Here is a 56,767-nt window from a genome sequence, read left to right as displayed (position 1 = left end):
TTGGCCGGATCGGCGATCACGTCGTCGAACAGCTCGACCACGCCTGACAGCGTCGGATTGACCTTGGCAACGGCCGCGGCGGCCTGGCGGGCCAATTCCTTCGCCGTCAGCTCACCCTTGCGGACGCGCGCGGCCAGCCCCACGCCATCGTGCTGTGCCCATTCGTTCCAGCTCATCGGCAAAGTCATGAAGTTCAAATCCCTTGAGATGCGGCGTCACCTTTTTCGCAAGGGACCGCCTGAATCAACTGAGCCGGCGCGAGGGGCAGGGTTGCGCCGGGCGGAGAGGTCGTGTGAGCTTCTAATGCGGATGCATCAATCGGGCAGCCGTGCAATGACCGCAACCGGACCGCCGCCGGCCGGTCCCTGGTGCTCGGCGCCACCGGAGACGTAGATCGCACCGGTGCCGGCGAGGCCGGCAATCAAGCCGCCGACGGCTGCGCGGGCGTGGCGCGTCGAACTGATGTCGGTGTCTTCCAGCATGGTATGACGGAAGCCACGCACGCTGCCGTTCGGCGAGGCCTCGGCCTTGGCGAAGATGTTGACGAACTCGCGGCCCGCCTTTGCTTGTGACGCAATGCCAAGTCCGACGCTCTCAAGCGCTGACATTACCGCGGTGGCGTCGATCGCGTCGCTCATCACGGTGTGTCCTATCTCGAATTCGCTCGCGGATGACGCCGAGTTGCCGAGCACGATGACGACATTATGCATCAGCTCGATCCCGGACGAGGTGGAGGCGACCGACGAGAACAAATCGTAGCGTCGCAGTACGTCCTCATCGCGGATGTCGGAAGTGATCTCGCCGAGCGCCACCGCAACTCCGAGCGCGGAGGCGCCGCGCGAATAGGCCATCGAGGTATAGGCGCTGGTCGTCGCTGTCTTGTTACCGCGTGCGCCTGCCGCCTCGACGCGGTCGCTGGTGAGCAGCGGGCATTTGATCTGCACGAAATGGACGTCCGCGGGATCGGCGATGCCGGCATCCTCCATCGCGGCCTTGACGGCCTTGGCCGTCTCCGCGATCTGCGCGGAACGACCGAGCTCCTCGGGGAGAAAATCGCGGGTATGCGCCATGCCGATGCTCAGGCGCTTATCGGAAACACTGGCCGGTCGTTCGGCCTCGCGGCGCGTGAACACCGTGATATGTGGGCTGAGCACGCCCTCGGTGCCGCCGGACATCACGAAGGCGATGCGCTGCTCGACCTCCTCCGGAGACAGGCCGAGCCTCGGCGCCAGCGCCGTGCACAGCGCGGCGACGGCATATTCCCGGGTGAAGTCGTTGACGCCGCCATTGCCCTCGGTCTTGCCGAGGACGGCGAGGATGGATTTCGGGTCGATCACGCCGGAGCCGATCAAGTCCATGAGGCCGGAGACGTCGCCGGGGCCCTTGGTGGCGATCCTGATGACGCCGACCGATGTCGTCCGCATTCTAGTCCTCGTGTGGGCTTTAGGGGCCCGGCACGTAAACCAGCCGTGGAACCGGGGTGCATGTCAAGCCACAAGCCGTGCTCTCACACCGTCACCCTGAGGTGCGCGCTCTTGCGCGTCTCGAAGGGCGACGGCCCGGCTCTTGGCCGTTCATCCTTCGAGGCTCACCATGTGGCGCGTTGCGCCCCATGGCTCGCACCTCAGGATGACGGGCTAATATCTTGATCGACGCAACACAGCGCTGGGCCGCCGCCCCCACGATTGTGGCGAGATCGCATCGGGTCAACAAAAAAATCCTCTGTCGACGGTTGCGCGCCGCACCTTGATGAATCAACCTTGGTTGGTCCATAAGCGGCGTCCCGCGGCCGGTTTCGGTTCGCGTTGCGTGCTTGGAAGAGGGATTCTCGCGTGGCGAATATCAACCAGAAAATTGCGCAGGAGCTTGGGGTTCGCCCCGAGCAGGTCGAGGCGGCGGTGACGTTGCTTGACGGCGGCGCCACGGTCCCTTTCATCGCCCGTTACCGGAAGGAAGCGACCGGTGCGCTCGACGACGCGCAATTACGCACCCTGGAGGAGCGCCTGGTCTACCTGCGCGAGCTCGAAGATCGCCGCAAGTCAATCCTCGAGTCGGTCCGCGAGCAGGGCAAGCTCGATGCCGCGTTAGAGGCCAGTATTCTCGCCGCCGACAGCAAGGCGCGCCTCGAAGACATCTATCTGCCGTTCAAGCCCAAGCGCCGCACCAAGGCCGAGGTCGCCAAGGAAGCCGGCCTCGAGCCGCTCGCCAATCAGCTGATGGCGGAGCCCACGAACGATCCCAAGCTGGTTGCGGAGACCTTCGTCAACGCCGAGAAGGGCGTTGCGGACGCTGCCGCAGCACTCGACGGTGCCCGCGCCATTCTGGTCGAACGTTTTGACGAGGACGCCGACCTGATCGGCGCGCTGCGCGAGGACGTCTGGACCAATGCGCGCATGGCCTCCAAGGTGCGCGACGGCAAGAAGACCGAGGGCGAAAAGTTCGCCGACTATTTCGAGTTCTCCGAGCCGCTGACAAAGCTGCCCTCGCACCGCATCCTCGCGATGTTCCGCGGCGAAAAGGAAGAGATCCTCGATCTTCAGATCCAGGCCGAGCCCGAAGCGCCGCCGGCAGGCGCGCCGGGAATCTACGAGCTGAAGATCATGAAGCGGTTCGGCATCGCCGATCTCAAGCGCGCCGGCGACCGCTGGATGATCGACACCGTGCGCTGGGCCTGGCGCACCAAGATCCAGGTGCATCTCAATATCGACCTGCGCATGCGGCTGTGGAATGCGGCCGAGACCGAGGCCGTGCGCGTGTTCGCCTCCAATTTGCGCGACCTGTTGCTGGCCGCGCCCGCCGGCACCCGCGTCACCTTGGGACTCGATCCCGGCTACCGCACCGGCGTCAAGGTCGCCGTCACCGACGCGACCGGCAAGGTTGTCGATACCGCTGTGATCTATCCGCACGAGCCGCAGCGGCAGTGGAACGAGTCGCTTGCCATCCTCGGCAAGCTCGCGCTGAAGCACCGCGTCGAGCTGATTGCGATCGGTAACGGCACCGCCTCGCGCGAAACCGACAAGCTTGCAGCCGACCTCGTCAAGGGCCTGGCCGAACTGAAGATGACCAAGATCGTGGTGTCGGAAGCCGGCGCGTCGGTCTATTCGGCGTCTGCCTTCGCGTCGCAGGAATTGCCCGAGCTGGACGTCACCCTGCGCGGCGCGGTTTCGATCGCGCGTCGGCTCCAGGATCCGCTCGCCGAGCTGGTCAAGATCGAGCCCAAGGCGATCGGCGTCGGCCAGTATCAGCACGACCTCGGTCAGGCCAAGCTCGCCAAGTCGCTCGATGCCGTGGTCGAAGATTGCGTGAACGCCGTCGGCGTCGATGTCAACACGGCGTCCGCGCCGCTGCTCGCCCGCGTGTCGGGCGTCGGCTCGGGCCTGGCGCAAAGCATCGTGCAGCACCGCGATGCTAACGGCCCCTTCAAGTCGCGCAAGGCGCTGAAGGAGGTACCGCGGCTCGGGCCCAAGGCGTTCGAGCAGTGCGCGGGCTTCCTGCGCATCCTCGGCGGCGAAGACCCGCTCGATGCCTCCGGCGTGCATCCGGAAGCCTATCCGGTGGTGCGGCGTATCCTTTCCGCCACCAAGAGCGACATCAAGGCACTGATCGGCAGCAGCGAGATCGTGCGCACGCTGAAGCCGAAGGATTTCGTCGACGAGACCTTCGGTCTGCCGACCGTCACCGACATCCTGCGCGAACTTGAAAAGCCCGGCCGCGATCCGCGTCCGGCATTCAAGGCCGCGGTGTTCATGGAGGGCGTCGAGGAGATCAAGCATCTCAAGAAGGGCATGATCCTCGAGGGCACCGTGACCAATGTCGCCGCCTTCGGCGCCTTCGTCGACATTGGCGTGCACCAGGACGGCCTCGTGCACATCTCGGCGATGTCAAAAACCTTCATCAAGGATCCGCGCGAGGTGGTGAAGCCCGGCGACATCGTCAAGGTGAAGGTGCTGGACTTCGAGGTCGCGCGCAAACGCATCTCGCTGACCTTGCGGCTCGACGACGAGGTCGGTGACAAGAAGGATGCGCCCGGCATGCAGCGCGACAACAGCTCGCGCAATGCCGCCCGCATGACCTCGTCGGCGCCGCGCAAGCAGGAATCCTCCGGCGGTGGCGCGCTCGCGGAAGCATTGCGACGTGCGGCCGAGAAGAACGGTGGCAAACGAGCGTAGCGCCGCGTCTCTCTTAACCGCTCCCCGCCCTGCTGCGGGGAGAGGTCGGATCGCGCCAGCGATCCGGGTGAGGGGCAGGGCACTGCGTCGCCGAGATGTAGGTCCATCCGACTCGTTGAGTGAGTGTCGTGAATCAGCTCGCATCACACTCGCGGAAATAGCCCCTCACCTCACCCTCTCCCCGTAAGAACGGGGCGAGGGTGAGAGAGCTTGCCTCCCTAACTTCCGCGTCAGAATCTGGCGCATTTGTAAGTTGAAGGTGAGGGCGCATTCTCCTCATCTGGTCCTCTGGAGCGGCGAGACTGTCGCCGTGACAAGGAGGATCTTCTGATGAACAACAGGCTTCTCACCGGCATCGTCGCGGCGGCCATGGCTGCGACATTGGCGGTCGCTTCGCCCGTTCTTGCCCGAGGTGGAGGCGGTGGCCATGGTGGTGGTGGTTTTGGCGGCGGAGGGCATGGTGGTGGCGGCTTCGGCGGCGGCGGGCATTTCGGCGGTGGAGGGATGCACGTCGGCGGCATGGGCGGCGGCATGCACTTCGGCGGCATGGGCCGTGCTCACTTCGGCGGCGCCCGCTTTGCCGGCTCGCCGATGGCCGCCCGTGCTGCCTTTGGGCCACGCTTTGCCGGTGCGCCACTGGCGACCCGCGCTGCCTTCGGGCCGCGCTTCGCCGGTGCCGGCTTGCACGGCCGGCCTTTCATCGGCCGCCATGCCTTCTTCTTTCACCACCATCATTTCCGCCGTTTCGCCGTCTTCGGCGCGCCCTACTACGCCAACTATTACGACGATGGCTGTTGGCGCAGGAGCTTGACGCCCTATGGATGGCAATGGGTCAATGTGTGCGGGGATAATTGGTATTAGCACCGCCGTACCGCACCATTGTCGCGATCGCCACCGGGCAGTTCCGCTCAGCCCCGGAACGGGATAGTCTGGTGGCGATCGTCGCGCGGAGTTTGTCATGACCGGAGGCCACCGTCGCATCCTGGTCGTCGAGGACGATCCGGAAACCGCAGGCCAGCTCGTCGAGGAGCTGACGACCTCCGGTTACGATGTCGATCTCGCCGCCACGGGGCGCGAAGCCCTGAGCCACGGCGCCGCGCGCGACTATGCTGTGATCACCATCGACCGCATGCTGCCCGACATCGACGGCATCACCGTGATGCGGCAAATGCGCGATGATGGCGTTGCTGCTCCCTTCCTGATCATCTCCGCGCTCGGCGAGGTCGACGACCGCGTGCGCGGCTTGCGCGCCGGCGGCGATGACTATCTCGTCAAGCCATTTTCCTTTGTCGAACTGCTCGCCCGCCTGGAAGCGCTCGGCCGCCGCAGTGAGACCATCGCCAAGGAAACCATTTTGCGGGTCGGCGATCTCGCCATCGACCTGATTGCACGCAATGCCAGTCGCCGCGGCCGCAAAATTCCGCTGCTGCCGCGCGAGTTTCAGTTGCTCGAATATCTCGTCCGCAATGAGGGCCGCGTCGTCTCCCGCGCGATGCTGCTCCAGCATGTCTGGGATCTGCATTTCGATCCCTCCACCAACATCATCGACGTCTATGTCGGGCGCGTCCGCCGCAAGGTCGACGATGCCCAGGCCTATCCGCTGATCCATACCATCCGCGGCATCGGATATTGCATCCGTGCTCCTGGTTAAAACGCTTCTTTCGTCAACCTTCCGGCTGGCGCTGATCGCGATCGCCGCATTCGGGCTGATCGTCGCGGCGATCATGGCTTATGTCTATTACGGCACGCTCGCCTATGTGGAGAGCCGGGTCGGCGACGCTGGCGATCACAGCGGCTTCACCGCGATGATCGAGCTTGCGATGATCGCGGTCGCGGTGCTGCTTGCAGTGCTGGCCGGCCTTGCGGCCGTGCTGGTGACACGGCGCACGGTGGGACGGATCGAAGAGATCAATGCCACCAGCCGCGCCATCATGCTTGCCGGTCTCGACCAGCGCATCCCCTTGCGCGGCAGCCACGACGAATGGGACCGCGTCGCCGAAAACCTCAACCAGATGCTCGACCGCATCGAGACGCTGGTGGGCGAGGTCAAGCAAGTCAGCGACAACGTCGCCCACGATTTGCGCACGCCGCTGACCCGCATGCGCGGCCGGCTGGAAAAGGCCTATCACGCCCCGCGCGACGGTGAGTCCGACGCGGCTCTGATCGGCGACACCATCGCCGACCTCGACGCCGTGCTCGGCATGTTCGCCTCGATCACGCGGATCTCGGAAATCGAGACCCGCGCGCGCAGGAGTGCATTTCGCGCGCTCGATCTTGCCGAGATCGCGGGCGAGGTGGTCGAGCTCTACGACGCTGCCGCCGAACAGGTTGCCACCCGTCTCAGCCTCGGCGGCGACCGCGAGGTGCCAGTGACCGGCGACCGCGATCTGCTGTTCGATGCGATCGCCAATCTCGTCGATAACGCGATCAAGCACGGCCGTGCGGGCGGACAGGTGACTGTGACCTGCCGCAGCGCCGGCGACGGCGCGATGATCGCAATCGCCGATGATGGTCCGGGCATTCCCACTGAGGCGCGTGATCACGTGTTCAAGCGCTTCTACCGTCTCGAGCAGAGCCGCTACACCCCGGGCAACGGACTGGGCTTGAGCCTGGTCGCCGCCGTTGCCGGCCTCCATGGCGCAGAGGTCGCACTACATGACAATGCGCCGGGCCTGACGGTTCAGCTCAGCTTCCCGGTGGCGCTATAGCTCGATCACGCCGCGGCGCGCCGCATGCGCCACTGCATCGGTGCGGCCGGTGGCATCCAGCTTGTCGAGCAGCGAGCCGACATGAAACTTCACGGTATGCACGGAGATGTTGAGCTGACGCGCGATCATCTTGTTGGAGGAACCTTCAGCCATCAGCGCCAGCACGTCGAGCTCGCGCTGCGTCAATGCGATGTCTTCGGGCATGCTACGGGGATCGCGGGCGACCACCGTTGCCGCAGCGTGCTCGCCGGGCGCGGCAAGGCGAAGCCCCGCGACGCCGCTGAGCAGCGCCGCCAGGCGATCGGCGAGGGCGGGATCGTCGATCTCGAGCGACAGCACGATCTCCGGCGTTTTGTCCTCGCTCACGCCTCCGGCCTCTCGCCGATCGTGACCTTGAAGCTGGCCGGCTCGTCGCCGCGGCGCACCGCGACATCGACCACCGAACCGACGCTCGCGGGTCCCAGCGTTCGTAACAGTGCGCGCACACCGGAGAGTTTTTGGCCGTCGACGGCCACGATCACGTCGCCCTGGCGGATGCCGGCGGCGGCCGAGGGGCCAGTCTTGTCGACATTCATCACCATCGCGCCGACACCGTCGTCGAGCCGCACCGGCTGGAGCCCGAGCCCGAGATATCCGCGAGCAATGCGGCCGCGCGTATCGAGCTGCGTCGCGACACGCTCGATCGTGGCCGTCGGAATCACCAGCACGCGCCGAGGCCCAAGCACGGCCATACCGAAGGCCTCGCCCGAGGCATCGAGCGCAAGGCCTCCCTCCTGGCTGGGACGCAGGCGAACGTCGAGCTCAATCCGCGCATCGATGTCGCCGCCGCGCAAGGAGCGCCAGCTCTTGCCGGACAGCGACACCATCCCCAGCGCCGCACTCGGTGCGTCGCGGTTGGTCGCGACGACGACCGCCAACGTGCCGAGGGCTGGGACGATGGCGGCCAGCTTGACAGGGGCGATGCCGGTGTCAGCGCGCAATAGCGCGATATCGGTCGTATGGTCGCGGCCCGCGATCGTGGCGGCGACCGTGCTGCCGTCGGAGAGGCCGATCTCGACCTTACCCTCCTCGGCCAGCGCCTCATCAGCGGTGACGATCAGGCCGGGCTTCCAGACGAAGCCGGTCGCGCGGGAGCGATGCGAGTGCACGGAGACGATGGACGGCGCGGCGCGCGCCACGACATCCGCGAGCGCGGACGATAGCGAGGACAGAGGGGTGGAGGCGGTCATGGCGGGCTCCTGTAAGCTGTCCTCAATCTGGGATGTTGCGGGCGATTGCGAAACTGGCCGGGTGGCCAGGACAGGCCAAAGGGATCGGACTCCGTAGGACCACGGCCGACGAACATGTGATTGGGAGCCGCTCACGGGAACGTGTAGCAATCGCAAAATTGCGCCGCCCGGCTTTGAACGTTTTCAGCGAGCCCTGACTGATGACCATCGATCTCACCCGCCGCACCCTGCTTCATCTCGCCGGCGCCACCTCGCTTGCGGCCGCCGCCGCGGCCGCGGCGCGGGCCGAGGGCACGCCGCAAGGTAGCGGGCCGACCTACGCCAGCCGAACGCCGATGCGGGTCGGCATGGTGACGCTCCGGGTGAAGAATCTCGACACGGTTGCCGACTACTACCGCGACGTGATCGGGCTCACCGTGATGGAGCGCTCAGGCACTGCCGCAAAGCTCGGCACCGCCGGGATCGCACTGCTTGCGCTCGAAGCCCGTCCCGACGCCGCGATCGAGCCGCGCAACGCCGCCGGACTGTACCACACCGCCTTCCTGATGCCGACGCGCAAGGATCTGGCGCGCTGGCTGGTGCATGCCGCCTCGCATCGCGTGTCGCTGTCGGGTTTCGCCGATCATCTGGTCAGCGAGTCCGTCTATCTCGACGATCCCGAAGGCAACGGCATCGAGGTCTATGCTGATCGCGATCCCTCGCAATGGCAGTGGAGCGAGGGCAGCGTGAAGATGGCCGCCGACGAGCTCAACATCCCCGACCTGTTGTCGCTGACCAATACGCGCGTTGCCGACTATGCCAGGGCGCCGGATGGTCTGCGCGTCGGCCACATGCATCTGCGTGTCGGCGATCTCGCAGAGGCCGAGCGCTTCTATCACGGCACGGTCGGCCTCGATCTGACCCGCAAGCGCAACGGCGCCGCGTTCCTGTCGTCGGGCCGCTATCACCATCACCTCGGCATGAATGTCTGGCAGAGCCAGAGCGCAGGCCAACGCGACGATGCCACGACGGGGCTTGCCTGGTTTTCGCTGGTGACGGAGAAGCCGGAGCTGCTCGCCGCGCAGGAAGAGCGTTTGCGTAAGGGCGGCGCGCAGGTCACGGCGTTGCCGAACGGCGTGGAGGCGGTCGATCCCTGGGGCACGCGGGTGCGGCTGCTCAAGGTGTGAGCGAGCGCTCAGAGACGCGCTTAACGTGACCCGTCGGTTCATCCCGAGGCTTGCTTGCCGGCCAATTGGAGCCATGTTAGCACCGAACAGGTGGCGTGGGCCGAGCTGCCCCCGATATACCGGATCATTCCTCGACATGTCCGATTTTCATGGCGTCTTCCCCTATCTCGTCTCGCCCGTCGATGCCGATGGCGCGGTGCGCACGAACGTCCTCGCAAAGCTCTGCGACGATCTGATTGGCGCGGGTGTGCACGGGCTGACGCCGCTCGGTTCGACCGGCGAGTTTGCCTATCTCAATGCCGCGCAGCGTATGTCGATCGTGCAGACCACGATCGAGGCTGCGAAGGGCCGCGTGCCGGTCGTGGCCGGCGTCGCCTCGACCTCGACGGCGGACGCGGTGGCGCAGGCCAAGGCGTACCAGAAGCTCGGCGCCGACGGCATCCTGGCGATCCTGGAGGCTTACTTCCCGCTCGCCGACGCCCAGGTCGAATCCTATTTCCGCGCCATTGCGGATGCCGTGGACATTCCGGTCGTCATCTACACCAATCCGCAGTTCCAGCGCTCCGATCTCACCCTCGAAATCATCGCGCGTCTCGCCGAGCATCCGCGCATCGGCTGCATCAAGGATGCCTCGACCAATACCGGCCGGCTGCTCTCGATCATGAATCGCTGCGGCGATAGCTTGCGCGTGTTCTCGGCCTCTGCCCATATCCCGGCTGCGGTGATGCTGATCGGCGGCCGCGGCTGGATGGCGGGCCCGGCCTGCATCATCCCGCGCCAGAGCGTTGCGCTCTACGAGCTCTGCAAGGCCGGCCGCTGGGACGAGGCGGTCGCGCTCCAGCGCCGGCTGTGGCGCATCAACGAGGCCTTCGCCCGCTTCAACCTCGCAGCCTGTATCAAGGCCGGCCTCGCCATCCAGGGCTACGATGTCGGCGATCCCGTCCCGCCGCAGGCCCCGCTGACGGCTGAGCAGCGCAAAGTCGTGGAAGCGGCATTGCGGGAGCTTGATTAGCGAGCCGTCGTTCCCGACACGACCGGTGCCGTAGGGTGGGCAAAGCGTAGCGTGCCCACCATCTGATCACGTCCGTCGAGCGATGGTGGGCACGGCGCAAGTGCGCCTTTGCCCACCCTACGGAATCGCAGATTTACGGGACGGCATGCCGGAATCGTGGATATCCCGCCCAAAACCGCGGCTGGTCTCGCCTGCCTCGATCCGCTAAAAGGCAGCCCGATTTCAAGAGACTTCGAGGACCCAGCGGAATGAACATTCTTCCCGGCAATCTGCGTTTCGGAGCGGGCCAGCCCGTCAAGCGTTTGGAAGACCAGCGGCTGCTCACCGGGAAGGGGCAGTTCATCGACGACAAGCCGGAGGACGGCGCGCTGTGGTTGCATGTGCTGCGTTCGCCGCATGCGCACGCGAACATCGTCTCGATCGATACCAGTGCGGCGACGGAGATGCCCGGCGTCACCGCGGTCTACACCGGCGCCGACCTGATCAAGGACGACGTCGGTACCATTCCGACCCTGAGCATCTTCAAGCGCCCCGACGGCAAGCCGATGACGGTGCCGCCGCGCCGGCTGCTCGCCCATGAGGTCGTGCGCTATACCGGCGAGGCGGTGGCCGCGGTGGTGGCTTCGTCGCGCGCAGCCGCCCAAAGCGCCGCCGAAGCGATCGTGATCGAGTATGACGTGCAGCCCGCGGTGGTCGATCCGGTCGCGGCCGTGAAGCCCGGCGCGCCGGTGGTGTGGCCGGATGCGCCCGACAACATCGTCGGCGCGATGAGCTATGGCGACGCCGCCAAGGTCGACGAAGCCTTCGCCAAGGCCGCGCACACCGTCGAGCTCGATCTCGTCAGTCAGCGCCTGGTGCCCTCCGCCATGGAGCCGCGGTCGACGATTGCCGAGATCGACAAGACGTCCGGCCGGCTCCTGCTTCATGTGCAGTCGCAGACGCCGGCCTCGACCCGCGATGTGCTGGCGGAGGCCGTGCTGAAGCGGCCGAAGGACAGCGTGCGCGTGCTGGTCGGCGATATCGGCGGCGGTTTTGGCCAGAAGACCAATCTCTATCCCGAAGACGGCATCGTCGCCTATGTCGCGACCAAGCTGAACAGGAAAATCCGCTGGCGCGGCGACCGCACCGACGAATTCGTCGGCGGCACTCATGGCCGCGATCTCACCTCGACCGCCTCCTTTGCGCTCGACGAGAAGGGCAAGGTGCTGGCCTATCGCGTCACGTCAATCGGCTGTACCGGCGCGTATTCCTCAGGCGCGGCGAACATCATTCCGCTGGTGCTTGGTCCCTTCGTGCAGACCGGCGTCTACGATTTGCCGCTGGTGCATTTCGAGATCAAGTCGGTGATGACCCACACCGCGCCGGTCGGCGCCTATCGCGGCGCGGGCCGGCCCGAGGCCGTCTTCATCGTGGAGCGCCTGTTCGACGCCGCCGCACGGAAGATCGGCATGGATCCGCGCGCGATCCGCAAAGTGAACTACATCAAGCCGGCGCAGCTGCCTTATACGAACGCCGCAGGCCAGGTCTATGACTCCGGTGCCTTCGCGCACATGCTCGATCGCGCCGTGAAGCTCGCCGACTGGGACGGCTTTGCTGCGCGCAAGAAGGCGGCGAAGAAGAAGGGCCTGCTCTACGGCCGCGGGCTCACCTCCTATATCGAATGGACCGGCGGCCGCGCGCACACCGAAAAAGTCAGCCTGCACGCGACTTCGCAGGGCCGCGTCATCCTGCATTCGGGCACCATGGCGATGGGGCAGGGGCTTGCGACAACCTACACCCAGATGATCGCTGACACGCTCGGCGTCTCCATGGACAAGATCGATGTCGTCCAGGGCGATACCGATCTGGCGACAGGCTTCGGCAGCGTCGGCTCGCGCTCGCTGTTCGTCGGCGGTACGGCTGTGGCAGTCTCCTCCAATGATTTGATCCAGAAGGCGCGCGAGAAGGCGGCGAACGTGCTCGAGACCTCGGTCGAGGACATCGAATATCAGGGCGGCATGCTCACCGTGGTCGGTACCGACCGTCGCATCAGCCTGTTCGATCTCGCCGAGAAAGAGAACGGTGCGAAGCTGAGCGTCGATTCCGAAGGCGAGGTCGACGGTCCGAGCTGGCCGAACGGCACGCATATCTGCGAGGTCGAGATCGATCCGGAGACCGGCGTGTCCAAGGTCGTGCGCTACACGACCGTCGACGACGTCGGTGTTGCCGTGAACCCGATGCTGGTGACGGGTCAGATCCACGGCGGCGTGGCGCAGGGCATCGGTCAGGCCTTGTACGAGGGCGTATCATACGATTCCGACGGCCAGCTCCTCACTGCGAGCTACCAGGACTACTGCATCCCGCGCGCTGATGACGTGCCGCCGATTGTGGTGACGCTGGATGATTCCGCGCCCTGCCGCACCAATCCGCTCGGCGCCAAGGGCTGCGGCGAATCCGGCGCCATCGGCGGCCCGCCCTGCGTCACCAACGGCGTGATGGATGCGCTGGCCGAGCTCGGCATCACCCAGCTCAACACGCCGCTGACGCCGCAGAAGATCTGGAAGGCGATCCGGGAGGCGAAGGCGGCGGGTTAACTCCCCCTCGTCGTCCCGGGGCGCGCGAAGCGCGAGCCCGGGACCCATAACCACAGGAAGTGGTTTGGCGAAGACTCGTGGTGACCAGCTCATGCCATAACCTCTCCCTGTGGTTATGGGTCCCGGATCTGCGCTTCGCTTGTCCGGGACGACGGCGGAAAATGCCGCGCCAACGTAGGCTAAATTCCCAACATCATCTTCGCAATAATATCGCGCTGGATCTCCGACGTGCCGCCGAAGATCGTATAGGCCCGGCCATTGAGATATTCCGGCACCACCGTCAGCATCTCCTCAGGTATCGCCGGCTCGTGGTTGAGCTTGTAGAGCGGGCGCATCGGCTCGATGGCGAGGGCGTCGTGGCCGATCACGTCGGCGCCCAGCCGCGTCACGGCCTGGCGGATTTCGCTGTTGCGCAGCTTCAGGATTGAGGACACCGCGCCGGGATTTTGTCCGGTCTGGAGCGCCGAGAGCACGCGCAGCTCGGTCATCTCCAGCGCGTCGATATCGACCTCGACCTCGGAGATGCGCGTGGCGATATCGGGACTGTCGATCGCGCGGCCGGTCAGGTCGGACTCAGCAAGGTCAGAGATCGCCTTCAACCCCTCGCGCAGCTTTGCTGACGCGATGCCAGAGCCGCGTTCGAACTCGAGCAGATATTTGCCGTAGGTCCAGCCCTTGCCTTCCTCGCCGACGCGGTTGGCGACGGGCACGCGCACGTCGTCGAAGAAAACCTGGTTGACCTCGTGGTCGCCGCCGATGGTGAGGATCGGTCGGGTGGTGATGCCCGGCGTTGTCATGTCGATCAGGACAAAGCTGATGCCGTCCTGCTGCCGCCGCCCGTCGCTGGTGCGCACCAGCGCAAACATGCGGTTGGCGTGATGCGCATGCGTGGTCCAGATCTTGGTGCCGTTGATGATGTAGTCATCGCCGTCGCGCACCGCGCGCGTCTTCAGCGAGGAGAGATCGGAGCCGGAGCCCGGCTCCGAATAGCCCTGGCACCAATAATCCTCGCCGGAGAGAATCCGCGGCAGATAGAAATTCTTCTGCTCAGGCGAGCCGAAGCCGATGATGACGGGCCCGACCATCTTCACACCCATCACGTTGACGTTTGGCACGCCGGCCCGCGCGGATTCTGTCTCGAAAATCCAGCGCTGCGCCGAGGTCCAGTCCGGCCCGCCATGGTCCACCGGCCAGCCCGGCGCGCCCCAGCCCTGGCGGTTCAGCGCGCGCTGCCAGGCCATGCCGATATCGGGATCGGAGAACACCGACGGCGTCAGCGCGGTCGCGCGCTTCATCTCCTCGGTGAGATTCTTGGCGATGAAGCCGCGTACCTCGTCCTGGAAGGTGCGCTCCTCGGCATTGAACGACAGGTCCATGATGCGCTCCCTTCAGGCCTGCACGGCGGTGCGGCCAAGCTCGGCATGGCGGCGATAATGATGCGCGCTGCCGCCGAACAGCGTGTCGAAAGCAACAAGGCGCTTGAAATAGGCGCCGACCTCGAGCTCCTCGGTCACGCCCATGCCGCCATGCAGCTGGATCGACTGCTCGCCGACGAAGCGCGCGCATTTGCCGATCTTTGCTTTCGCGCCCGATGCGGCTCGCGCGCGCTCGACCGGCTCGGCGTCGACCTTGAGCGCGGCGCGCAGCGCCATCGAACGCGCCTCGTCGACCTGCATCGCCATGTCGGCGAGGCGGTGGCGGATCACCTGGTTGGCGGACAGCGGCCGGCCGAACTGTTTTCGGATCTTGGTGTATTCGAGCGTGGTGTCGACAAGCGTCTGCATGATGCCGACGGCCTCCGCGCCGAGCGCGGCCATGGCGCGGTCGACGGCCCATTCGATCGCGGGCAGCGCGTCGTGGCCGTCGCCGAGCAGGGCTTCTTCAGGAAGCTGCACGTCGGACAACTCGATGTTGCAGGCGCGGCCGCCGCCGAGGCGCTCGTAGTCAGAGATCGCGAGGCTAGGCGTCTGCGTCGGCACAACGAACAGGCCGATCCGCCCGGATGGTCCCTGATGATCGTGGATGTGCGCGGAGACAATAATCTCGTCGGCGGCGTGGCCGTCGAGCACGGCGATCTTGCTGCCGGAGAGCCGCCAGCCCTGTGCCGTCTTGTTGGCGATGGTCGCAACTTTTGTCAGATCGAACCGCGCTGCGCGCTCGGAATGAGCAAGAGCCAGCTTCAGCGTGCCCTCGGCGATCCTCGGCAGCCGCTCCTGCTTCTGCGCGGCATTGCCACATTTATCGATCAATGCAGCCCCGAGCACGACGGTTGCGACATAAGGCTCGGACACCAGCCCGCGACCAAACGCCTCCATCAAAATGCCAATCTCGACCGCGCCGCCGCCGAGTCCGCCAAAGTCCTCCACGATTGGGAGCGCCAGCCAGCCGAGCTCGGCAAACTGCGTCCACACCGCCGGGCTGAAGCCGCGCGGATCATTCGCCATCTTGCGGCGGTGATCGGCATCGTAGCTTCCGGCCACGAAACGTTCGGCGCTCTCGCGCAGCAGCCGTTGCTCGTCACTGAGGTTGAGATCCATCGTGTCTACTCCGCGGCTGCTGGCGGCTTGCGCACGGAGGGATGCAGGCCGGCCGGATCGACCACCATGCCGAATTCCTGGAGATTGTGGGCGTGACAGAGCTGATGCAGCGCAAAGGCCTGGTCGATCGCGGCCGGCTGGCCCATCAGATCGACCGAGCGATTCACCGCCTCCTTGGTTAGCTTCAGCGCGAACGAGGGTTTTGCTGCGATCCGGCGTGCCAGCTCCAGCACGCGCGATGATAGCTCCGGGCGCGGCACGACCTGATTGACCATGCCCAGCTGATGCGCCTCCTGCGCGCTCCATGCGTCGGCAGTGAACAAAAATTCCTTCGCCTTGCGCGGCCCGAGTTCCCAGGGATGCACGAACCATTCGACGCCGCAGACGCCCATCGTGACGACGGGATCGCAGAACTGCGCATCATCGCTGGCGACGATGAGGTCGCAGGCCCAGGCCAGCATCAAGCCGCCGGCGATACACTTGCCGTGCACCTCCGCGATGGTCGGCTTGGCCAGGTTGCGCCAGCGCCGCGTGATCTGGAGATAGATTTCCTGCTCGCGCGCAAAGCGGCCATGGGCATTGGATTCGGCAAAGCCGCCCCAATTTCCGATCGGTGGAAAATCGACGCCCGCGGCATTTTTGCCGCCCGGGCGTAGGTCGTGACCAGAGGAGAAGTGCGGACCATTGCCGGCGAGGATGATGACCTTGACCGCGTCATCCTGCACCGCCGCATCGAAGGCGGCGTTGAGGTCGTAGGTCATTTGCAGGTTCTGCGCATTGCGCGCATCGGGCCGGTTCATCACGATCCGGGTAATCGCCGGCTCCGGCCTCTCCACGAGGATGGTCTCGAACGAGGACATCGTGTTCCCCCTGGCGTTTCCAGCTTGATCTTGTTGTTTCGCCAAGTTGACTATGTCGGCCAGTGATAGGCAAGAGGCTTGCGTCAATCGGCTGCTTTTCGCGCTTCCGGCACAAGATGTCTGGCATCACTCGCGCTCAATCTGGTAGTTTGCGCCAGATTTCACCGGGAGAAATTTAATGCGCAAGATCCTGACCGTGCTGGCGGCGCTGGCCTCGCTCAGCCTCACCAATTGCGGCTACAACGCGATCCAGAGCCAGGACGAGCAGATCAAGGCCAACTGGTCCGAGGTCGTGAACCAGTATCAGCGCCGCGCCGATCTCGTGCCGAACCTGGTCAACTCGGTGAAGGGTTTCGCGCAGCAGGAGAAGGACGTGCTGCTCGGCGTCACCAACGCCCGCGCCAAGGTCGGCAGCGTGCAAGCGACGCCGGAGGTGCTGAATGATCCGGCCGCGCTCCAGAAATTCCAGGCCGCCCAGGGCGAGCTCTCCAGCGCGTTGTCGCGGCTCCTTGTGGTCACCGAGAATTACCCGCAGCTCAAGTCGGACGCGCTGTTCAAGGACCTGATGTCCCAGCTCGAAGGCACCGAGAACCGCATCACGGTGGCGCGCAACCGCTACATCAAGGCGGTGCAGGACTATAACGTCACCATCCGCTCGTTCCCGAGCAACCTCACTGCGATGGTGTTCGGTTACAAGGAGAAACCGAACTTCTCGGTCGAGAACGAGAAGGAAATCTCGACCGCGCCGAAGGTCGATTTCAATCCTGCGCCCGCGCCGTCGAAGTAAGTGCGCGCCATTTTGCGAATGCGTTTGGGCCGACCCATCGCTGTCATTCCCCGCGAAGGCGGGGAATCCAGTACGCCGCGACCTCTCCGTACCTCGCTGGCCTCTCTGGAATACTGGATCGCCCGGTCAAGCCGGGCGATGACACTGAGTGTGTGGCGCGCAGCCATCGTGTTCGCACTCCTGCTCACCTTCGCCCTTCCCGTCGCAGCGGACGTCGCGGTGCCGCAGCTCACAGGGCGCGTGGTCGACCGGACCGGCACGCTGTCGAGCGGCGACATCGCCGCGCTGTCGCAGAAGCTCAGCGACTTCGAAACCCGAAAAGGCAGCCAGATCGTCGTGCTGATTGTGCCGACGACGGACCCGGAGACGATCGATCAGTTCTCGATCCGCGTTGCTGAGGCCTGGAAGATCGGCCGCAAGAAGGTCGATGACGGTGCGATCCTCGTCGTCGCCAAGAACGACCATCATATGCGCATCGAGGTCGGCTACGGCCTCGAAGGCGCGCTCACCGACGTGACTTCGCGGCGGATCATCGACGAGGTCATGACGCCGAAGTTCAGGGAGGGAGATCTCGCCGGCGGCATCTCCGCCGGCATCGACCGGATGATGCGCGTTGTCGATGGCGAGCCGCTGCCGGTTCCCTCACGCAGCGTGAATTTTGGCAATCTGGACGACATCGGGCCGCTTGTCCCGGTCGCGCTGTTTACCTCGCTTGTCGTCGGCGGCTTCCTGCGCTCGCTGTTGGGGCGATTGCTGGGCTCGGTCGCGACCGGCAGCGTGGTCGGCATCCTGGCGCTGCTCATCCTCGGATCGGCCGGGCTTGCCTTGCTCGCCGGAATTATCGGCTTTGTTCTGGCGTTTATCGCCGATCTGTTCCCAACATCGACGGGCCCATCGCGTGGCGGCTCCTGGTCGAGTGGCTCCTCATCCGGCGGCTGGAGCGGCGGATCGTCGTCCAGCGGTGGATTCAGCGGCGGTGGCGGCAGCTTTGGTGGCGGTGGCGCCTCGGGGAGCTGGTAGGTCATGAGCATCAAGCGCATTGCCAAACATCTCGCGCAGCATCATTGGCGGGCGAAGCAGATCTTCCCGCAAAACGTGCTCGATCGCATCGAGCAGGCGATCAAGCAGAACGAAACAACGCATTCCGGCCAGGTCCGTTTCGTCGTCGAAGGCGCGCTCGACGGCGGCCCGCTGTTCCGCAACCAGTCCGCACGCGAGCGCGCGCTCGATGTGTTCGCGCATTTGCGGATATGGGACACCGCGCACAACAACGGCGTGCTGATCTACTTGTTGTTGGCCGACCGCGACGTCGAGATCATCGCCGATCGCGGCATCGATGCGAAGGTCGGCGCGGCTGGCTGGGAGACGATCTGCCGCGCGATGGAGACCGAGTTCAGGTCGGGCCAGTTCGAGCGCGGCGTGATCGGCGGCATCGCGGCGGTGTCGCGGGAGCTGGCAAAGCACTATCCGCCGAGTGGGCCGCATCCGAATGAGCTGCCGGATGCGCCGGTGGTGATGTGAGCCTCCACGTCGTCCTGGCGAAAGCCAGGACCCATTACCCCAGGGAAAAGTTTGGCGAAGACCCATTGTCTGGTACTCATACCGCGGATCATCGATAGACCTCGCGGTATGGGTCCTGGCTTTCGCCAGGACGACATTGTGGCGCATTGTGCCAAGGCTTCGCGGTGAGTCTCCTTGGCACAAGCCCCCTCAATCATCCAGCTTGTTCAAATCCCGCACCGACTGCATGATCGGCTCGAAATTCGAGCGGGCGTCGAGTGCGTCGAACAGTTGCGCGGTGTCCGCCAGCAGCCCATGCGACCTCGCAATCGCGATGCGCACGTCGTCCTGCGGCGTATCCGACAGCCGCCCGTGCCCTGACAGCAGGAGCTTCGTATCCAGCCCCTTGATGCGCTCCAGCGACTGGATGTAGTCGGAGATGCTGCCGGAGCCGAACACGCCGCCCATCACGCCGCCGGGCATCAGCGTGTCGGCGGCGAACAGCAGGCCCTTGTCCTGGTCGAACAGCGTGATGCAGGCCGAGGTGTGGCCCGGCGTGTACATCACGTTGAGGCGGAAATTGCCGAGGTCGATCACATTGCCTTCCTCGAGCCAGATGTCGATGTTAACAGGCACGTTCGGCTCGTTGAACATCTTGCGCAGCATCGAGAAATCGTCGCGCAGCATGATCTTGTTGGCGGCAAGCCGATGGGCGACGACCAAGGTGCGACGCTCGTTGAAGTGCCAGGCGGCGCCGATGTGATCAAGATGCTCGTGGCTCAGCACGACCATGTCGATCTTTTCCGGCGGGCAGCCGACGAAGCTCAGGCACTCGACCATCGCCGGGTAGTTCGAGGACAGCCCGACATCGATCAGGATGGTGCGCGCCGAGCCGCGGACGAGATAGGCGTTGGCGGCGCGGTTGGAGAAGCGGATCTGGTAGACGTCGTCCGCTGCCTGGATCAGCGAGCAGGTCTCGTTCTTCATCAGGATCGGGAATGAATTGGGCTTGCGATCGCTCATGATTGCGCTTCCCGGTAAGTCACCGCATTGGAAGCACGCAGCCGCTTGGAGAGCGCGTCCATCACCATCAGCGCAAACGCCGGCTGCTGGCTGACGAGATAGACGAAGCGGGCGTGATTGATCCGCATCACCTTTGTGTTCGGCGCAGAAGCAATCGCGGTTGCCGAGCGCGCGGAGCCGTCGATCACGGCCATCTCGCCGAAGAACTCGCCCTTGCCGAGTTTGATGATGGTGGTCTTGCTCGCGCCGCTGACCTTGGCGATCTCGACCTCGCCGCCGAGCACGACGAAGAGCTCGCGGCCCGTCGAACCCTCCTCGAAGATGACGTCATCGACAGCAAACTCGTTGATGCACTTCTCGATCGTCATGGCACCCCCAAACGCCTTCTGGCTGACGGGACAAGCCATGTTAGCCGGGGAACAGTGACGGGCAAACAGCCCTTCGGCTAAGGCGAGCCGCCTGCCGCAGGGCAGCATGGGCTGACAATTTGTTGCACGTCGCCACGCCGGTTCCACTTTCCCGACCCAATTCGGCCTCGGACGAGTTCCTAAAATTTCGGTAAGCGGGTCCCAAGGTAAGGAATTCGCAAGCAATGAAAGTTACCAAAAAGTCAACCTAGACTGGAGTATTTGAGCCGTGAGCGAACCAATGCCCGAACTGGCCGCCCAGGAGACTGGCGCCGTTGACGCCGCCGCACCCGCGCCGCAGGCCGTCGAGGCTGCCGCCGCGATCGATGCCCCCTCGATCGCCCCCGACCACGAGGCGCCGCCCAAAGCGGACGCTCCAAAGGTCGAGCCGCCACGGGTCGAGATCCCGAAGTTTGAAGCCAAAGCTGAAACCAAGCCGGAGCCCAAATCCGAGACGAAGCCTGGCAAGCTCATCGTAATGGCGCCCTCGGAGCGGGCCTGGGACCGTGAAGAGTTCGCCCCGCATGTGACAGCCGATGAAGTACGCGAGACCGGCAGCAAGCGCCGCCTGTCGGCGATGGCCGCGGTGGTAGCGATCGCGGCCTGCGTCGGCGCCATCAGCGGTGCGCTCGCGACCGCCGGCATGATGCGTTTCGCCGGCCCGGCGCCGGTGCAGGTGGCCGATACCGGCGCGCTGGATGCCTCCGTCTCCCGGATCGATGCCGACATCGTCGCGCTCAAGGCGAATGTCGAGCACAGCTCGAAGACGGGCCTCAGCCAGATCAACCGGACCAACGACCGCCTCGACAAGCTCGAGAAGGCGCAGGCCGAGCCGATGGCCAAGCTCGCAAAGCTGTCCGAGACCGTCGACAAGCTCCGCGCCACGCCGCCTGCTGCCCCCGCACAGGCCGCCGCCGCGGCGCCCGCGAAGGAGACCACCGGCTCGATCGCGCCGACCCAGGTTGCGACCGCTGCCGCCGCGCCGGCTCCCGCGCCCGCCGCGCCGAAGACCGAAGTCGGCCGTCTGCCGACGGTCGATGGCTGGGTCTTGCGCGACGTCTCCAATGGCGGCGCGTTGATCGAGGGCAGGGGCGGGCTCTACGAGGTCTATGCCGGCGATCCCATCCCCGGGGTCGGTCGCGTCGATGCGATCCGCCGCCAGGACGGCCGCTGGGTGGTTGTCACCAGCAAGGGCCTGATCGTCGCGCGCTAAGCGGTCAATATAAGACTTTCCAAGAGGCGCTTCACCACCATGTGAAGCGCCTTTTTGCTTGAATAGGCGGACCGGCGCGGTGTTATTGAAGGCATGAGCCGTGCGTTGCGAATTCTCGTTGCTGTCGTCGTGTTGTTCGGCGGCGACATGTCGTCAATGGCTGCGGAGAACGCGTCGCTCACGCGCGGCACCGCGATCACCGATCCCGATCTCCTGCGCAAGTTCGATCAAAGCGATGCGCTTACGATCTCGCGCCTGTTGCAGCCTGAGCGCAAAGCAGATGTCGCGCTGACGAGCGATTTGCTGTTCTCGTCACTACCGGAGCTCAAGGACATTCCGCCGGCGATCGATGCGGAATTCGACCGCTATATCGCGCAACGCAAGGCGGCCTCGCCAAGCGAGACCATCGGCGTCGGCGAAGGTTTTGACGTCCAGCTGTTCGACCGGGCCGTGCTGAAATCCGCCGATACGCGCTTCGTGCTGGCCGGCATCGTCAACCGCATGGACCGCGCCTATGTGTCGGAAGAGTCCTGCGGCGAGATCCGGTTGATCTATCGTCTGGCTCGCTTCGAGACCAATCCAGACGGCAGCAAGTCGGCAACGCGCCTGCCGATGACCTTCAATCTGGTGATGAAGGCGCGCGACGCCCGCCAGACCGACTCGAGCGGCAAACCGGTCACCTGCGCCGAGGTCGCGCGGCGCTGGCTCGGCAATGGCGATTGGCAGGGGCTGATCGGCAGCCGTTCAGCTCCTTACGACGCGATGATCGACCGCATCGAGACCAACATCCAGATATCGATCTCGGCAAAGTCCGCGCTGCACGATTTCCGCTCCGACTATCTGCTCAAGGTCTTCAAATACGACGCGGCGACGAAGACGTTCGTGGAATCGACCCTGGAGAACCAGATCGACCGCGACCGCATCCTTGCCGATGACGCGCTCCGGCGCGACTTCAAGGCTTGGCTGCTTACGCCTGCGAATTTTCGCGAGTTTGATCGCGGGACGGTGCTGATCCCGGAGCAGTATCTCGCCAAGGCCGCGATCGCGCCGACGCCAGCAGGCTTCGATGCATCGGACATGCAGCCGGAGTTCGGGATGATGCAAGGGGAAGGCAAAGGTGATCCCGTCTTCACCGACAACGATGTCGTCGGTGCGCTGAAGCAGGCGGCCGCGCGCGGCATCACCATGGAAAATATCCGCTCGGTCGCCGGCTTCCAGCGCCGCCTCAACGACGTCACCTGCTCGGGCTGCCACCAGACCCGCGGCATCGGCGGCTTCCATTTCCCGGGGGTAGATTGGCTGGCGGAAAAGGCCTCCAATTCCACCATCGTGCCGGCCTCGCCGCATTTCGTCGGCGATCAGCTCCGCCGCCGCGACATCCTGACCGCGTTCGCCGCGGGTAAACGTCCTGATTTCTCACGCGGATTTGCCAGCCGGCCGCAGACCCGCGGTGCCCAAGAGCTGGCCGGGACCGAGTACCAGGACGGCTGGGGCGCGCATTGTTATTTGCCAAATCAGGGATCGGGAACGCCCGACAGGAGTTTTACGTCATGGACCTGTGCTAAAGGTCTCACCTGTCAGGCTGCTTCGGCATCGAGCCGCATCGGCATGTGTTTCATCAAGACGCGTTAGCGCATGATCCGGAAAAGTGTGTAGCGGTTTTCCGATAAGATCATGCGCAAGACAAAATCTGCATAACGATTTGGATGACCCATGACGGACACCAGCGACGCCAACAAGGAGCGCAATCGCGAGATCGCGCGCAATGAAGAAGCCAAACAGGTCACCGGCAGCATCCGCGTCAGCACCTGGGCGATCGCGGTGGTGGTCATCGTCGGCGGCATCCTGTTCACGCTCGGCTGGCTGGCGCTGCGCTAGCGGGATGTCTCACGTCGCGTAATTTGTCATCCGCTTGCCGGGCAGGAGATCATACGCAGATTTCCAGCCGGGCAGGGCGGCCATGCGGCCGAGCCAGGCGTCGATGGCGGGATGGCTCGCTGCGAAATCAAACCCGTGCTCGTCGCTCGGATAGTGCAGATAGGCCATCATCGAAATATCGGCGACCGTCGGCTTGGTGCCGATCGCGAAGGCGTTGTGCTGGAGATGTCCGTCGAGAATGCCGAGGAAATCCTCAAGCCGCCGCCGAAAGTGTTTTAGCACCTGCGGATCGTTTTTCTCAGTGAAGGCCCGCATGAAGCGGTAGGTCGCCATATAGCCGGTGAGCTTGTGGTTGTCCCAGAACAGCCAGCGCAGCAGCTCGAACTTTTCCTCTTCCGTGTCGGCGCCGAAACGCCCGTATTGATCTGCAAGCTTGAGCAGCAGAGGCGCGGTCTGCGTCATTTTCACGCCGTCGACCTCGAGCACGGGAATCTCGCCCATCTCGTTCACGGCCTTGCGCCATTCCGCCGTGCGCGTGACGCCGCCGCCGAAATCGGTCCAGACCGGCTCGAACGTCTCGCCGCAAAGCGTCAGCATCAGCGCCAGCTTGTAGCTGTTGCCGGATTCAGGGAAGTAGTGCAGGCGGTAGCTGGGCATGGGACCTCACGACGCGGGATGTTGTCGTGAGGTTATAGCGAGATCGTGCCACGTCGTCATTGTGAGCGCAGCGAAGCAATCCAGCAATGCATCCGTGCTCTTACTGTCGTCCCGGCGAAGGCCGGGACCCATACCGCGTGATTTATCGATTGTGATCGGTAGGAGTACCGAACGACGAGTCTTCGCCAAATATCTCCCTGGGGTTATGGGTCCCGGCCTTCGCCGGGACGACACTGGAGTATGTGGCGCGCGCAGCGCCTACCCCACAGCCCCCGACCCTCGCAGCTGCTTGATCGCGGCCTCATCGTATCCCGCGCCACGCAAAATCTCGTCACTGTGCTCGCCGACGCCGGGCGGCTTGCGCGGCTGCACCTTTTTGGTGCCGTCGATCCAGATCGGACTGGAGATAGTGAGCATGGTGTCGTTCTCGAACGGCACCAGCACCTCGTTGTCGAGCATCTGCTTGTCGTTCGGGATATCGTCCAGAATGCCGACGATGCCGAACACCAGCCCATTGCCGTCGAGGATCTTGCGCCATTCGGCGAGATCCTTGGTGGCGAACGTCTCGTCAAAGATCTTGATCAGCTCGACCGAGCGGGCGTGGCGGTCGGGCTTGGTGGCGAAGCGCGGATCGGCGATCAGGTCGTCGCGGCCGAGGCAGCGGGCGAGCGTCGGCCACTGCTTATCCTCGCTGAGCAACGACAGGATCAGCCAGCGGCCGTCCTTGCACTGATAGTGGTTGCCTACCGCATTCGGCGCGCGCTCACGCGGCCGCCTTTCGCCGAACTTGGCGCCGCAGAGCTTTGCCTGCGCCAGCACGCTCGCGGCCCACACGCCATTCGCCATCAGGTTGGAGGCGACATGCGAACCCTTGCCGGTCTTTTCGCGCTGATAGAGCGCGGTGACGATCGCGCTGTACAACGCCATGGCGCAGGGATGGTCACCCATGCCGGCGACCGAGCGAGCCGGCGTGGTGTTGGTGTCGGCGCGGACAAGGTCCATCAGGCCGGAGCGCGCCCAATAGGCGTTGCTGTCAAAGCCTGGCTTGTTGGCTTCCTCGCCCTTCTCGCCGTAGCCGGTAAAGGAGGCGTAGATCAGCCGGTCGTTGAGATGGGCGAGATGGTCATAGGTGATGCCGAGCTTGGCGCGGACGGGCGGCGGCATGTTGGTGATGAAGACGTCGGTCTCTTCGACGAGCTTGTAGAGCACGGCCTGCGCCTCGGGCTTGGAGAGGTCGAGCGCGAGGCTCTTCTTGTTGCGGGCCTCCAAGAGCCAGGCGAAATTGTGCTCGCTGGTCGGATAGCCCGGCAGGTTCGGCAGATTGCGGTAGGGGTCGCCGGCGCCGGGCGGCTCGATCTTGATGACGTCGGCGCCGAAATCCGACAGCACGGTCGCAGCCGCGGGCGCTGCGATGAAGCTCGCGCAATCCAGAACCTTCAGGCCTGTAAAAATGCCTTTTTCCATCGCGGCGTTGCTCCCTTGCTCTTGTCGTTTCCCGCTGGCTGGAATTCACAAACCCTGACAGCACAACCATTTGACCGATGTTTCGGTGGGATGCAACGCCCCTCCGGGGCGCGCATTCGCCGGGCTGAAATGCGAGAGGGCTGTGGCAATCAGCTCGCCCCGGTTGTACAGCTTTGTCGACCTGCGCTGCTTCACGCAGGCTGATGTTCGTCTCGAAGGATCAGCCGGTCATGTCGATCCCGTTCGTCCGCCTGGTGGTTCCCGCCGCGTTCATGATTTGGTGCGGCATGCACGGTTCGGCCCGAGCGGGTGACCTCGAAGATTGCAACGGCCCGCCGTCTGAGAAGGTCGAGGCTGGCTGTACCGCCATCATCAACGATCAATCGCGCGCCGCCGAGGAGCGGTTACGCGCCTATGTGAACAGGTCGCGCCTGTTCATGGGCCGCGCGAACCTCGATGCGGGGCTGGCCGACGCGGATGCGGCGGTCCAGCTCAACCCGAAATCCGTGCCCGCGTTGCTGTCGCGCGGCTTCGCCCGGCAGCGCAAAGGCAATCTTGACGGAGCGCTGGCCGACATCAACCAGGCCATCGAACTCGATCCCAAAAGCCCGAATGCGTTCGCATCGCGCGGCGGAGTGAAAATCGACCAGAAGCAGTGGACCGACGCCGCCGCCGATTTCAGCCAGGCCATCACGCTGAGGCAGGACTTTGCCCTCGCCTATGTCGGGCGTGCGCGGGTCTATGTCGAGAGCTCGCAGCTCGATCAGGCCATGAGCGACCTCAACACCGCGATCTCGATGAATGCAAGCTTGCCCAACGCCTTCTTCTGGCGCGGCCAGGTCTATCGCCGCAAGGGCGACATCGATCACGCGATCGAGGATTTCTCGCGCGCGATCGCGCAGACGCCGCAGCCCGATCGTGCCTCCTATTTCGCGCGGGGGCAGCTGTTCAGCTCCAAGGGCGATTATGCGCGCGCGATCGCAGACTTCGACAAGGTGCTGTCGGTCGCCCCGAACGACCCCGCCGCGCAGCAGCAAAAGCAGTCCGCTATCGCCATGCAGGCCGAGCTTGCGAAGGTCAGTGGTGGGCCGCCAACGCCCGCGGCACCCAAGGCTGTAGCCGTCGCCCCGCCGCCTGCGGCACCGCAATCAACGGCCCCGCTGGCAACAATCCCGCAAGGCACGATCCCGGCGTTGACGCCGGGCCTGAGCGAGGCGGCGCAGTTGATGGCGCAGAAGAAATACGCCGAAGCTCTCCCGCGCCTCAACACGGTGCTCGCGGCCGATCCCCGCAACCTGGCCGCGCTCAGATACCGAGTTGCGGCGAACCTGTCATTGTCCCGCTTCGCGGAGGCGCGGACCGACATCGATGCCCTGCTGAGGATGAAGCCGAACGACGGACCCTTGCTGGTGTCCCACGCGGTGGCCTCGATCGGAATGAAGCAATTCGATCAGGCTACGGCTGATGCCAATCAGGCGCTCAGTGTCAATCCGAACGATGCCGCTGCCTATATCTGCCGCGGCATGGCGAACCGCTTGACTGGAAAATTCCAGGACGCACTCGCCGATTTCGACCGTTCGATCTCGCTCAACGACAAGGACTACATGGCCTTCTCCGAGCGCGGCCAGACCTATATGGGCCTCAACCAGATGGACAAGGCCGTGGTCGATTTCGACCATTCGCTGGTGCTCAATCCCGTCAACGACACCGCGCGTGCCGCCCGCGGGCTCGTCTTGCTGCTGAAGGGGAACAACGCCGAGGGCCTCGTCGACGTCAAGAACGCGCTCGATCGCAATCCCAACAACCAGGTCGCCGAGCTCGGCCAGGGACTGGCGATGCTGATCTCCGGACAATATGACCGCGCGATCGTGGCGCTCGACCAGATCGTCGGCAAGCAGACCGCCTTCGACGCGTTCGTGCGCACGCTCCGCGCGCGCGCCTATCTCGGCAAGAAGGATGCCGCCGGCGCCATGACCGATCTCAATCTGGTGCTGGGGACGCGGCCGAACGATCCGGATGCGCTCAGCCTGCGCGGGATCGCCTTCACGTCGTTGAAGCAATACGACAAGGCGCTGGACGATCTCGGCAAGGCGATCGCGCAGAAGCCGACGATCGAGCGCTATTTTGCGCGTGCGGGCGCCTACGAGGCCAAGAGCGATCTGGACAAGGCAACGGACGATTATCGCAGCGCCACCCAGATGACGCCGGCGAACGTGTTCGACGTCGCGGCCCAGGCTCAATCCAAGCTGAAGATCCAGCAGCTTTCGAAGCGCACCCCCTGCGGCAGTTCCGGGCGCGGCAGCAAGGACGATACCTGTCTGTAGCCGACAAAACGAGATCGGGTGAGATGGCGTCGCTTGTCAGGCCGCGACGGACTCGCGGTTGCCGAATCGACCGATGTTGGAGTCTCCCCAGGCTTTCAACGCCGTCAGGACAGGCGTCATGCTTCTCCCCAATTCTGAAAGACTGTATTCGACCTTCGGAGGCACCTGCGGATAGACCTTTCGTACAATCAACCCGTCGATTTCGAGTTCGCGGAGTTGATTTGTAAGCGTCCGATGCGTGACGGCAGGAATTCGCCGCTTGATTTCGTTGAAGCGAACCGTCCCTTCCAGAAGGTGGAAGAGGATGACGCATTTCCATTTCCCATCGATGAGGCTGATGGCGGCTTCCACCGTGCAGCCCGGGGCGCAATCGAAGCGCGAGTGCCGAGGTTTGGCCATGACGGTATCCTTTTCGATACTAGTGGCAATTCTTGTGCGTATCGCAAGATCTGAGGCTACCGGCTAATTGTGGGCCGGACAAGTCGGCGACTGCCGCATGCGAGCTGAAGCTGCGGTCCTCGACACATCCAAGCCTTCATAAACAAAAATGACAACCAGGGGAGTGAGACACATGAGGACCGCGAGGCGAAATCTGATTCTAGTTTCGATAGCCGCTGCATTTCTGGGTGGAGCGGCGCAGGCCCAGGATCGGGGAGGCAAGGCCGAGATATTCGCCAGACTGCCTCAGTCTGTCGGCAATATTGCGTTCACACCGGACAATCAGCTGATCTTCAGTCACCATCCATTCTATGATCCCGAACTGAGAGTAGCCAGGCTCACATCGTCGACAACTTTCGAGCCCTTTCCGAATGCCGAATGGAACGTTCCAAGGAAGGGAACGGATCAGTATCTCGACAACGTGCTGGGGTTGCGATCCGACGAAAGTGGAGTCGTATGGATTATCGATATGGGTTTTCGAACCCGGATCACGCCGAAGCTCGTCGGTTGGAATACGCGGGCGAACAAGCTCGAGCGAATATACTATATGCCGGAGCCGATCACGGTGGCGGGGTCTCAACCGCAGGACATCGTGATCGATCAAAAGAATCGAAAGTTCTACATTGCCGACGAAAACATCGGGCCGGGAGGCGATGGTTCTCACGCGGCGATCATTGTGATCGACATGGACACCGGCGCCGCGCGGCGAGTGCTGGATGGCGATCGATCAACCGTTCCGGAAAATATCCCAATCACGGTGGACGGCAACGATCTGACCGTGCCGGGCAAGGACGGCAAGCCATCCATCATCAAGGTTGGTTGCGACGGCATTACGATGGACGTCAACTCCGAGTGGGTCTACTTCGCTCCGCTCAGCGGCCGATCTCTCTATCGGATCAAAGCGGCCGACCTCAGTAACGAGAAGCTCGGCTCCGAAGAATTGAGCAAGAGGGTAGAACGCTACTCCGACAAGCCTAACAACGGCGGTCTATCAATCGACTACGCGGGCAATATCTATCTGACCGCCGTTGAAACCAAGTCGATCGGCATCATCGGGTCGGACCGGAAATATCGTACTTATCTCAATGATCCTGACATGGTGTGGCCGGACGGCATTACGGCGTCTCCGGACGGGTACATGTACGTTTCTGCGTCCCAAGTCTCTGCAGCCGCAATGTTTCACAACGGAAAAGCAGAGAACAAGACGCCTTATCTGATCTATCGGTTCAAGCCGGAGGCCGCGGGCTACATCTCCCGGTAAGATGTAAGCTACTCCTCACCCGCCAGCAGCGCGGCGTTGCCGCCGGCCGCGGCCGTGTTGATCGTCACGGTCTGCTCGGTGGCAAAGCGCGTGAGGTAGTGTGGGCCGCCGGCCTTGGGGCCGGTTCCGGACAGCCCGTTGCCGCCGAACGGCTGCACGCCGACCACGGCGCCAATCATGTTGCGGTTGACGTAGATATTGCCGACCTGGACCCGGTCGATGATCGCCTCGACCGTGTCATCGATGCGGGAATGGACGCCGAGCGTCAGCCCATAGCCGGTGTGCTCGATCGCTTGCAGGACGCGTTCGAGGCTCTCGGCACGATACCGCACGACATGGAGGATCGGCCCAAACACCTCCTCGGTGAGCTGGCCGGCTTCCTTGATCTCGAAGATGTGCGGCGCGACGAAGCAGCCCTCCGGCGCGGAACCTGCAAAGTGCAGCCGCGCCGCCGTCTTCATCCGCGCGATATGCGCGTCCAGCCGCTGTTTGGCCTCCTGATCGATCACCGGGCCGACATGGGTCGCGACATCGCTGGCGTCGCCGATCTTCAGTTCGCGCGCTGCGCCCGCGATCATCTCGATCATGCGGTCGGCGACGTCCTCCTGCACGAACAGCAGCCGTAGCGCCGAGCAGCGCTGGCCGGCGGAACGGAATGCCGAGGTCACGACGTCATCGGCGACCTGCTCGGGCAGTGCGGTCGCGTCCGCAATCATGGCGTTGATGCCGCCGGTCTCCGCGATCAGCGGCACGATCGGTCCGTCCTTGGCGGCGAGCGTCCGGTTGATCAGGTGCGCAACCTCGGTCGAGCCGGTGAAGACGACGCCAGCAATGTCAGGGTGCGCGGTCAGCACCGCGCCGATACGGCCGTCGCCGGTGACGAGATGCAGTGCACTTCCCGGGATGCCGGCCTCGTGCAGCAGGGCTACGGCCTCGCGCGCGATGCGGGGCGTTTGCTCCGCCGGCTTTGCGACCACGCTGTTGCCGGCCATCAGCGCTGCCGTGACTTGTCCGAGGAAGATCGCGAGCGGAAAGTTCCAGGGTGAGATCGCCACGAAGACGCCGCGTCCGCGCATGGTGAGCGCATTGCTCTCGCCGGTCGGGCCCGGCATCGCCGCCTCGCTGCCGAATTGCTTGCGGCCCTGCGCGGCGTAGTAACGGCAGAAGTCGGCGGCTTCGCGCAGCTCCGACAGCGCGTCGTCAAGCGTCTTGCCGCCCTCGCGCTGCAACAGTGCAATGAAATGCGCGCTGCGGCTCTCCAGCAGATGTGCAGCCTGCTCCAGCGCCGCTGCGCGCGCCGCCGCGGGCGTCCGGTTCCAGGCCGCGAAGCCAGCGCGTGCCGCGGTGACAGCCGCATTGGCCCGCTCGGGCGTTGCGTCGGTGACCGGCTTGAGATCGGTCGTCTCGGCCTTGACGTCGGCCAGCAACCGATCGAGCGCGGCACGCTCGCCGAATTCGATACCGCTGGAGTTACGCCGCTCCGGCGCGAACAGGTTGCCCGGAAGCGGAATCTTGGGATGGGCCGCCTGTTGCGGACGTTCGATCGCGTCGGCGGGCCGCTTCAGCAGCGCCGGGACCGGCACGCGATAATCGGCCGCCTGCGCCACGAAGGAGGAATTGGCGCCGTTCTCGAGCAGCCGACGCACCAGATAAGCGAGCAGGTCGCGATGGCTGCCGACCGGCGCGTAGGTGCGGTAGGCGATGTCGGGATGGTCTTTGGCGAGCTGCTCGTAGAGCGCCTCGCCCATGCCGTGCAGGCGCTGGAACTCGAAGCCGCCGCCATCACCGGCAAGCTCCAGCACCGTCGCGACGGTCAGCGCGTTGTGGGTGGCGAATTGCGGGAAGATGCGGGGCCGCAAGGCGAGGAGTTTTTGCGCGCAGGCGACGTAATTCAGGTCCGTCATCGTCTTGCGCGTGAATACGGGATAGCCGTCGAGCCCGCGCTCCTGCGCGCGCTTGATCTCGGTGTCCCAATAGGCGCCCTTGACCAGCCGCACCATCAGCTTGCGGTCATGTGCGCGGGCCAGCTCGTGGACGTAGTCGATCACCGCGCCCGCGCGCTTCTGATAGGCCTGGATCGCCAGCCCAAATCCGTCCCAGCCGGCGAGTGAGGGATCGGCGAGGGTCGCAGCGATCACGTCGAGCGACAGCTCCAGCCGGTCGGCCTCTTCGGCATCGACGGTAAAGTTGAGATCATGGGCCTTGGCGTGTTGCGCCAGATCCAGCAGTTGCGGCACCAGTTCGCGCATCACGCGCGCGTGGCTGATCGCCTCGAAGCGCGGATGCAACGCCGAGAGCTTGACGGAGATGCCGGGTCGGTCGGGCAGGGGATGGTTGCCGGCGGCCTTGCCGATGGTTTCGATCGCACTGGCATAGGCGTCAAAATAGCGCTTCGCGTCCGCGGCCGTGCGCGCACCTTCGCCGAGCATATCGAAGGAATAGCGCGGCTTCTGGCCCGAGCGCGGCCGGCCCCGCTCCAGCGCCTGCTCGATCGTCTCACCGAGCACGAAATGATTACCCATCAGCCGCATCGCCTGGCGCGTGGCGGTGCGCACCGCCGGCGCGCCAAGACGCTTCACCAGCCGGCCGATGGTGCCGTCGGGCGTCTCGCCGGGCTGGATCACCCGCGCCGACAGGCCGAGCGCCCAGGCCGAGGCGTTGACCAGGAAGGCCGTGGACTTGGTCTCGTGGTGGATGAAATCGCCTTCGCCGAGCTTGTCCTCGATGAACTGGTCGGCGGTGCGCGCGTCCGGCACGCGCAGCAGTGCTTCCGCCAGCACCATCAGTGCCAGCCCCTCCTTGGTGGAGAGGGCGAACTCCCGCAACATGTCCTCGACCCCGCCGAAGCGGTCGTCACGCTTGCGGATCGCCTCGATCAGCCGCGTCGCGGTGCGGTCGATCCGCGCCTCCTGCGGCGGACTGAGATGTGACGCCGGCAAGAGGCGCGCGGCGATCTCGGCATCATCGGGTGCGTAGGGGGCGACGAAGGGAGGCGGGATGTTCGGCATGGCGTGTCCTGTGGCTCAAATCCAGGATAAGGCCCGCATTACCGTAGTTCGATAGACAAGTTAGCCATTTCACCTTAGAAAATGAAGGTGAATATCGCTGTAGCCGGATAAAATATGGAACTTGATCGAATCGACAGGAAGATCCTCGCGATTCTGCAAGAGGATGGGCGAATCGCCAATGTCGAGCTCGCCGAGCGCATCGGGCTGTCGCCGACGTCGATTGGCGAGCGGCTGAAGCGATTGCAGCGCGAGGGCTTTATCGAGGGCTATGGTGCCAGGCTCAATCCGCACCGGCTCGGCCTGGGGCTTCTGGTGTTCGTCGAGGTGCTGCTCGACAAGACCACGCCGGACAATTTCGAGCGTTTTGCACGCGCGGTAAAACTCGCGCCTGAAGTGCTGGAGTGTCACATGGTTGCCGGCGGCTTCGACTATCTAGTGAAGGCGCGGTTGGCCGATATGACCGCGTATCGGCGCTTCCTCGGCGAGACCTTGCTGTCGATGCCGGGCGTGCGCGAGACGCGCACCTATGCGGTGATGGAGGAGGTCAAGCGCGACGCACCGTTGCCGGTCGGCTAGCGAAGTGCGGTCGCGATTGTCATTGCTGTGGAGTTCATCAGCGATCTCTGCGGGCAAATAGTTTTCCGTGTGCAATCGCAACGCCTGTCGTCGAATGCACGGATCGTCTTCTAAAATTTTCTTGGCCCCACTCCCGGATTAATCCGGGAGGCAGCAAAGGCTGGCGGGCTTATACTTTGAGGTTCTCTGCGGACGTCTTGCCCCGGTTTGCGATTTCTTCGTACTCAACCGTCTGTCCCTCGTTCAGGGAGGACAAACCGGCCTTCTGGACTGCCGAGATATGCACGAACACATCCTTGCCGCCCGACGCAGGCTGGATAAATCCATAACCCTTCGTCGGGTTGAACCACTTGACCGTACCTTTAGCCATCACGTCTTCTCCGCGGGTCTTCCTCCGAGATCTCGAACCGCCAGTCCCCGCCAACCGGCCGGTTCGGTCCTAACAGGATACGCGGAATGTGGCGGGCTTGGTAGATCAAACCATATCGGCAATCTGCGGAAAATCGCTCAACTTCGCGGCGTTTTTACCGGTTTTGCCCGTTTCGCGGTCAATCGGCCCGTGCGTATCACTCCATCAGTCAATAAGTCGCGGCCAGATAGTCGACGATCTTGCCGACATCGGCATCGTCGATCGGTGCGCCATAGACCTTGATCATCTTGGTCACCTCGGCCTGCCAGAAGCCCTTCTTGTCCTTCATCAGCGGCTGCGTGTTGATGTAATCGGCCGAGTGGCAGGCGCTGCAATTGCCCTGCACAACCTCGAGATTGGGGCCGGGCTTGAACGCGGCGACCTCGTCCGGGAGCTGGTAGTTGACGGGTGCTGCGGTCACGGCGCCGACGCCGGCGGCGAGGCTAAACAAGATGGCGAGGAGAACGGTGCGCTGCATGATAATTCTCCTCAGGCCACGCTGACGTGGACGGTTTCGACGACGTTGCGCAAATAACCCGCCGGATTCCAGCGCGGCTGATCCGGTTGCGTCTCGCCCGAATTGCTGGTGGCACGCACCTTAAGCTCGTGGCTGCCTGCCGCGAGCTTCACCGGCAGCTTCCATTCGCGGAAGGAGTAGTTGCCAAGATCCTTGCCGAGCTTGGCATTGGTCCAGGTCTTGCCGCCGTCAGTGGAGACCACAACCTCCTTGATGCCCTTGCCGCCGTCGAAGGCGATGCCGCGCAGTGTCGTGCCGCCCGCCTTTAGCTTGGTGCCATCGGGAATGCTGGTGATGAAAGAGCGGATAGTGAAGCGGTTGATCGGGATGGTCGCCTTCGGCGCGGTGCCTGGCTCGATCGCATTGTTCGGTGTGTCCGGAATGCGATAGGCCGACTTCATCCAGAAGCCGTCGAAGACGTTGTCGACGACGCTGATCTCGTTGAGGTGCTTGACCCAGTAGGTGCCGTAATAGCCGGGCACGATCAGGCGCAGCGGAAAGCCGTTGAGGAACGGCAGGTCTTCGCCGTTCATGCCGTAGGCCAGCATCACCTCGCCGTCGGTGGCGTGATCGAGATCGAGCGCCTTGGCGAAGTCCGGCGTCTTGTCGCTGACCGGGCCATCCATGCCGCCGAACACGACCTGCTTGGCGCCAGCCTGCACGCCCGCCATCTCCAGCACCGCCTTCAGCGGCACGCCGCGCCAGCGCGCATTGCCCATCGCGCCGTTGGCGAGCTGACCGCCGGCAACGCGCGGCTCGACGAAGCCGCGGCTGTTGCCGGAGCACTGGTTGACGGCGACGATCTCCGTCGCCTTCATTTTCCGGATGTCCTTCAGCGACAGTTTGAGCGGCTTGTCGACCTTGCCCTTGACCTCGAGCGTGAATTTGTCGGGATCGAGATTGTAGGGGATGTCAGCGAGGTGATAGCGCACGAAGAACGCGTTGTTCGGTGTGAGCGGGCCATCGTTGAATACCGCAAACGGCGTTTCGAGCTGCGGCGGCCGGCTGGTCAGGCCGATCATCGGCCGCTTCTGCGGATATTTCACCAGCGGCCGTTCGCCATTGGCAAATGGCAGCGTGACGGTGTCGAGTGCCAGTGCTTTGGTTGAGTTCAGTGCGGCCGCAAGTGTGGCAAGCCCCGCTCCTTTGAGCAGGTCGCGTCGATCAAACATGGTGTCTCCTCCCGGAGCTTTTCGTTGGCCAGCGGTCATCACCGCAGACCCGCGCCCATCTGCCGCATCGACTCAGGTGAAGTCAATTCGTGCTTTCGCAGCAAGCCCATGCCGTTGCGTTGCAACAACGCGGTGTTACGCCGCGACGAGTTCGTCGCCCGCGAGGAGAGCTGACAATGTCCTGGTATCCGCAACGACCCGCACGACCATCGGCTCGTCGCGGCCGCGGATCGCGACCTCCTGCTGCGGCAGCGCATCGTCGCGAAGGCCGGCGGTGCGGCGGACTTCTTCCGAGATGATGGCCTCGCAGGCAAGCGTCTTGGTCATGTCCTGGAGACGCGCCGCGACATTGACGGCATCGCCGAGCGCGGTGAACACGATGTGGTCGCGATAGCCGATGTCGCCGATGATGACCTCGCCGCCGTGGACGCCGATGCCGAAGCGGATCGGCTGGCGCAGATCGTGGCTCAGGAGCTCATTCAACTCGTCAACATGCGTGGCGATGGCGGCGACGGCCTTCAGCGCCTGCCGGCAGGCGGTCTGCGGATCGCTCGTGAGTCCGAACAGCGCGAGCATGCCGTCGCCGACAAATTGATTCGGCTGGCCGCCGTTCTCGATCACGGCTTGCGACACCGCGCCGAGGAAGCGGTTAACGATGAAAACGGTGTCGAACGGCAGCCGCTTCTCGGCGAGTTGGGTCGAGCCGCGCATGTCCACGAACAGGCTGACGAGATAGCGCTCCTGGCCGATTCTAGCCGGCGACGACGCAGCGTTCGCCGACAGCGTCTGCGGCATGAAGAGCTGGAAGAAGGAGAGGTCGGTGGTCGGCCGCAACTGGCAGGCAAGGCGAATGGAGGGATCGGCAGTACCGACGCGGGCGAGCACGAAGGCTTCGCGCTGCGACGGCTCGGGCAGTCCGCCATGGTCGCCGATAATGCGGATGCGGCAGGTCGAGCAGCGGGCGCGGCCGCCGCAGACGCTGGCATGCGGCACGCTATGGCGCAGGCTCGCCTCCAGCACGGAGAGACCCTTGGGCACGCGCACGGTCTTGCCGTTGCCGTAAGACAGCGCGATCATGCCGCCGCGCCGCTCGCGCCAGCCGCGCACGCCGCGCGCGAGCAGCACCAGCCCGAGCAGGCCGAAGTAACCGATTGTGAGTCCGCCGGTGATGCGGTCGAGCGTAGCAGCCTGTGCGAACGTGCCGACCTCGCGCTGCGTGTAATTTTGCCGGCGCCATTCTCCGTCCTCGCTATCGGCGGCAACACTGCGGCCACCCTGGTAGATCCCGAGCAGCGCCAGCGTCGGGATCAGCACGGCGGCCGCGAGCAGATAAGGCGCCGCGCGGACGAAGAACGGCTTGAGCCGAAGCCAGAAATAGATGCCGATGCAGCCGTGCATCCAGGCGATGATGAGCAGAACCGTCATGCCCCAGAGCCGGCCGGATGACACGACGAAGAACAGATAGAGCTCCTGTGGATAGAGCTTTTCATGTCCGTAGAGCGTCTGGCCAAGCCGTACGCCGATGACATGCGCCATGATCAGGGCCGGAATGCTCAGACCCAGCACGAGTTGCAGCGGCTCGATCGTCCGCCAACGGAACTGCCGGCGCTGATACAGCGCATAGACGCCAAGCCCCATATGGATGAGAGCGGCGCCATAGAACACGATCGCGACGGGGAGGAACTGCCAGAATGTCGTGTGGTAATAGACCCCGACCTGCATGGCATCGACCGAGATGTTGCCGAGCGCATGGTTCAGGAAGTGGCTGACCACATAGGCGAACAGGATGACGCCGCAGACCAGCCGCACCTGCCGCGCGCTGGTCGAGCGGACGAGTTCGGACAATCGTGAAAGGGCGATGGCGGCCATGATTCGGTTGTATCAGTTCATCAAGGAGAACAGCCAGCGGAGAGTTAAATTCCGCCTGTGGACGGTGGGTCCGATCACATACGCGGCAAGGTTACGAAATCGTAGGGTGGGCAAAGGCGCCTTCGCGCCGTGCCCACCATTTTGCCGTCGTTCGCGATGGTGGGCACGCTACGCTTTGCCCACCCTACGATTCGTGCCCCGACACACGCGGTAACGACCCCCACATTGACTCCCCCTCCCAAGTCGGGGAAAAGCGCGGCCGTGACGATCGCTCCCGACATCACCGTGAAGTCCGACGGCGCCGAGCGCCGGCTCCTCGTGATGGCTGCGCTCGTCATCGCCGCGATGACGGTGCTGCGCCTCGTCTACGCCTCCGCGATCGAGCTGCGTACCGACGAGGCCTATTACTGGACCTGGTCGAAAGAGACGGCGCTGAGCTTCCTAGACCATCCGCCGATGATCGCCTGGCTCATTCGTTTCGGTACCGCGATCTTCGGCGACACCACGCTCGGCGTTCGCTTCGGCGGCATCGTCGCGATGCTGGTGACGCAGTGTCTACTCGCCGACATCGTCCGCCGTCTCACCCACGACGCGCGCGCAGTCGCGCTCGCGGTGCTGATGCCGGAGGCCGCGCTTTATTACGGCCTGCTGATGGCCAAGGTCGCGCCCGACGTTGCCCTGATCCCGTTTGCGGTGGCAATGATGTGGTCGCTGGTGCGGCTCGCGCAGAGCGGCGACGGTCGCTGGTGGCTCGCGGCGGGGCTGTTCGCCGGTCTGTCGCTGCTGTCGAAATTCACCGCGATCATGTTCGCGCCGGCGGTTGCCGCCTTTCTGCTGGTGCCGGATTGGCGCGGGCGCTGGCTGCGCAGCCCTTATCCCTATCTCGCCGTGGTGGTTGCGATCGTCGTGTTCTCTCCGGTCCTGATCTGGAACGCGCAGCACGACTGGGCCTCGTTCCGTTTCCAGGGCGTGCGCGCCACGACCAATTACGGCATCTCGCTCCGCACCATCGGTGATTATATCGGCCTGCAATTCGGCCTGGTCGGCTTTGTCATGCTGCCGGTGGTGCTGTTGGGGCTGGCGATGACGGCGTGGCGCGGCTATCGCACGCGCGAGCCGGTCGCGATCCTGTTGTCGACCGCGGTGTTGGTGCCGTTCCTCTATTTCTTCGCCAAGTCGCTGACGCTCAGGGTCGGCGACACCTGGCCCATGTTCATGTGGCCTGTTGGTTTCGCCGCCGCGGCGGTCAACCTCGCGATGCTGCCTGGAGAAGGCTGGTCGGCGCGGATGATCCGGTCGGGCATCTTCTGGGTCAACATTGCGGTCGTCTCGGGCATCGCTTTCGTGGTGATCGTGTTCCTCTACTACGTCGCCGCGCCCTGGAATCTTCTCGGCAAGATGGATCCGATCGGCGCAGAGGCCGGCTACGAGCAGGTCGCCGCGCGTGCGCAGGCCGCACTCGATGAGACCGGCGCGACCTGGATCGCGACCACGGACTATCGCACCTACGCCATGATGCGCTGGCTGTTCAGGGACCGCGGCGTGCCCGTCATCGAGATCAACGAGCGCGGCCGCTTCCAGGATTTTCGCGATCCCGGCATGGACGGGATCAAGGGACACGCCGGAATCTATGTCGGTCGCGAGCCCGACAATCACGGTCCGGTGTGGGATTCGATCCCCGCCAAACGCGAGCCGCTCGCGCAGGTCGAGCGCCGCTGGCGCAGTGTCCTGATCGACACCTACGCGCTGGACAAGCTCACCGGCTGGACGCCGGAGCTGTCGCCGCCGAAAGACTCGCCGCTGTTCCAGTGGCGCGTGCTGGCGGGGGAATTCGCGAAGCGTGAGCTCAGCTAGCGAGGCCCTTCTTCCTTCTCCCCTTGCGGGAGAAGGTGGCGCGAAGCGCCGGATGAGGGGTTGTTTCCGCGAACTCTACTGCGAGGGATGTCTGCGGAGACAGACCCCTCACCCGTCTCGCCGCTTTGCGGCGAGCCACCCTCTCCCACAGGGGGAGAGGGGAAGTGAGCACGGCGCGAGCCGCTACGCCTCGTCCTCTTTCTTCCGCAGCAAATCCGTCGCGAGATCCGACAGTTTCGGCGGCGGCAGCGCAGCGAATGGCAGTGGGCGCGTGACGTCGATTGCGGCCAGGCCGAGCCGCGCCGTCAACAGTCCGTTGAGCATGCCCTCGCCGAGCCGCTGCGAGAGTTTGGCCGCGATGCCGTGGCCGAACATCTGCTGCACCAGGCTGTCGCTCGCGGCCATGCCGCCGGTGATGGCGAGGTGGGCGATGACGTGGCGGAGCAGGCGGATCATGCCGAGTGCGCCAGGCCGGCCGCCATAGAGCCGAGCAAGCTGGCGGATCAGGCGGAGCGAGACGATGAATACGAACATCACGTCGATCGCCGCGCGCGGCGACACCGCGGTCACGATCGAGACGCGCTGCGCGGCCGACGACACCAGCCGCCGCGCTTCGTTATCGAGCGGTGACATCAGTTCGCGTTCGGCGAGCCGGATCATGTCGGCGCCGTCGATGATTTCGCCGGCATGGCTCTCCAGCGCGGCACGGGCGCGCGCGAGCTGCGGGTTCTGATGCGCGATCTTCAGCAGTTCCTGCACGATGGTGCGGCTTTCCTTGCGATCGTCGCTGGCAAGCACTGCGGCTGCGCGCTGATGCAATTTTTCGATTGTCGCGAGGCGCGCCAGGCCGAACGCTTCGCGCCCGATGACGACAGCGAGCGCAAGCGTGGTGACGAACGCGAGAGCCAGCCCGACAAAGCCGAGGCTTTCGCTGCGCGCAAACAGATCCTCGATCAGATGGGCGACGCCGAGCCCGACGCCAAGCAGCGTCAGGCCAGCGACGCCTGACCAGAACAGCGCGCCCCAGGGAAAGCCGCGCCGCGCCGGAAGCGCGCGCTCAATTGGCACGGGCAGCGTCGACGGATCGGACTCCGGCGTGATTTGGATCGTGCCGCGGCTGATCCGGCCGGTCTCGTCGGCCTCGGTGACGACAACGCCGGGATCGTCGAGCCGGAACGTCGCCGGCCGCCGCGGCTGGGATCGGTCGTTCATGACAGTCTGTCTCCGATCAGGAACTGCAAGGCACGGTCGAGGCGGATATGAGGCAGCGTCGGCTCTTCCTTACCCTCGCCTTCGAGTTTTGGCGGGCGGAAGCGCAGAAAGCGGAAATCGCTCTTCTCGGCCGCTTCCGTCGATAGCCCACGGAATGCGTCGGTGCCGTTGAACAGCGACTCCGGATCCAGCGGCAGGTCGCCCGGAAAGGTCGCGACCTCCGTGTTGCCGTCAAAGAACGCGCCGCCCGCGCTTTCGCCGGCCGCGGGTGTTCCCAGGAGCGACGGCAATTTGTCGCGGCCATGCGCGACCTGCGCCTCGCGCGTCGCGCGCACGGCGGCGAGCGCCACCACGTCGATCTGCGCGCCGGTATCTTCCGCCCTCACCACGGCGCGCGAGACCGCGCGGCGCAGCACGGCCTCGAGCCGGTCGTGACTGGAATGATGCAGATGGTCCGCCTTGGTTGCCGCAAACAGGATGCGATCGATGCGTGGCCGGAACAGGCTGGAGAGGAACGTGCTTCGCCCCATGCGGAAGCAATCGAGAATGCCGGCAAGGGCTGCTTCGAGATCGTGCAGCGCCTCGGGCCCGGAGTTGAACGCGGCGAGCGCATCGGCCAGTACGATCTGGCGATCGAGCCGCGCGAAATGGTCGCGGAAGAACGGGCGCACCACGACATCCTTGTAGGCTTCGTAGCGGCGCACCATCATCGCCCACAGCGATCCCTCCGGCGCCTGGCCGTCGATGGGCACATCGAGCGGCGCAAAGGTCAGCGCCGGCGTGTCGGCGAGATTGCCCGGCATCAGGAAGCGGCCCGGTGGCAGCAGGCTCATGGCAAAGCGCTCGTCGCGGCAGGCGCGAAGGTAACCGGTGAACAGTTTTGCCGCCGTCAGTGTGGCCTGCTCGTCCTCGCGCGCCTCAGGCTTGAGCGTTGCAAGATGCGCGTGCCACTCGGCGGCAAGATGCACGCGCGGCGCCTCGCGCGACAACGCCAGGCTCTCCGCCGACCACTGCTCGTAACTCTTTTGCAGCAGCGGCAGGTCGAGCAACCACTCGCCGGGATAGTCGACGATGTCGAGCGTCAGGGTGCGATCGGCGCCGTTGTGACGCTGGTAGTCGATGACGAGGCGGAGCTCGCTGATGTCGACCGTCGAGCTCGGCCAGAGCCGCTCCTCGATCAGCGCGCGCAGATGGTTTTCATAGGCAAAGCGCGGTATCGCGTCGTCCGGTTGGGGCGCCAAATGCGCCCGTGCGATCCGGCCGGAGGCATAGGCCTCGAACACCGGAAACCGGCCGCCGCGCGTCAGCCCATGGATGAGCGCGGTGATGAACACGGTCTTGCCGGCCCGCGACAAGCCGGTGACGCCGAGCCGTACCGTCGGGTTGAAGAAGTGCTCGCCATAGTCGATCAGCGCCCGGGCCGACAGGCGCGCCTCCTCGACCATATCCTGGAAACTGAATGCCATGTGAATGAGAGGGTCTCGGGCGAGGGTGGCGGCCAAATAGGCAAAACGGACTAGTCACAAAAGTGGCAACTGCCTGAGGAAAATCAAGCTTCACACTTCCACCGCCTTCTTGGGCGAAGCCGCCTTTGAACGCCGCGTTAACTGCGAAAGACCAATATTGGACACCTATCGACGCCTCCGGACCGCCATGCCTGTCTTCACGCTGAAACAGTTCGCCTCCAACTCCGTCCACGCCGCCGCCGACGCGGTCGGCTGGAACTACGATCGCGCCGAGATCATTGCCGACGGCATCATCCATGCCATCGGTGTGCTGTCCGGCATCATCGCTGCGACCGTCCTGGTGGTGCTTGCGGTGGTCTATGCCGACGCAACCGACATCGTCGGCGTCTCGATCTATGTCGCCGGCCTGCTGTCGATGCTGGTGCTGTCGGCGACCTATAATCTCTGGCCGGTCTCGCCGGTCAAATGGCTGCTGCGGCGGTTCGACCATTCCGCGATCTATTTGCTGATCGCTGCGACCTACACGCCGTTCATCCTGGAGCTGAAGGACAGCGTGTTCGCGCTGGCGCTGCTCGTCTGTGTCTGGTGCGTCGCGATCGTCGGCATCGTGCTGAAGCTTCGCTATCCCGGCCGGTTCGACCGCGTGGCCGTCGGCATCTATCTCGCGATGGGCTGGAGCGGCATGATGCTCTATGATTCCGTGGTCAAGGCGCTGCCTGCGGTGGCGCTGGGCTTCGTGCTTGCGGGCGGGGTGCTCTACAGCCTCGGCGTGATCTTCCACGCCTGGCGCCGACTGCGTTTCCAGAATGCGATCTGGCACGGCTTTGTCTTGGCCGGCGCGGCGTGCCATTATACCGCGGTGCTCGACCTCGTGTTGAGCTGAGCAAGACCCAGGCCCGCGAAGCGGTATAATATAAGCGATAATAAAAAAGAGGAGACGTCGCATGCAGGTGACCGGCAAGGTCGTGGTCGTCACGGGCGGCGCCAACGGTATCGGCAAGGCGCTGTGCGAAGCCTTCCACAAGGCGGGCGCAGCCAAGGTCGTGGTCGCTGACATGGACGCCGCCAACGCAAGAGCCGTCGCTGCCACGGTGGATGGTGCTGCCTTCAGATGCGACGTCGCGCAGGAAAAAGAGATCACCCACGTCATCGAGGAGACCGAGCGCCAGTTCGGGCCGATCGAGCTGTTCTGCTCCAATGCCGGCATCGGCGGCGGCTTCGATCCGATGTCGGTGAATGCCGGCGGCGCCTCGGACGAGCCCTGGCAGCGCAGCTGGGCGATCCACGTCATGGCCCATGTCTATGCGGCGCGGCATCTTGTGCCGCGCATGAAGGCGCGCGGCGGCGGCTATTTCCTCAACACGATCTCGGCCGCGGGCCTGTTGTCGCAGGTCGGCAGCCCGGCTTATTCGACGACCAAGCACGCGGCGGTCGGCTTTGCCGAAAATCTCGCGATCTCGCACAAGGCCCACAACATCCGCGTCTCGATCCTCTGCCCGCAGGGCGTCGACACCAACATGCTGCGCTCGATCCCGAAGGGCCCGCAATCCGGCGACGGCGACCTCACGCCCGAGCAGGTGGCGAAAGACGTGCTCGCCGGCCTCGATCAGGAGTCGTTCCTGATCCTCCCGCACCCCCAGGTGCTCGGCTACATGCGCAAGAAGACCGAGAATTACGACCGCTGGATCGGCGGCATGGCCAAGATCCAGGCGAAGATGCGGGACGAGTTCGGGAAGTAGAATCCGTAGCCCGGATGGAGCGTAGCGAAATCCGGGACGGTCTTTCCGCGACGTGCGCAGGCCCCGGATTGCGCTTCGCTCCATCCGGGCTACGCGTCCTTACGCCGCCGACTGCGCCTCATCCTCATCGCGGCTCTGCCGCAACGCCCGCGCATAGAGCATCATGCCCTCGCGCACCGTGCGCTGCTCCGCTTCCGTCAAAGCCTCCAGCGCGCCGCCCACCTGCTGCCGTCCGAACGCATGCAGCGCCGCCAGCGTTCGCTGGCCCTTCGCCGTCAGCGACAACAGCTTGCTGCGTGCATCGTCCGCGTCCGGCGTTTCCCGCAACTCGCCGCAATCGATCAGCTTGCGCACCACGCGGCTGACGCTGGATTTTTCCAGGCGCAGGAAATCGCCAAGCTCGCCCGAATTCATCGGGCCGCGGATGCCGATCTCCAGAATGGTGTGGACGGCCGACGCTGGATAGTTCGTCGCCGCCACCGTCGCGTCCATGAAGCCGAGCTCGCGCACCATCAGGCGCGAGGCGGCGCGGATGTCGTCGATCAGCGCAAGCTCGGCCATCTTGACTCCCAGCATATAGTTGTATCATACAACTATATGCGCGCAAGGACGCACGCAAGCGTTTTGGAGTGGACCATGAGCGGAACTTTGCCGGCCGGCGAGGGGATGAAGGGCAAGGTCTGTCTGGTGACGGGCGGCGGCAGCGGCATCGGCCGCGCCACCGCGTTGCGGATGGCGTCAGAGGGCGCGGAAGCCATTGTTGTTGCCGGCCGGCGCGAGGCCGAGATTGAAGCGACCGCTGCGGCGTGCCGGGAGCTCGGAACCGACGCGATCGCAGTCAGGACGGATATCACGCGAGAGGAGGAGGTCGAACGTCTGGTCGGCACAGCCGTGGAGCGTTGCGGCCGGCTTGACGTTGCCTTCAACAATGCCGGCTTTCAGGAGCGCCGTGCGTCGCTGGAAGAGCAGGGCATGGACGTCTACGACAGCGTGTTCGACACCAATGTGCGCGCGCTGTTCCTGTGCCTGCGCCATCAATTGCCGGCAATGCTGGCGCAGGGGCGCGGCAGTATCGTCGTCAACGCCTCCGTCAGCGGCGTGCGCAATCCCAATCCCGGCTTCTCGCTCTACTCGGCCTCGAAGGCGGCCGCGATCTCGCTCACCCGCTCGGCCGCCATGGAAAACGCCCCGCGCGGCATCCGCATCAACGCGATCGCCCCCGGTCGCGTCGTCACCGACATGATGCTGCGCGCCGGCGTCGGCGATGTCGCGACCGTAGCCGCAGGCCTGCCGCTGCGGCGGATGGGGAGCCCGGAGGAGGTGGCGGAAGCGGTGGTGTGGCTGTCGTCCGACGCGTCGTCCTATGTTGTAGGGCACGTGCTCGCGGCGGACGGGGGATTTCTGGCGTCGTAGTTCAGGGCGCTCGCGTCAAAAACTCAGTGTCGTCCCGGCGAAGGCCGGGACCCATAACCCCAGGGAGAAATTTGGCGAAGATTGGTTGTTCGGGATTAGCGCTGGGTACAATCGATAGATCACGCGGTATGGGTCCCGGCCTTCGCCGGGACGACCTTATTAATGCTTCTGCCCGTACAACACCGGCACCGCCGAATCCACGACGACCTCGACGAGGCTGGTGCCTTCATGCGCCATCCCGCGCTTGAGCGCGTCGCCCAGCTCCGCCGCCTTGCTCACGCGCACCGCATGGCAGCCCATGCCCTCGGCGAGCCGCACGAAATCGATCCCCGGCAGCTCCAGCCCGGGCACGTTGCGCACCTGCATCACCTGGCTGAACGAGCGCATCGCGCCGTAGCCGGAATTGTTGATGACGACGATGGTGAGCGGCAGTTTGCGTTGTGCGGCGGTCCACAGCGCCTGGATCGAATACATCGCCGAGCCGTCGCCGATCAGGCAGACCGTGCGGCTCTTCGGCTTGCCCAACGCCATGCCGACGGCGGCCGGAAGGGAGTAGCCGAGGCCGCCGCTCGCCATGGTGTAAAAGCTGTCCTGGCCGCGCATCGGCATGAATTTCTGCATCGCCGGCCGGTGTGAGGGGATTTCCTCGACGAGTGACGAGTCCTCCGGCATCGCTTGCGACAGCGAGTGCAGCAGGAACTCCACCGGGAGCGGATCGCCAGCTTGCGGTGCCGGCGGCAATGTGCGGCCCTTTGGCGTCGCGCGTTTGCTCTCCGGCAACAGGTCGAGCAGCGCGCTAAGCGCCGGCTTCATCGTCGCGATGATGCTGGTGCCGACCGGGGTCACCGCCGCCGCATCCGGATCATCCGTGATCTGGAAGATCGTCGCGCCGCCATCGAAGATCGACGCGTGACCCTCGACATGAAAGGTGAAGACCGGCGCGCCAACCACGACCACGACGTCGTGCTCGCGCAACGCGTCGGATAGCTGTGCAGGCGAGGCGTGGAGGAAGCCCGCAAATTGCGGATGCCGCTCCGGGAAGGAGCAGCGCGCCGAGAATGGGCTGACCCAGACGCTCGCCTTGGCCTTCTCGGCGACGCGCACCATCAGATCGACTGCGCCGGCGCGATCGACGCCGGGGCCGACGACGAGCGCGGGGCTTTTGCTAGCGCCGAGCGCCTTCGCCAGCGCCTTCATCGCCTCCGGTTCGGGGCCGATCTCGCGGCTGACCTTGCGTGCCTCGACCGGCGCCGTCGCGTGCGTCCAATCGTCGATCGGGATCGACACGAAGGTCGGCCCGCAGGGCGGCTGCATCGCAGTGTAATAGGCGCGCGCGATCGCGGCCGGCACGTCCTCGGGCCGCGCCGGCTCGACGCTGTATTTGACGTAAGGTCGCGGGAATTCCGACGCGCGCTCGGCATAAAGAAACGCCTGGAGCGGCAAGATCGAGCGCGCCTGCTGGCCCGCGGTGATGACAAGCGGGGTCTGGTTGCGATGCGCGGTGTAGATGTTGCCGAGCGCGTTGCCGACGCCGGCCGCCGAATGCAGATTGACGAAGCCGGCATTGCGCGTCGCCTGTGCGTAGCCGTCCGCCATGCCGACGGCGGAGGCCTCCTGAAGTGCCAGCACGTAGTCGATGTCGTCGGGCCAGTCGCTGAGGAACGGCAGCTCGGTCGAGCCGGGATTGCCGAACACGCGCCTGATGCCGAACGAGCGCAGCAGGTCGAGGGTCGCCTGCTTGACGGTGACGGATTTGGCGCTTGCTTTGCCGTTCTTCGACATGGTTTCCGTCCCGTATTGTTATAGACGCTGTCAACCCCACCCGTCATTGCGAGCGCAGCGAAGCAATCCAGTCTGTCACCGCGGAAAGACTTCGGATTGCTTCGCTGCGCTCGCAATGACGAACATCACCACACCGCCGTCCCCTTCATCGTCGGCTGCCCCTCCGCGTTCGCAGTCCACAGCTCCATGCTCTCGCCGCTGTCGTTGGCGTTGATGGAAAACTCCGTGCCCTCGAACAGCGGTTGCAGTCCGCGATAGGTGAACTTCTTCGGCGCCTTGCCGCTGCGCAGCTTGGCCGCCATCTCGACGATGAACGCCGCCTGCAACGGGCCGTGGAAGATCAGGCCCGGATAGCCCTCGACCTTGGTCACGTAGTCGCGGTCGTAATGGATGCGGTGGCCGTTGAAGGTCAGTGCGGAATAACGAAACAGCAGCACGGGATCGGAGACATGGGTCTCGCGGTGCTGCGCCTTCGGCGGCGGAGGCGGAGCCTTTGCCGTCGCGGGCGCGCTGGTCGTCATCTCACGATAGACGATGTCCTGCCGCTCGCGGATGGCTGTGCCGCGCGGCGAGGAGATGCTGTGCTCGACCGAGACGAAGCACAGCGTGCCGGTCGAGCCCGTCTTCATCTGCACATCGGCAATGTGCGAAGTGCGCGTGGATTCATCGCCGACGCGCAAGGGTTCGAGGAATTCGATCTCGCCGCCGGCCCACATCCGGCGCGGCAGCGGCACCGGCGGCAGGAAGCCGCCGCGGGTCGGGTGGCCGTCGGGGCCGAGCATCGACATCGGAAATACCGGCTGCGCCAGGCACCAATGCGTCGTGAACGGCGAGGCGTCGCCCTTTTTGGGTTCGCCGACCTCCTGGAACAGCGTCGCGCGCAGGCCCTTGACGAGCTGCGCGGTGACGATGTCGGTGGCCTCCGTGCTGCGGCCGATCCATTGCCGCAAATGATCGATGTCGAGCTTCTCGGTCATGACGCCTCGCTCTGTTACTTTTTTGATTGGGAACGTTCGCCGATGCCGGGGACGGCGCCGTAAGCGCGGGACTCACCGACGATGATCGGTGCCGGCGCGGGATAGCTGACGCGGCCGTTCGGGGTGTCGACCTCGATGCGGCGCAGATGCGGATGCTTGGTGAGGTCGGCCATGGTGTTGACCTCGGCAAACGCAATATCGGCATCGGACAGCCGCTTCAGCAGCTCGTCGCGCGTCATCGTGCCAAAGCTGTCTGCGACCGTCTTGTCGGTGAAATCGCGGTTGCGCACGCGTTCCACCATATTGGCGACGCGCGGATCGGCGGGCAGGTTCGGCTGGTCCAGCACTCCGGCGCAGAGCGTCTTCCACTCGCGCTCGCTCTGGATCGAGATCAGAATGTCCTTGCCGTCCTTCGACGTGAATACGCCGTAGGGTGCGATCGAGGGATGGCGCAGCCCCATGCGCTTCGGCGGATTGCCGGCCTCCGAGTTGAGCAGCGGCACGGTGCACCAGTCGGCCATCACGTCGAACATGGAGATGCGGATGTCACAGCCCTTGCCGGTCCGCCCGCGTGCAATCAGCGCTTCCAGGATCGCCGCATGTGCGGTCGCGCCGGTCGCGACGTCGACGATGGACATGCCGACGCGCGAGGCGCCGTCGGGATTGCCGGTGATCGAGGCAAGGCCGCTTTCGGCCTGGATCAGCAAATCATAGGCCTTGCGATGCGCGTAGGGGCCCTCGTCACCATAGCCGGTAATCGTGCAGGAGATCAGCTTCGGATAGTCCTTCAGCAATCGTTCGCGGGAGAAGCCAAGCTTGTCCATCGAGCCCGGCTTGAGGTTCTGCACCAGCACGTCCGCGCTCGCGATCAGCTTTTCCAGCTCGGCACGGCCCTCCTTGGTCGCGAGATCGACCACCGCCGATTGCTTGCCGCGGTTGAGCCAGACGAAATAGCTGCTTTGGCCCTTGGCCGCCGCGTCATAGCCGCGGGCGAAATCGCCCTCGGGCCGCTCGATCTTGATCACTTCCGCGCCGGCGTCCGCCAGCCGCGACGAGCAGAATGGCGCCGCCACGGCCTGCTCGACCGCAATCACCCTGATCCCGTCCAATGCTCCCATGGCGCGACCTCAGTACGAGCGGGGCATGCCGAGCACGTGCTCGGCGATGAAGGACAGCACCAGGTTGGTCGAGATCGGCGCCACCTGGTAGAGTCGTGTCTCGCGGAATTTGCGCTCGACGTCATATTCCTCGGCGAAGCCGAAACCGCCATGGGTCTGGACGCAGGCATTCGCCGCTTCCCACGAAGCATCCGCCGCCAGCATCTTGGCCATGTTGGCCTCCGCACCGCAGTCGAGCCCGGCCTCGTATTTGCGCGTGGCTTCCTTCACCATCAGCTCGGCGGCGCGCATCGCGGCGTAGGCCTTCGCGATCGGGAACTGGATGCCTTGATTTTGGCCGATCGGCCGGCCGAACACCGCGCGCTCCTTGGCATAGTTCGTGGCCTTGGCGATGAACCATTTGGCATCGCCGACGCACTCGGCCGCGATCAGGATGCGCTCGGCATTCATGCCGGAGAGGATGTAGCGAAAACCCTTACCTTCCTCGCCGATCAGATTTTCCGCCGGCACCTTCATGTCGGTGAAGAACACTTCGGTGGTGGCGTGATTCATCATGGTGCGAATGGGGCGGATCTCCAGCCCCTTGTTCTTCGCCTCGCGCATGTCGACGATGAACACCGAGAGGCCGTCGGTGCGCTTCTTGACCTCATCCTTCGGCGTGGTCCGCGCCAGCAGGAGCATCAGGTCGGAATGCTCGGCCCGGCTGGTCCAGATCTTCTGGCCGTTGACGATGTAGCCGGCATTGCCGTCCTTGCGCGCGAAGGTCTTCAGCGAGGTCGTGTCGGTGCCGCTGGTCGGCTCGGTGACGCCGAAGGCTTGCAGCCGCAATTCGCCGCTCGCCACTTTCGGCAGATACTTTGCTTTTTGCTCGTCGCTGCCGTGCCGCAGCACCGTGCCCATCGTATACATCTGGGCGTGGCAGCCGCCGCCATTGCAGCCGGCGCGCTGGATCTCCTCGAGGATCGCCGCAGCGGCCGAGAGCTTCAGGCCCGCGCCGCCATATTCCTCGGGGATCAGCACAGAGAGATAGCCGGCCTCCGTCAGCGCATCGACGAAGGCCTTGGGGTAGGCCATCTCGCGATCGAGCTTGCGCCAATATTCGCCGGGAAACTGCGCGCAAAGCTTTGCGACGGCTTCGCGGATGTCGGCGTGATCTTCGCTGTGGTGTTCTTCACTCATGGCGTTTCCCGTATGTGCGGCAGTTAAGATAACGCCGGCCAATCCGTTGGCGTTGTGAAAACAACGCCAGCCCCCTATGCTCATTTGTTATAGCGTATGAAGTAGCCTTCCAGGATTGGCAAGCATGGATTTCCGTCAGCTCAGGACCTTCAGTTGCGTGGCGGAGCTTGGCAGCCTGAGCAAGGCGTCGGATACGCTGCGCGTGGCGCAGCCGGCGCTCAGCCGGCAGATCAAGCTGCTGGAACATGAGCTGCGCGTCGAATTGTTCACGCGCAACGGCCGCGGCATGGTGCTGACCGAGGCCGGCCGGCTTCTGCTCGCGCGCACCTCCGGCATCGTCCGCCAGATCGACCAGATCCGCGACGACATCCAGTCCGCCAAGGGGCCGCCGTCCGGCCAGGTCGTGCTCGGCCTGGTTCCGACGGTAAGCTGTGTGTTGTCGGCGCGCTTCGCGCGGCGCTGTGTCGAAAAATTTCCTGCCATTTCGTTGCGCATCGTCGAAAGCTACAGCGGCCATATCGTCGAATGGCTGCATCGCGGCGAGATGGATCTCGCCATCCTCTACGGCCGTTCGGCCGATCTGCATCTCAATGTGCAGAGCCTCGGCCGCGACAACATCGTCGCGGTCGGTCCTCGCGGCTGCGGTCTGGCACGCAAGAAGAGCGTCGACATCGGCTGGCTGCTGCGGCAGCGGCTGGTGCTGCCCAGTCATTCCCATGGTCTCCGCGCGCTGATCGAGCACGCGGCCGCGCAGCGCAAGATCAAGCTCAACGTCCAGCTCGAAGCGGATTCGTTCCGCGTGCTGACGAGCCTGGTCGAGGAGGGCCTCGGCTTTGCGCTGCTGCCGCCCTCGTCGGTCCATGGCGAGGTCGCGGACGGCAGGCTGGAAACGGCAACGGTGTCCAAGCCGATGACGCGCGAGCTCATTTTCGCTTCTCCGATCGACCGCCCGGCCTCGACGGCGTCGCTGGCCGTCACCGCGCTCCTGCGCGACGAGGTCGCGGCCTGCCGCAAGGAGGGGGTGTGGGACATCAAGCTGAGCTAGATGCACCCGTGTCGTAGACCAGCGGCGCGCCGTCTTGCCTTCGCATCTGGCGCGACCTGTCATGCCGAAATTTTATAGCTGGGCTGGATGAGGCGCGTGCGCGCCCAGCCTCACCCTCGATGTCATTGCCCGCGAAGGCGGGCAATCCAGTATTCCAGAGGCGGCAGTGCTTGAGCCGAGAAGCCGCGGCGTACTGGATGCCCCGCCTGCGCGGGGCATGACAGCGAGCCCTACCCCGGAATCCGCACCGGCAGCGACTCGTACCCCTTGATGAAGCTGGAATAGATCCGCTTCGGCTCGCCCACCACCTCGATGCGGTCGAACCGCTTCAGCATTTCCTCCCAGACGATCTTGAGCTGGAGCTCGGCGAGCCGCATGCCGACGCAGCGGTGGATGCCGAAGCCGAAGGAGAGATGCGTGCGCGGACGCGGGCGGTCGATGATGAACTCCTCGGGACGGTCGATCACCTCTTCGTCGCGGTTGCCGGAGACGTACCACATCACGACGCGGTCGCCCTTCTTGATGTGCTTGCCGCCGACCTCGGTATCCTCAAGCGCGGTGCGCCGCATATGCGCAAGTGGGGTCTGCCAGCGGATCACCTCGGGCACCATGGTGTCGATCAGCTCCGGATTTGTCCGCAGCTTCTCGTATTGGTCCGGGTTCTCGTTCAGCGCCAGCAGCGAGCCGGTCATGGTGTTGCGCGTGGTATCGTTGCCGCCGACGATGAGCAGGATGATGTTGCCCATGAGGTTGTCGGGGTCCATGAAGCGCGTGGCGTCGCTATGCGCCATCAGCGACAGCAGATCGTTGCGCGGTGCGGAATTGACGCGCTCGTTCCACAGCTTCGACATGTAGGCGTAGCACTCGTCCATTTCCTGCCGGCGCTGCTCGGCGGATTCGACGATGCCGCTCTTGGGCAGCGCGGTCGCGACATCCGACCAGCGCGTCAGCTTGCGCCGCTCTTCCCAGGGGAAGTCGAACAGCGTTGCCAACATCTGCGTCGTCAGCTCGATCGAGACGCGCTCGACGAAATTAAAGGTCTCGTTGCGCGGCAGATTGTCCAGCACGGTCTGCGAGCGCTGCCGGATCAGCTTGGCGAGCTCGTCCAGATGCGTCGGCGTGAACATCGGCGACACCGTCTTGCGCTGCGACGAATGCCTGGGCTGGTCCATGGCGATGAAGCTCGGCCAGTCATAGCCCTCCGGCACGTCGCGGATCCCGATGCCGCCGAGCGTCGAGTCGGAGGAGAAGACGCCGTGATTGGTGTCGACATGCATGATGTCGTTGTATTTCACCACCGACCAATAGGGCTCGATCGGCGCGTTGGTGCAGTAATGCACCGGCTCTTCCTTGCGCAGCCGCTCGAACCACGGCCACAGCGTGTCGTCCTGGAACAGCCTGGGCGCGCCGGGGTGGAATTGCGCCAGCGGCGTCGCGTAAGCCTCCTCGCGCGCTTTGCGCATGCGTTCTGCTTTGTCGATCTTGACCGGAGTCTGAATGTTCATGGTGATAGCTCCAGTGTTTCTCGTTCTTCACCTGTCCCCGAAGGCGGGGAGAGGGAGTTGTCTCACGCCGTAATCTTCACCGGCAAGGTTTCAAGACCCTTTACGAAGCTCGAATACACCCGCTTGGGTTCGCCGACCACGTCGATATGGTCGAACCGCTTCAGGATCTCTTCCCAGATAATCTTGAGCTGGAGTTCGGCAAGCCGCAGGCCGACGCAACGGTGGATGCCGAAGCCGAAGGAGAGATGCGTGCGCGGCCGGGCGCGGTCAATGATGAAATCGTAGGGCTTTTCGATCGCCTCCGCGTCGCGGTTGCCCGAGACGTACCACATCACGACCTTGTCACCCTTCTTGATCTGCTTGCCGCGGAACTCGAAGTCGGCGAGTGCGGTGCGGCGCATATGTGCCAGCGGGGTCTGCCAGCGGATCACCTCGGGCACGAAACTGTCGAGCAGTGCGGGGTTTTCGCGCAGCTTGCGGTACTGTTCCGGATGCTGGCTCAGTGCGTAGATCGAGCCCGACATGGTGTTGCGGGTGGTGTCGTTGCCGCCGACGATCAACAAAACGAGATTGCCGAGGAAGTTCCTGGCGTCCATGTCGCGCGTCGCGGCGCCATGCGCCATCATCGAGAGCAGGTCACTCTTTGGCGGCTGCTCGATCCGCTCCTTCCACAGCCGCGCGAAATAGCCTGCGCATTCGGTCAGCTCGGCCTGCCGCTCGTCTTCGGTGGCGACGAGGCCGTCGGGGCCGGGGATGGTGGTGGCGATATCGGACCAGCGCGTCAGCTTGCGGCGGTCCTCCCAGGGGAAATCAAACAGCACCGCGAGCATCTGCGTGGTGAGCTCGATCGAGACCTTGTCGACCCAGTCGAACACCTGGCCCACGGGTAGATTGTCGAGACACTCGGCCGAGCGCTCGCGGATGCTGAGCGCGAGATTGTCCAGATGCGTCGGCGTGAACATCGGCGCCACGGTCTTGCGCTGCGCCGCGTGCCGCGGCGGATCCATCGAGATGAAGCTCTCGCGGCGCAGGTCCGGATCGATGTCGCGGATGGTGATGCCGCCGAGCGCGGAGGCCGAGGAGAACACCGAATGATTGGTCTCGATCTCCATGATGTCGTTGTAGCGCGTCACCGACCAGTACGGCCCGAACATCGAGTCCTTGCAGTAGTGCACGGGATCTTCGCGCCGCAGCCGATCGAAATAGGGCCAGAACGTATCGGTCCTGAACAATTCCGGATCGCCGGGATCGAATTGCTCCAGCGGCAATGACGCGGCGCGCTCGCGCAATGCGTCGAGTTTTGCCGTGCTCTCGATGGTCCCATGCATGACCGCTCTCCCTGACCTGAACCGCGCGATTTTCTTGAATTCTGCTCTGCGGTATTTGGATTGCAATTACAGCCCGTTGTCTGCGTCGGGGCAAGGGAGAGTTTTGCCACAAGGATGGTGTTGTAGCCCGGATGGAGCGCAGCGAAATCCGGGATTCGTGCCGCCGCTGCCGCTGTCCCGGATTGCGCTGCGCTCCATCCGGGCTACGGATCAACGTGACCCGCCGCACGCCGGCCGGCCCGGAATCATGCGAGAAATCGTTCGAAACCGAGGTAAAATCGAACCCGCCTATCTTGGGGATCGACCAACCTCTGATCTATAGTTTGAGCGGATCAGATCCGCATCCCGAGGTTGTTGCCGTGAACGACATGCAATGGGCCCCCAATGGCTCCGAACCCGTCCCGCCGCCACTGCCGCCCGCGCAGGTCGACTTCAGCGGTGATCGCTCCGAATTTCGCAGGCTGGTCACCAAGGGCGCCATGCTGGAGCTCGTCACCTTCGGCTTCTACCGGTTCTGGCTCGTTACCGACGTCCGCCGGCATTTGTGGTCGAACACCTCGATCGACGGCGACGCCGCCGAATATACCGGTCGGGCCAAAGAGCTGTTGATCGGCTTCCTGTTCGCGCTCGCGATCCTGGTGCCGATCTACCTCGCTTATTTCCTGGTCGGCATCGAGTTCGAGCGCTGGCAGGGCTTCGCGTCGACGCCGCTGTTCATCAGCTTCTATGCCTTCGGCCAGTTCGCGATTTTTCGCGCGCGGCGCTATCGGCTGACCCGCACGGTCTGGCGCGGCGTGCGGTTCTGGATGGACGGCTCGGGCTGGGCCTATTCATTCCGCGCCATGCTGTGGGGCTTGCTGGTGTTCCTGACGCTGGGCCTGGCGCTGCCATGGCGCGAGGCCTCGCTCGAGCGCTACAAGATGCGGCACACCCATTTCGGCGATCTGCAAGGCGGTTTCGAGGGCGACGGCTGGACGTTCTTCAAGCGCGGCTGGTGGCTGTGGTTATTGACTCCCGTTGCAATTGTCGTCTTCCCGGCCGCGCCGTTCTTGTATGCCGAGTTCAAGGCGCGCGAATGGCGCTGGTGGCTCGACGGCATCCGCATCGGCGGCGTCAGCCTGTCCTCGGAGTTGCCGCACAACGCGTTCTACGGCCTCTACTGGAAGGTGATCGGCTGGTGGACGCTGCTCTCGACCCTGTTCGGCTTCTATGTCGGTGGCGCCACCATGCTCGTGGTCAAGCTGAGTGGCCTGCCGGCCGAGCAGGCGTTCGGGCCTGGCAATGCATCCAAGAGCATCCCTTTGCTGGCGGCGATGGTGGTCGGCTATTTTGCTCTCGCGTTGGCCGTCAACATCGTCATGCGCGTCTATCTGCAGCGCGATATCTGGGCCAAGGTGCTGGAAACCGTTGAGGTGCACAACATCGCCGCCGCGGCGGACGTGCGCGGCAGCGGTGAGCTTGCCAGTGCGCTTGGCGAAGGCTTTGCCGATGGACTCGATGTTGCGGGATTCTGAGCTGTGAGTGATGTGTCCGCCGAGGCCCCGTCGCAGTCCGCAAGGCCGACGATCTTCTTCGACGGTGTGTCGAGCCGCAGGCGGCAGGTGACGCTGACACTTGGTGATGCGGTCGAGATCCTCGAGGAGGGTGGAACGCCGGTTCGCTGGGCTTATGCCGACATCCGCCGTGCCGACAGTCCGGCCGGGATCTTGCGCCTGGCTTCGAAATCCGCGCCGCCTCTGGCGCGGCTCGAGATCCGCGATGCCGCACTCGCGGCAGACGTGACCGTCCGCTGCACACATCTCGACGAGCACCAGACCACGCGCCGCGGTGTCGCAAAAATCGTCGGCTGGTCGGTTGCGGCTGCTGTCTCCATCGTCTGCGTCGTGCTGTTCGGCGTGCCGCTCGCCGCGGACCGCCTCGCGCCGCTGGTGCCGAAGCCGATCGAGCGGCGGATTGGCGATGCGTCCGAGGTCCAGGTGAAGACCATCTTCGGCCGCTCAACTTGCAGCGACCCGGCCGGTCAGGCGGCCTTTTCCAAGCTGGTCAATCGCCTGCGCGACGCCGCCGGCCTTGACGACGATTCGATGACTGCCGGTGTGCTGCCGACCTCGGTGCCGAACGCCTTCGCGCTGCCCGGCGGCAAGGTTTTCGTGCTGAAGGGCCTGCTCGACAAGGCCGACAATCCCGACGAGCTTGCCGGCATCCTGGCCCACGAGCTCGGCCATCTCAAGCATCACGACAACATGCGCGGCCTCATCTACAACGGCGGCACCTCGTTCCTGATCGGCCTGCTGTTCGGCGACGTCACCGGCTCATCCGCCGTGATCTTCGCCTCGCGCAGCGTGGTTGAGGCCTCCTATTCGCGCGAGGCCGAGACCAACGCCGACACCTTCGCGATCGACATCATGCATGCGCTCGGCCGCTCGCCGAAGCCGGCGGCTGAACTGATGTTCCGGATCACCGGCAAGGAAGGTGGCGGCCTCACGTCGATCCTGGCGAGCCACCCGCTCACCGAGGATCGCCTCGCGCGCATGACGAAAGAAGACCGCCCCGCCAGCGGTCCGCCGCTGCTGACCGATGCGGAGTGGCAGGCACTGAAGGAAATTTGCGGCGGCGGGAAGATCTAGAGCGTTTTCGAGCGAAGTGGATGCCGGTTCGCGTGAAGAAAACGCGTCAAACAAGAATCTGAGCTCTCCGCTCCTATCTCGTCCCGTAAGCGCGGTCGCCGGCATCTCCAAGGCCCGGCAGAATAAAACCGTTCTCGTCGAGCCCCTCGTCGACCGCGGCCGTCCAGATCCGCACGTCGGGATGCAAGCCCCGCAGCCGTTCGAGTCCCTCGGGTGCTGCGATCAGGCAGGCGAGGCGAATATCCTTGGCGCCGCGCTCCTTCAGCCGGTCGATCGCGGCCACGGCCGTGTTGGCGGTGGCGACCACCGGGGTCACGACGATGGCGAGCCGCTCGCCGAGATCGGACGGCGATTTGAAGAAATATTCGACCGCGGCAAAACTCTCCGGCTCACGATAGAGCCCAATATGCGCGACGCGCGCGGTCGGCACCAGATCCATCATGCCGTCGACAAAGGTAGTGCCGGCGCGCAGCATCGGCACGAACACCAGCTTCTTGCCGGCGATCTTGGCCGAGTGCATCCGCGCCAGCGGCGTGTCGATGACGGTGTCAGTGAGCGGCAGGTCGCGCGTCACCTCGTAGCACAAGAGCATGCCGATCTCCTTGATCAGCTCACGGAACGATTTCGTCGAGATGGATTTGTCCCGCACCAAGGTCAGCTTGTGCTGGACCAGCGGATGATCGACGATCGTGACGCCTTCCATGATCGGATGCCTTTCTTCCTTCTCCCCTTGTGGGAGAAGGTGGCGCGAAGCGCCGGATGAGG

Annotated in this window: 50 protein-coding genes (1 of these 50 only partly in view); 23 read left to right on the top strand and 27 right to left on the bottom strand. The window is 64.5% G+C overall.

The genetic code is table 11. The annotated features are described in order from the left end of the window. Both UP06_RS15250 and atzD read right to left on the bottom strand, forming a co-directional pair. Positions 1–188, bottom strand: the 5' portion of a protein-coding gene (locus UP06_RS15250) for an amidase (RefSeq protein WP_045003536.1). Its footprint begins 1,282 nt before the window's first position; only the first 188 of its 1,470 coding nucleotides appear in the window; it begins with the start codon at positions 186–188; the stop codon falls past the left edge of the window. A gap of 126 nt (positions 189–314) precedes the next feature. Further along, complete coding sequence (atzD, locus tag UP06_RS15245; protein WP_045003535.1) at positions 315–1,424, bottom strand: cyanuric acid amidohydrolase; 1,110 nt, start codon at positions 1,422–1,424, stop codon at positions 315–317. A 408-nt stretch (positions 1,425–1,832) separates the two neighbouring features. Here atzD and UP06_RS15240 point away from each other — a divergent pair, with 408 nt between their 5' ends. The 4 genes from UP06_RS15240 (at position 1,833) to UP06_RS15220 (ending at position 6,877) form a co-directional block, all read left to right on the top strand. Then, on the top strand, positions 1,833–4,169 hold the full coding sequence (locus UP06_RS15240; RefSeq protein WP_045003534.1) for a Tex family protein: 2,337 nt from the start codon (positions 1,833–1,835) through the stop codon (positions 4,167–4,169). A 330-nt stretch (positions 4,170–4,499) separates the two neighbouring features. Further along, entirely contained in the window at positions 4,500–5,030 is a 531-nt protein-coding gene (locus tag UP06_RS39925) for a hypothetical protein (RefSeq protein ID WP_082081438.1), read from the top strand. 97 nt (positions 5,031–5,127) lie between these two features. Continuing rightward, on the top strand, positions 5,128–5,820 hold the full coding sequence (locus UP06_RS15225) for a response regulator transcription factor (protein ID WP_045003530.1): 693 nt from the start codon (positions 5,128–5,130) through the stop codon (positions 5,818–5,820). Next, positions 5,807–6,877, top strand: coding sequence for a HAMP domain-containing sensor histidine kinase (locus UP06_RS15220; protein ID WP_045003528.1), 1,071 nt, complete (start codon positions 5,807–5,809; stop codon positions 6,875–6,877). Before UP06_RS15225 ends, UP06_RS15220 begins: the two co-directional genes overlap by 14 nt. Here UP06_RS15220 and UP06_RS15215 read toward each other — a convergent pair. Together UP06_RS15215 and UP06_RS15210 are read right to left on the bottom strand one after the other, a co-directional pair. Then, the gene (locus tag UP06_RS15215) at positions 6,872–7,243 is read right to left on the bottom strand and encodes a response regulator transcription factor (protein ID WP_045003526.1); all 372 of its coding nucleotides are present in this window, start codon (positions 7,241–7,243) and stop codon (positions 6,872–6,874) included. The genes UP06_RS15220 and UP06_RS15215 overlap by 6 nt on opposite strands. Further along, positions 7,240–8,106, bottom strand: a complete 867-nt coding sequence (locus UP06_RS15210) for a S1C family serine protease (protein WP_045003525.1) — start codon at positions 8,104–8,106, stop codon at positions 7,240–7,242. The genes UP06_RS15215 and UP06_RS15210 overlap by 4 nt, the downstream gene beginning before the upstream one ends. Positions 8,107–8,306: 200 nt before the next feature. On the opposite strand from UP06_RS15210, the gene UP06_RS15205 reads away from it, so the two are divergent. From UP06_RS15205 to UP06_RS15195, 3 genes are all read left to right on the top strand, one after another. Continuing rightward, positions 8,307–9,272, top strand: coding sequence for a VOC family protein (locus UP06_RS15205; RefSeq protein WP_045003523.1), 966 nt, complete (start codon positions 8,307–8,309; stop codon positions 9,270–9,272). A 136-nt stretch (positions 9,273–9,408) separates the two neighbouring features. Then, positions 9,409–10,284 (top strand): dihydrodipicolinate synthase family protein, encoded by an 876-nt coding sequence (locus tag UP06_RS15200; protein ID WP_045003522.1) that lies wholly within the window; start codon positions 9,409–9,411, stop codon positions 10,282–10,284. 248 nt (positions 10,285–10,532) lie between these two features. Further along, positions 10,533–12,857 (top strand): xanthine dehydrogenase family protein molybdopterin-binding subunit, encoded by a 2,325-nt coding sequence (locus UP06_RS15195; RefSeq protein WP_045003521.1) that lies wholly within the window; start codon positions 10,533–10,535, stop codon positions 12,855–12,857. A 179-nt stretch (positions 12,858–13,036) separates the two neighbouring features. Here UP06_RS15195 and UP06_RS15190 read toward each other — a convergent pair whose 3' ends face one another. Genes UP06_RS15190 through UP06_RS15180 form a run of 3 tightly spaced genes read right to left on the bottom strand, consistent with a single transcriptional unit; the run spans position 13,037 to position 16,254 of the window. Beyond that, complete coding sequence (locus UP06_RS15190) at positions 13,037–14,233, bottom strand: acyl-CoA dehydrogenase family protein (RefSeq protein ID WP_045003519.1); 1,197 nt, start codon at positions 14,231–14,233, stop codon at positions 13,037–13,039. Between the two features lie 12 nt (positions 14,234–14,245). Then, positions 14,246–15,394, bottom strand: a complete 1,149-nt coding sequence (locus tag UP06_RS15185) for an acyl-CoA dehydrogenase family protein (RefSeq protein ID WP_045003517.1) — start codon at positions 15,392–15,394, stop codon at positions 14,246–14,248. A gap of 5 nt (positions 15,395–15,399) precedes the next feature. Beyond that, a complete protein-coding gene (locus UP06_RS15180) occupies positions 15,400–16,254 on the bottom strand; it encodes an enoyl-CoA hydratase (RefSeq protein WP_045003515.1) in 855 nt (284 codons plus the stop codon). A gap of 178 nt (positions 16,255–16,432) precedes the next feature. Between UP06_RS15180 and UP06_RS15175 the strand changes: the two genes are divergently transcribed. The 3 genes from UP06_RS15175 (at position 16,433) to UP06_RS15165 (ending at position 18,562) form a co-directional block, all read left to right on the top strand. Further along, positions 16,433–17,041: a LemA family protein gene (locus UP06_RS15175; RefSeq protein ID WP_045003513.1), complete on the top strand. Its 609-nt coding sequence runs from the start codon at positions 16,433–16,435 to the stop codon at positions 17,039–17,041. 138 nt (positions 17,042–17,179) lie between these two features. Then, positions 17,180–18,061, top strand: a complete 882-nt coding sequence (locus UP06_RS15170) for a TPM domain-containing protein (protein WP_045003511.1) — start codon at positions 17,180–17,182, stop codon at positions 18,059–18,061. Positions 18,062–18,064: 3 nt separating this feature from the next. Beyond that, positions 18,065–18,562, top strand: a complete 498-nt coding sequence (locus UP06_RS15165) for a TPM domain-containing protein (RefSeq protein ID WP_045003509.1) — start codon at positions 18,065–18,067, stop codon at positions 18,560–18,562. Positions 18,563–18,751: 189 nt separating this feature from the next. Here the strand turns inward: UP06_RS15165 and UP06_RS15160 are convergent, their stop codons facing one another. Both UP06_RS15160 and UP06_RS15155 read right to left on the bottom strand, forming a co-directional pair. Beyond that, entirely contained in the window at positions 18,752–19,564 is an 813-nt protein-coding gene (locus UP06_RS15160; protein WP_045003507.1) for an MBL fold metallo-hydrolase, read from the bottom strand. Beyond that, positions 19,561–19,932: a Crp/Fnr family transcriptional regulator gene (locus UP06_RS15155; protein ID WP_045003505.1), complete on the bottom strand. Its 372-nt coding sequence runs from the start codon at positions 19,930–19,932 to the stop codon at positions 19,561–19,563. Before UP06_RS15155 ends, UP06_RS15160 begins: the two co-directional genes overlap by 4 nt. Positions 19,933–20,212: 280 nt before the next feature. Between UP06_RS15155 and UP06_RS15150 the strand changes: the two genes are divergently transcribed. From UP06_RS15150 to UP06_RS41505, 3 genes are all read left to right on the top strand, one after another. Then, on the top strand, positions 20,213–21,184 hold the full coding sequence (locus tag UP06_RS15150) for a hypothetical protein (protein ID WP_045003503.1): 972 nt from the start codon (positions 20,213–20,215) through the stop codon (positions 21,182–21,184). 93 nt (positions 21,185–21,277) lie between these two features. Beyond that, a complete protein-coding gene (locus UP06_RS15145) occupies positions 21,278–22,816 on the top strand; it encodes a hypothetical protein (RefSeq protein ID WP_045003501.1) in 1,539 nt (512 codons plus the stop codon). An 81-nt stretch (positions 22,817–22,897) separates the two neighbouring features. Next, positions 22,898–23,062, top strand: coding sequence for a hypothetical protein (locus UP06_RS41505; RefSeq protein WP_197087259.1), 165 nt, complete (start codon positions 22,898–22,900; stop codon positions 23,060–23,062). Between the two features lie 9 nt (positions 23,063–23,071). Here UP06_RS41505 and UP06_RS15140 read toward each other — a convergent pair whose 3' ends face one another. Together UP06_RS15140 and UP06_RS15135 are read right to left on the bottom strand one after the other, a co-directional pair. Continuing rightward, positions 23,072–23,719 carry a glutathione S-transferase family protein gene (locus UP06_RS15140; RefSeq protein WP_045003500.1) on the bottom strand — a complete coding sequence of 216 codons (648 nt, stop codon included), beginning with the start codon at positions 23,717–23,719 and terminating at the stop codon, positions 23,072–23,074. Between the two features lie 258 nt (positions 23,720–23,977). Then, on the bottom strand, positions 23,978–25,183 hold the full coding sequence (locus UP06_RS15135) for a CaiB/BaiF CoA transferase family protein (RefSeq protein WP_045003498.1): 1,206 nt from the start codon (positions 25,181–25,183) through the stop codon (positions 23,978–23,980). Between the two features lie 230 nt (positions 25,184–25,413). Here UP06_RS15135 and UP06_RS15130 point away from each other — a divergent pair, with 230 nt between their 5' ends. Continuing rightward, positions 25,414–27,507 carry a tetratricopeptide repeat protein gene (locus UP06_RS15130; RefSeq protein ID WP_197087257.1) on the top strand — a complete coding sequence of 698 codons (2,094 nt, stop codon included), beginning with the start codon at positions 25,414–25,416 and terminating at the stop codon, positions 27,505–27,507. Positions 27,508–27,543: 36 nt separating this feature from the next. Here UP06_RS15130 and UP06_RS15125 read toward each other — a convergent pair whose 3' ends face one another. Then, a complete protein-coding gene (locus tag UP06_RS15125) occupies positions 27,544–27,906 on the bottom strand; it encodes a winged helix-turn-helix transcriptional regulator (protein ID WP_045003496.1) in 363 nt (120 codons plus the stop codon). A 172-nt stretch (positions 27,907–28,078) separates the two neighbouring features. Here UP06_RS15125 and UP06_RS15120 point away from each other — a divergent pair, with 172 nt between their 5' ends. Then, positions 28,079–29,206, top strand: coding sequence for an L-dopachrome tautomerase-related protein (locus UP06_RS15120; RefSeq protein WP_063775617.1), 1,128 nt, complete (start codon positions 28,079–28,081; stop codon positions 29,204–29,206). Positions 29,207–29,214: 8 nt separating this feature from the next. Here UP06_RS15120 and putA read toward each other — a convergent pair whose 3' ends face one another. Beyond that, positions 29,215–32,214: a bifunctional proline dehydrogenase/L-glutamate gamma-semialdehyde dehydrogenase PutA gene (gene putA, locus UP06_RS15115; protein WP_045003495.1), complete on the bottom strand. Its 3,000-nt coding sequence runs from the start codon at positions 32,212–32,214 to the stop codon at positions 29,215–29,217. Between the two features lie 114 nt (positions 32,215–32,328). Here putA and UP06_RS15110 point away from each other — a divergent pair, with 114 nt between their 5' ends. Next, positions 32,329–32,790: an Lrp/AsnC ligand binding domain-containing protein gene (locus UP06_RS15110; RefSeq protein WP_045003493.1), complete on the top strand. Its 462-nt coding sequence runs from the start codon at positions 32,329–32,331 to the stop codon at positions 32,788–32,790. A gap of 169 nt (positions 32,791–32,959) precedes the next feature. Here UP06_RS15110 and UP06_RS15105 read toward each other — a convergent pair whose 3' ends face one another. From UP06_RS15105 to UP06_RS15090, 4 genes are all read right to left on the bottom strand, one after another. Next, positions 32,960–33,160: a cold-shock protein gene (locus UP06_RS15105; RefSeq protein ID WP_008134691.1), complete on the bottom strand. Its 201-nt coding sequence runs from the start codon at positions 33,158–33,160 to the stop codon at positions 32,960–32,962. A 208-nt stretch (positions 33,161–33,368) separates the two neighbouring features. Then, complete coding sequence (gene sorB / locus UP06_RS15100; protein ID WP_045003491.1) at positions 33,369–33,677, bottom strand: SorB family sulfite dehydrogenase c-type cytochrome subunit; 309 nt, start codon at positions 33,675–33,677, stop codon at positions 33,369–33,371. Between the two features lie 11 nt (positions 33,678–33,688). Further along, positions 33,689–34,888 carry a SorA family sulfite dehydrogenase catalytic subunit gene (sorA, locus tag UP06_RS15095; protein ID WP_045003490.1) on the bottom strand — a complete coding sequence of 400 codons (1,200 nt, stop codon included), beginning with the start codon at positions 34,886–34,888 and terminating at the stop codon, positions 33,689–33,691. Between the two features lie 135 nt (positions 34,889–35,023). Continuing rightward, positions 35,024–36,757 (bottom strand): adenylate/guanylate cyclase domain-containing protein, encoded by a 1,734-nt coding sequence (locus UP06_RS15090; RefSeq protein WP_045003488.1) that lies wholly within the window; start codon positions 36,755–36,757, stop codon positions 35,024–35,026. Positions 36,758–37,078: 321 nt separating this feature from the next. Between UP06_RS15090 and UP06_RS15085 the strand changes: the two genes are divergently transcribed. Further along, positions 37,079–38,611 carry a glycosyltransferase family 39 protein gene (locus UP06_RS15085; RefSeq protein WP_045004189.1) on the top strand — a complete coding sequence of 511 codons (1,533 nt, stop codon included), beginning with the start codon at positions 37,079–37,081 and terminating at the stop codon, positions 38,609–38,611. A gap of 183 nt (positions 38,612–38,794) precedes the next feature. Here UP06_RS15085 and UP06_RS15080 read toward each other — a convergent pair whose 3' ends face one another. Together UP06_RS15080 and UP06_RS15075 are read right to left on the bottom strand one after the other, a co-directional pair. After that, positions 38,795–39,823 carry a YcjF family protein gene (locus UP06_RS15080; RefSeq protein WP_045003486.1) on the bottom strand — a complete coding sequence of 343 codons (1,029 nt, stop codon included), beginning with the start codon at positions 39,821–39,823 and terminating at the stop codon, positions 38,795–38,797. Next, complete coding sequence (locus UP06_RS15075; RefSeq protein WP_045003484.1) at positions 39,820–41,289, bottom strand: YcjX family GTP-binding protein; 1,470 nt, start codon at positions 41,287–41,289, stop codon at positions 39,820–39,822. The genes UP06_RS15080 and UP06_RS15075 overlap by 4 nt, the downstream gene beginning before the upstream one ends. Positions 41,290–41,476: 187 nt before the next feature. Here UP06_RS15075 and trhA point away from each other — a divergent pair, with 187 nt between their 5' ends. Together trhA and UP06_RS15065 are read left to right on the top strand one after the other, a co-directional pair. Continuing rightward, complete coding sequence (trhA, locus tag UP06_RS15070; protein ID WP_045004187.1) at positions 41,477–42,172, top strand: PAQR family membrane homeostasis protein TrhA; 696 nt, start codon at positions 41,477–41,479, stop codon at positions 42,170–42,172. Between the two features lie 61 nt (positions 42,173–42,233). Continuing rightward, a complete protein-coding gene (locus tag UP06_RS15065; protein ID WP_045003482.1) occupies positions 42,234–43,028 on the top strand; it encodes an SDR family oxidoreductase in 795 nt (264 codons plus the stop codon). A gap of 99 nt (positions 43,029–43,127) precedes the next feature. On the opposite strand, the gene UP06_RS15060 is transcribed toward UP06_RS15065, so the two are convergent. Continuing rightward, positions 43,128–43,589 carry a MarR family winged helix-turn-helix transcriptional regulator gene (locus tag UP06_RS15060; protein WP_045004185.1) on the bottom strand — a complete coding sequence of 154 codons (462 nt, stop codon included), beginning with the start codon at positions 43,587–43,589 and terminating at the stop codon, positions 43,128–43,130. A gap of 75 nt (positions 43,590–43,664) precedes the next feature. Here UP06_RS15060 and UP06_RS15055 point away from each other — a divergent pair, with 75 nt between their 5' ends. Continuing rightward, complete coding sequence (locus UP06_RS15055; protein WP_045003480.1) at positions 43,665–44,441, top strand: SDR family NAD(P)-dependent oxidoreductase; 777 nt, start codon at positions 43,665–43,667, stop codon at positions 44,439–44,441. A 159-nt stretch (positions 44,442–44,600) separates the two neighbouring features. Here UP06_RS15055 and mdlC read toward each other — a convergent pair whose 3' ends face one another. The 4 genes from mdlC to UP06_RS15035 all read right to left on the bottom strand — a co-directional run bounded on the left by mdlC (position 44,601) and on the right by UP06_RS15035 (position 49,497). After that, positions 44,601–46,223 carry a benzoylformate decarboxylase gene (mdlC, locus tag UP06_RS15050; protein ID WP_045003478.1) on the bottom strand — a complete coding sequence of 541 codons (1,623 nt, stop codon included), beginning with the start codon at positions 46,221–46,223 and terminating at the stop codon, positions 44,601–44,603. Positions 46,224–46,348: 125 nt separating this feature from the next. After that, on the bottom strand, positions 46,349–47,200 hold the full coding sequence (locus UP06_RS15045; RefSeq protein ID WP_045003477.1) for an HTD2 family dehydratase: 852 nt from the start codon (positions 47,198–47,200) through the stop codon (positions 46,349–46,351). 14 nt (positions 47,201–47,214) lie between these two features. Further along, on the bottom strand, positions 47,215–48,318 hold the full coding sequence (locus tag UP06_RS15040) for a CaiB/BaiF CoA transferase family protein (RefSeq protein ID WP_045003476.1): 1,104 nt from the start codon (positions 48,316–48,318) through the stop codon (positions 47,215–47,217). Positions 48,319–48,327: 9 nt separating this feature from the next. Next, a complete protein-coding gene (locus tag UP06_RS15035; RefSeq protein WP_045003475.1) occupies positions 48,328–49,497 on the bottom strand; it encodes an acyl-CoA dehydrogenase family protein in 1,170 nt (389 codons plus the stop codon). 124 nt (positions 49,498–49,621) lie between these two features. Here UP06_RS15035 and UP06_RS15030 point away from each other — a divergent pair, with 124 nt between their 5' ends. Then, complete coding sequence (locus UP06_RS15030; RefSeq protein WP_045003473.1) at positions 49,622–50,542, top strand: LysR family transcriptional regulator; 921 nt, start codon at positions 49,622–49,624, stop codon at positions 50,540–50,542. A gap of 230 nt (positions 50,543–50,772) precedes the next feature. Here the strand turns inward: UP06_RS15030 and UP06_RS15025 are convergent, their stop codons facing one another. Together UP06_RS15025 and UP06_RS15020 are read right to left on the bottom strand one after the other, a co-directional pair. Then, complete coding sequence (locus tag UP06_RS15025; RefSeq protein WP_045003471.1) at positions 50,773–52,047, bottom strand: cytochrome P450; 1,275 nt, start codon at positions 52,045–52,047, stop codon at positions 50,773–50,775. A gap of 62 nt (positions 52,048–52,109) precedes the next feature. Next, the gene (locus tag UP06_RS15020) at positions 52,110–53,375 is read right to left on the bottom strand and encodes a cytochrome P450 (protein WP_045003469.1); all 1,266 of its coding nucleotides are present in this window, start codon (positions 53,373–53,375) and stop codon (positions 52,110–52,112) included. A 359-nt stretch (positions 53,376–53,734) separates the two neighbouring features. Between UP06_RS15020 and UP06_RS15015 the strand changes: the two genes are divergently transcribed. Together UP06_RS15015 and UP06_RS15010 are read left to right on the top strand one after the other, a co-directional pair. Continuing rightward, entirely contained in the window at positions 53,735–54,889 is a 1,155-nt protein-coding gene (locus UP06_RS15015) for a YjgN family protein (RefSeq protein ID WP_045004184.1), read from the top strand. A gap of 3 nt (positions 54,890–54,892) precedes the next feature. After that, on the top strand, positions 54,893–56,002 hold the full coding sequence (locus tag UP06_RS15010) for a M48 family metallopeptidase (RefSeq protein ID WP_045003467.1): 1,110 nt from the start codon (positions 54,893–54,895) through the stop codon (positions 56,000–56,002). A 73-nt stretch (positions 56,003–56,075) separates the two neighbouring features. Here UP06_RS15010 and upp read toward each other — a convergent pair whose 3' ends face one another. Next, a complete protein-coding gene (gene upp / locus UP06_RS15005; protein WP_045003465.1) occupies positions 56,076–56,705 on the bottom strand; it encodes a uracil phosphoribosyltransferase in 630 nt (209 codons plus the stop codon). Positions 56,706–56,767: the final 62 nt, after the last annotated feature.

Source organism: Bradyrhizobium sp. LTSP857 (assembly GCF_000938285.1).
Lineage (GTDB): Bacteria > Pseudomonadota > Alphaproteobacteria > Rhizobiales > Xanthobacteraceae > Bradyrhizobium.
Note: the sequence above shows the minus strand (reverse complement) of the source record. Positions and strands in the feature narration are given on the sequence as shown.

Bases quoted from the DNA above. Each gene is read 5' to 3' on its own strand.
- UP06_RS15160 (WP_045003507.1), bottom strand. From the start codon at position 19,564: ATGAGCGATCGCAAGCCCAATTCATTCCCGATCCTGATGAAGAACGAG.
- atzD (WP_045003535.1), bottom strand. From the start codon at position 1,424: ATGCGGACGACATCGGTCGGCGTCATCAGGATCGCCACCAAGGGCCCC.
- UP06_RS15125 (WP_045003496.1), bottom strand. From the start codon at position 27,906: ATGGCCAAACCTCGGCACTCGCGCTTCGATTGCGCCCCGGGCTGCACG.
- UP06_RS15150 (WP_045003503.1), top strand. From the start codon at position 20,213: ATGCCCGAACTGGCCGCCCAGGAGACTGGCGCCGTTGACGCCGCCGCA.
- sorB (WP_045003491.1), bottom strand. From the start codon at position 33,677: ATGCAGCGCACCGTTCTCCTCGCCATCTTGTTTAGCCTCGCCGCCGGC.
- UP06_RS15120 (WP_063775617.1), top strand. From the start codon at position 28,079: ATGAGGACCGCGAGGCGAAATCTGATTCTAGTTTCGATAGCCGCTGCA.
- UP06_RS15040 (WP_045003476.1), bottom strand. From the start codon at position 48,318: ATGGGAGCATTGGACGGGATCAGGGTGATTGCGGTCGAGCAGGCCGTG.
- UP06_RS15045 (WP_045003477.1), bottom strand. From the start codon at position 47,200: ATGACCGAGAAGCTCGACATCGATCATTTGCGGCAATGGATCGGCCGC.
- UP06_RS15105 (WP_008134691.1), bottom strand. From the start codon at position 33,160: ATGGCTAAAGGTACGGTCAAGTGGTTCAACCCGACGAAGGGTTATGGA.
- UP06_RS15180 (WP_045003515.1), bottom strand. From the start codon at position 16,254: ATGTCCTCGTTCGAGACCATCCTCGTGGAGAGGCCGGAGCCGGCGATT.
- UP06_RS15190 (WP_045003519.1), bottom strand. From the start codon at position 14,233: ATGGACCTGTCGTTCAATGCCGAGGAGCGCACCTTCCAGGACGAGGTA.
- mdlC (WP_045003478.1), bottom strand. From the start codon at position 46,223: ATGTCGAAGAACGGCAAAGCAAGCGCCAAATCCGTCACCGTCAAGCAG.
- sorA (WP_045003490.1), bottom strand. From the start codon at position 34,888: ATGTTTGATCGACGCGACCTGCTCAAAGGAGCGGGGCTTGCCACACTT.
- UP06_RS15145 (WP_045003501.1), top strand. From the start codon at position 21,278: ATGAGCCGTGCGTTGCGAATTCTCGTTGCTGTCGTCGTGTTGTTCGGC.
- UP06_RS15055 (WP_045003480.1), top strand. From the start codon at position 43,665: ATGAGCGGAACTTTGCCGGCCGGCGAGGGGATGAAGGGCAAGGTCTGT.
- UP06_RS15140 (WP_045003500.1), bottom strand. From the start codon at position 23,719: ATGCCCAGCTACCGCCTGCACTACTTCCCTGAATCCGGCAACAGCTAC.
- UP06_RS15195 (WP_045003521.1), top strand. From the start codon at position 10,533: ATGAACATTCTTCCCGGCAATCTGCGTTTCGGAGCGGGCCAGCCCGTC.
- UP06_RS15165 (WP_045003509.1), top strand. From the start codon at position 18,065: ATGAGCATCAAGCGCATTGCCAAACATCTCGCGCAGCATCATTGGCGG.
- UP06_RS15110 (WP_045003493.1), top strand. From the start codon at position 32,329: ATGGAACTTGATCGAATCGACAGGAAGATCCTCGCGATTCTGCAAGAG.
- UP06_RS15025 (WP_045003471.1), bottom strand. From the start codon at position 52,047: ATGAACATTCAGACTCCGGTCAAGATCGACAAAGCAGAACGCATGCGC.
- UP06_RS15155 (WP_045003505.1), bottom strand. From the start codon at position 19,932: ATGACGATCGAGAAGTGCATCAACGAGTTTGCTGTCGATGACGTCATC.
- putA (WP_045003495.1), bottom strand. From the start codon at position 32,214: ATGCCGAACATCCCGCCTCCCTTCGTCGCCCCCTACGCACCCGATGAT.
- UP06_RS15210 (WP_045003525.1), bottom strand. From the start codon at position 8,106: ATGACCGCCTCCACCCCTCTGTCCTCGCTATCGTCCGCGCTCGCGGAT.
- UP06_RS15065 (WP_045003482.1), top strand. From the start codon at position 42,234: ATGCAGGTGACCGGCAAGGTCGTGGTCGTCACGGGCGGCGCCAACGGT.
- UP06_RS15090 (WP_045003488.1), bottom strand. From the start codon at position 36,757: ATGGCCGCCATCGCCCTTTCACGATTGTCCGAACTCGTCCGCTCGACC.
- UP06_RS15225 (WP_045003530.1), top strand. From the start codon at position 5,128: ATGACCGGAGGCCACCGTCGCATCCTGGTCGTCGAGGACGATCCGGAA.
- UP06_RS15035 (WP_045003475.1), bottom strand. From the start codon at position 49,497: ATGAGTGAAGAACACCACAGCGAAGATCACGCCGACATCCGCGAAGCC.
- UP06_RS15200 (WP_045003522.1), top strand. From the start codon at position 9,409: ATGTCCGATTTTCATGGCGTCTTCCCCTATCTCGTCTCGCCCGTCGAT.
- trhA (WP_045004187.1), top strand. From the start codon at position 41,477: ATGCCTGTCTTCACGCTGAAACAGTTCGCCTCCAACTCCGTCCACGCC.
- UP06_RS15080 (WP_045003486.1), bottom strand. From the start codon at position 39,823: ATGAACGACCGATCCCAGCCGCGGCGGCCGGCGACGTTCCGGCTCGAC.
- UP06_RS41505 (WP_197087259.1), top strand. From the start codon at position 22,898: ATGACGGACACCAGCGACGCCAACAAGGAGCGCAATCGCGAGATCGCG.
- UP06_RS15170 (WP_045003511.1), top strand. From the start codon at position 17,180: ATGACACTGAGTGTGTGGCGCGCAGCCATCGTGTTCGCACTCCTGCTC.
- UP06_RS39925 (WP_082081438.1), top strand. From the start codon at position 4,500: ATGAACAACAGGCTTCTCACCGGCATCGTCGCGGCGGCCATGGCTGCG.
- UP06_RS15085 (WP_045004189.1), top strand. From the start codon at position 37,079: ATGGCTGCGCTCGTCATCGCCGCGATGACGGTGCTGCGCCTCGTCTAC.
- UP06_RS15135 (WP_045003498.1), bottom strand. From the start codon at position 25,183: ATGGAAAAAGGCATTTTTACAGGCCTGAAGGTTCTGGATTGCGCGAGC.
- UP06_RS15185 (WP_045003517.1), bottom strand. From the start codon at position 15,394: ATGGATCTCAACCTCAGTGACGAGCAACGGCTGCTGCGCGAGAGCGCC.
- UP06_RS15030 (WP_045003473.1), top strand. From the start codon at position 49,622: ATGGATTTCCGTCAGCTCAGGACCTTCAGTTGCGTGGCGGAGCTTGGC.
- upp (WP_045003465.1), bottom strand. From the start codon at position 56,705: ATGGAAGGCGTCACGATCGTCGATCATCCGCTGGTCCAGCACAAGCTG.
- UP06_RS15130 (WP_197087257.1), top strand. From the start codon at position 25,414: ATGTCGATCCCGTTCGTCCGCCTGGTGGTTCCCGCCGCGTTCATGATT.
- UP06_RS15020 (WP_045003469.1), bottom strand. From the start codon at position 53,375: ATGCATGGGACCATCGAGAGCACGGCAAAACTCGACGCATTGCGCGAG.
- UP06_RS15205 (WP_045003523.1), top strand. From the start codon at position 8,307: ATGACCATCGATCTCACCCGCCGCACCCTGCTTCATCTCGCCGGCGCC.
- UP06_RS15175 (WP_045003513.1), top strand. From the start codon at position 16,433: ATGCGCAAGATCCTGACCGTGCTGGCGGCGCTGGCCTCGCTCAGCCTC.
- UP06_RS15075 (WP_045003484.1), bottom strand. From the start codon at position 41,289: ATGGCATTCAGTTTCCAGGATATGGTCGAGGAGGCGCGCCTGTCGGCC.
- UP06_RS15060 (WP_045004185.1), bottom strand. From the start codon at position 43,589: ATGGCCGAGCTTGCGCTGATCGACGACATCCGCGCCGCCTCGCGCCTG.